We start from the raw sequence: 57,671 nt of genomic DNA, 5'->3' as shown, positions 1-57,671 counted from the left end.
AGTGTGCCCGCGCCGCGCCAGCCGTCGGACCCGGGCGTACAGCTCACCGAGCGAGAGCTCCAGGTGCTGCGCGGGATGAGTCAGGGCAAGAGCAACGGGCAGATCGGGCGCGAGCTCTACCTGTCAGAGGACACGGTGAAGACACATGCCCGGCGCTTGTTCCGCAAGCTCGGCGTCCGCGACCGGGCGCAGGCCGTCGCGCACGGCTTCCGGCGTGGCCTCGTCTCCTAGGACCCTCTAGGACGAGGGCGCGTGGGACCAGCCCGTAAGGCCCGTAGGACGGGTCACACCGGCATTCCTTCCTCCGGCCCGGCCCGGCGCGGTGACATCACCGTCGCCGGGCCGGTCGTGCGTCTGAGCCGTGCGTTCCAGGCCTTGTGACCTGGACGTGGGCCCACGGTGGCCCAAGACGTGGGCCTGGGACGTGTCGGCCGGTCGGGTGAGGTCTAAAGACCCCTTCAGGGCCCCGTTGCCCAACATCCGGTCGTGCGACCGGTACGGTAAGCATCACCGGTACGGGCGACGTCGAGCGTCCCGTGCTGTTCTTTGTCGGTACGCCTACGCGTAACACCAGGGCAGTTGTCTGCGATGACCAACTTGGGGGACGGACTGGACGCCGAAGTGGGCGCAGCCGTCGATGGCGACCGCCACGCGATCGAGCGGCTCCTGGCATCCATCCGACCCCTCGTGGTGCGGTACTGCCGCGCCCGAGTCGGAAGGCAGGAGAGGTCGTTCGCTTCGGCGGACGACGTGGCCCAGGAGGTGTGTCTCGCGGTGCTGACGGCCCTGCCCAGCTATCGCGACCAAGGTCGGCCGTTCTTGGCGTTCGTTTACGGGATCGCCGCGCACAAGGTGGCCGACGCGCATCGCTCCGCAGCCCGGAACCGGTCCGAACCGGTCCCGGAGGTCCCTGACGCGCCTGAAACGGAGGCCGGTCCGGAGCAGCGCGCCATGCAGGGCGAGTTGTCGGAGCGGATGGCGGTGCTCCTGAAGGTCCTTCCGGAGAAGCAGCGGGAAATCCTGTTGCTTCGAGTGGTCGTCGGTCTGTCGGCCGAAGAGACCGCCGACGCGGTCGGCTCCACGCCGGGCGCGGTTCGGGTGGCGCAACACCGCGCCCTGGCCCGCCTTCGCAAAACGTTGGCAGCGGAGGAGGTGGTCTGAGTGGCTGACCAGCACGAGAAGGGCAACGGAGAAGTCGTGCGCGGACGTGATGAGAGACCGCCGCAGTCTGATGACACCCTGGCCGAGGACAGCTCGGTCCAGCCGGGGGACGACCTCGCGGGCATCCGAGCTGATGACGTGCTGCTCGACGCGTTGGGCGAGCGTGACGGCGAACTGCCGGGCTCGCTCGTCGACGACGAGCTGAACGCGCTGCTGCTGGCTTGGCGGCGTGAGGTCGACGACCCACCCATGGGTGAGCTCGTCGACACCGAGACGGCGGTGGCCACGATCGCCGCGGCCCGCCCCCAACCGCCGGGCAGGCACCGATTCCTCATCCCCCTCGCGAGCGCCGCCGCCGTGCTGGCGATCGCGTTCACCGGGATGAGCCTGGTCGCCCGCGACGCCCAGCCCGGCGACACGCTCTGGGGCCTGACCAGGGTCCTCTACTCCGAGCACGCGCGATCCGTCGAAGCCGCCGTCGCGGTCAACCTCGACCTCGACACCGCGCGCGCGGCACTGCGCGACGGTCGGTACAGCGAGGCGCGCGACGCGCTGCTCAAGGCGGGCGAGAGCCTGCCGTCGGTCTCACCGGACGACGGCAAGGACGACCTGACCCTGGAGCACTCGTCGCTGTTGCAGCAGCTGACCAGCACCACGCCGACGCCGACCGGCACGCCGTCCACGGATGCCCCGTCCACGACGCCGACGGTGCCGACCACGACGACCAACGCGTCGTCGCCCTCGGAGACCACGACCGCGGAGCCCACGACGACCGCGCCGACGACGACCACCGAGACGGTCCCGACCACGACGGACGGCACGGCGCAGCCGCCACCGACGACGACGGCGGGCGAGTCACCGGCGATCGGCAACACCAGGGGCGAGACCACTCCCGGCGCCACCGAGCCCAACCAGGTCGAGCCCAACCGGACCGAACCCGCCAACTAAGACGCGGAACACGCCTGTGACCAAGCCCGCCCCGCACGAGGGGCGGGCTTGGTCACATCGTCAGCGGGCGCTCTCGGTCGCGGTGACGCCGTCGGCGTAGCCCCGGCAGTACTCCCAGCTGACGTAGGCTGTCGGATCGGGGTCGTACGCGGGCTCGTGCGGGCGCATCCGGCCGTCGGCCAGCAGCTGCTCCAGGCTCGACCGCAGCAGCGCCCAGTCGTGGTAGTGCGGTTCCTGGCACTCGCCGCAGTCCACCACGATCCCCCTGACACCACGGGGTTCCAGCAGTGCCTGGTACACGGCGAGGTCGCTGAGGTCGCCGATCAGCTCGGCCCGCTCGGTATCGTCCATCGGCGGGTGGTCGTGGTCGGGCTCGGGCTCGCCGAGGACCCGGGCGGGGTCTTCCGGGTCGCCCGCGAACGGGTCTGGTGGCAACGCGTCGTGCGGCACGACCCCGCACGGTACCGGGCGGACCCCCGACCACGTCCAGATACCATGGGCTGAACCCATCGCCGCTGCGGGAAACCCGATCCGCGACGGCGGGATCACCGCACGACGGAAGGCAAGCCAGCCGCCATGACCAGCGAACTCAACGCTGATGGAGTCCCGCCCAAGTTCGCCATGCTGGGACTGACCTTCGACGACGTACTGCTGCTGCCCGCCGAGTCGGAGATCGTCCCGAGCGGCGCGGACACCAGCACCAAGATCTCCCGCAACATCACCCTGCGGGTTCCGCTGGCGTCGGCCGCGATGGACACCGTGACCGAGGGCCGGATGGCCATCTCGATGGCGCGCCAGGGCGGTATCGGTGTGCTGCACCGCAACCTGTCGATCGAGGAGCAGGCCCGCCAGGTCGAGACGGTGAAGCGGTCCGAGGCGGGCATGGTGAGCGACCCCGTCACGTGCACCCCGGACGACACGATCCGCCACGTCGACGAGCTGTGCGCGCGCTACCGGATCTCCGGTGTGCCGGTGACCGACGCCGCGGGCAAGCTCGTCGGCATCATCACCAACCGCGACATGCGCTTCGAGGTCGACCACTCGCGCAAGGTCAGCGAGGTGATGACCAAGGGACCGCTGGTCACCGCCCAGGTCGGCGTGTCGGCCGAGGCCGCGTTGGGTCTGCTGCGCCGGCACAAGATCGAGAAGCTGCCGATCGTGGACGGCGAGGGCAAGCTGCGCGGCCTGATCACGGTCAAGGACTTCGTCAAGACCGAGCAGTACCCGAACGCCTCGAAGGACCCGGACGGCAGGCTGCTGTGCGCCGCCGCGATCGGCGTCGGAGAGGACAGCTTCGCGCGCGCGATGGCGTTGGCCGACGCGGGCGTGGACGTGATCATGGTCGACACCGCGCACGGCCACCAGCGCAACGTGCTGGAGATGGTGGCGCGGGTGAAGAAGGAACTGGGCGACGAGGTGGACGTGGTCGGCGGCAACGTCGCCACCCGCGGGGGCGCCCAGGCGCTGGTGGACGCGGGCGCGGACGGGGTGAAGGTCGGCGTCGGCCCCGGCTCCATCTGCACCACGCGCGTCGTCGCGGGCGTCGGCGTGCCGCAGATCACCGCGATCTACGAGGCGAGCCTGGCGTGCGCCCCGGCGGGTGTGCCGGTGATCGGTGACGGCGGCATCCAGTACTCGGGCGACATCGCCAAGGCCATCGCGGCCGGCGCGAGCGCGGTGATGCTGGGCAGCCTCCTCGCGGGCACCGCCGAGGCGCCGGGCGAGTTGGTGCTGGTCAACGGCAAGCAGTTCAAGACCTACCGGGGCATGGGCTCGCTGGCGGCCCTCCAGGGTCGTGGCGAGGCCAAGTCGTACTCGAAGGACCGCTACTTCCAGGACGACGTGCTGTCCGAGGACAAGCTGGTGCCGGAGGGCATCGAGGGCCGCACGCCGTTCCGCGGTCCGCTGTCCACCGTGGTGCACCAGCTGTCGGGCGGTCTGCGGGCCGCGATGGGGTACACCGGCTCGAAGACGATCGCGGACCTCCAGCAGAAGCAGCTGGTGCGGATCACGGCGGCCGGTCTGAAGGAAAGCCACCCGCACGACATCACGATGACCGTGGAAGCCCCGAACTACACGACCCGGTGAACCTGTGAGCTAGTGTTCCCGGGTTCCGCTCGTTCCACGGAAGGACGACTAAGGTGCGCGATCTGGTCGAGATCGGCATGGGCCGGACCGCGAGGCGGGCCTACGAACTGGACGACCTGGAGATCATCCCGTCGCGGAGGACCCGGTCCTCCAAGGACGTCTCCACGGCGTGGCAGATCGATGCCTACCGGTTCGAGATCCCGCTGATCACCCACCCCACGGACGCGATCGTGTCGCCGGGCACGGCGGTCGCGATCGGCGAGCTGGGCGGCTTGGGCGTGCTCAACGCGGAGGGCCTGTGGGCCCGGCACGGTGACGTGGAAGAGGCGCTGTTCCGGCTGGTGCAGGCGGTGGAGGACACCGACGACCCGGGCGCGCCGGTGCGGGTGCTCCAGGAGCTGCACTCGGCCCCGGTGCGGATGGACCTGATCGCCGAGGCCGTCAAGCAGGTGCGCGAGTCGGGCGTGACGGTGGCGGTGCGGGTCAGCCCGCAGCGCGCGGCCGAGCTGACCCCTGACCTGCTGGCGGCGGGCGTCGAGATCCTGGTCGTGCAGGGCACGATCATCTCGGCCGAGCACGTCTCGCGCGACGGCGAGCCGCTGAACCTGAAGTCGTTCATCGCCGACCTCGACATCCCGGTGATCGCGGGTGGCGTGGGCGACTACCGGACCGCGATGCACCTGATGCGCACGGGCGCGGCGGGCGTGATCGTCGGCTACGGCTACACGCCGGGCGTGACCACGACGGACTCGGTGCTCGGCATCGGTGTCCCGATGGCCACCGCGATCGCCGACGCCGCCGCGGCGCGTCGGGACTACCTGGACGAGACCGGTGGCCGGTACGTGCACGTGATCGCCGACGGCGGCGTGCTGACCAGCGGTGACATCGCCAAGTCGATCGCCTGCGGCGCGGACGCGGTGATGCTGGGCGAGCCGCTGGCGGCGGCCTCCGAGGCGCCGGGCCAGGGCCTGTACTGGACCGCCGCGTCGGCGCACCCGTCGGTGCCGCGCAGCCACGTGTCCACCGGTGTGGACCAGGTGGTGGACCTGCGCAGCCTGCTGTTCGGCCCGTCGGTGGACCCGCGCGGCGTGACGAACCTGTTCGGCTCGCTGAAGCGCGCGATGGCCAAGACGGGCTACTCGGACCTCAAGGAGTTCCAGAAGGTCGGCCTGACGATCCGCGGCTGAGTTGGATTGCCGCTGCTCCGCAGACGGCGGGCTCGGTTGACTGGGCAGCGAGGTCGACTTCCAGGCGACCGAGCCCGCGACGCCGGAGGCGGCGCAATCCAACACTGAACCGATTGGGAGTAGCTGTTACTTGAGGTAACGCCTAACCTCGCAACCATGGCTGAACTCGCCGGTAACAAAACCGATTACGACGTCGTGGTCGTGGGTTCGGGTTTCGGTGGCAGCGTCGCCGCGCTCCGACTCACCGAGAAGGGCTACCGGGTGGCCGTCATCGAGGCCGGCCGCCGGTTCGCCGACGACGAGTTCGCCAAGACGTCCTGGGACCTGCGCCGCTACCTGTGGGCGCCCGCGCTGGGCTGCTACGGCATCCAGCGCATCCACGCCCTGCGCAGCGTGATGATCCTGGCCGGTTCCGGGGTCGGCGGCGGGTCGCTGGTGTACGCCAACACCCTGTACCGGCCGCTCAAGCCGTTCTATTCGGACCGGCAGTGGGCGCACATCACCGACTGGGAAGCCGAGCTGGCGCCGTTCTACGACCAGGCGAGTCGGATGCTGGGCGTGGTGCAGAACCCGAGCACGACGCCGTCGGACGTGGTGATGCGGCAGGTCGCCGAGGAGATGGGCGTCGCCGACAGCTTCCACCCGACGCCGGTCGGTGTGTTCTTCGGCGAGCCCGGCAAGCCCGCCGAGGACCCGTACTTCGGTGGTGCGGGGCCGAGCCGGACCGGCTGCACGGAGTGCGGCGCGTGCATGTCCGGTTGCCGGGTCGGCGCGAAGAACACGCTGGTCAAGAACTACCTCTACCTGGCCGAGCGGAACGGCGCGCAGGTGCTGCCGCTGACCACCGTGACCGACCTGCGGCAGGCGCCGGACGGCACGTGGGCGGTCGGCACGCGGCGGACCGGCGGCAAGCTCCGCAAGAGCCGCCGCACGATCACCGCGGGCCAGGTCGTGCTGGCCGCGGGCACGTGGGGCACCCAGCAGTTGCTGCACCGGATGAAGGCCGACGGCGTGCTGCCGCGGCTCTCGCCCAAGCTCGGCGAGCTGACCAGGACGAACTCCGAGTCGATCATCGGCGCCGGTCGGTTCACGGTGGACGAGGAGCGCAACTTCAGCCAGGGCGTGGCGATCACGTCGTCCATCCACCCGGACGAGCAGACCCACATCGAGCCGGTCCGCTACGGCAAGGGCAGCAACGTCATGGGGCTGTTGCAGACGCTGGCCACCGACGGCGCGAAGTCGACGCCGCGCATCCTCCAGTTCCTGTCCCAGGGGGTGCGGCACCCGGTCCGGTTGGCGCGGCTGCTGTCGGTGCACCGGTGGAGCGAGCGGACGGTGATCCTGCTGGTGATGCAGAGCCTGGACAACTCCATCACCACGTTCACCCGCAAGGGCCTGTTCGGGCGCAAGCTCAGCTCGAAGCAGGGGCACGGTCAACCGAACCCGACGTTCATCCCGGCCGGGCACCGGGCGAACGTGCTGGCGGCCAAGCACATCGACGGCATGGCGGGCGGCACCTGGGGCGAGCTGTTCAACATCCCCCTGACCGCGCACTTCATCGGCGGCTGCCCGATCGGCGCGGACCCGGACAGCGGCGTGATCGACCCGTACCACCGGGTCTACAGCTACCCGGGCCTGTCCGTGGTGGACGGCGCGGCGATCTCGGCGAACCTGGGCGTGAACCCTTCGCTCACCATCACCGCGCAGGCCGAGCGGGCGTTCTCGGTGTGGCCGAACAAGGGGGAGCCGGACCAGCGCCCGGACCAGGCGTCCGGGTATCGGCGGATCGCTCCGGTGATGCCGAAGAACCCCGCCGTCCCGGCCGCCGCGCCCGGCGCTCTCAGGCTGCCGATCGTGGAGGTCAAGCCGTCCTGACCGCGCGGTGCCAATGGCCCTATGGTGGGTTGTGTGGCAACGAAGCCGTTCGCGTCCAGCGCCGACCTCGCGCCCAAGGACGAGAAGTTCGTCGAGTTGGCCGACGGTGTCTACACCCTGACCGCCGACGGCGACCCGAACGTCGGCGCGATCGAGGGCGAGGACTTCCTGGTCTGCGTCGAGGCCCGCGCCACGCCGAAGGCCGCCCGGCGCTGGCTCGACCTGCTCCGCCGGCACACCGACAAACCCGTCCGCTACCTGGTCCTGAGCCACTACCACGCGGTCCGGACGCTGGGTGCGAGCGCGTTCGACGCCGCCGAGATCATCGCCCACGAGAACACCAAGACCCTGATCGCCGAACGCGGGCGGGCGGACTGGCTCAGCGAGTACGGCCGGATGCCCCGGCTGTTCGAGGAGCCCGAGGGCATTCCCGGCCTGACCTGGCCGACCCTGACGTTCTCCGACCGGCTCACCATCCCGCTCGGTGGTGACCGGGGTGACGTCGAGCTGCGGTTCTGCGGGCGTGGCCACACGGCGGGCGACATCGTGGCGTGGCTGCCGCACCAGCGCATCCTGTTCGCGGGTGACCTGGTCGAATCGCAGGCCGCGCTCTACACCGGCGACGCGTTCCACAACGAGTGGGCGACGTCGACCCTCGACCGCGTCGCCGCGTTAGGTGCCGAACAGCTCGTCGGCGGTCGCGGCGCACCGGCCCGTGACCGGACCGAGGTGGACGCGGCCATCGCCCAGTCCCGGCACTTCCTCAACGAACTCCGCCGCACGGTCGGGACGGTGCACCTCAGCGGCGGCACGGTGAAGGACGCGTTCGAGGCCGCCCACGCCGCCCTCGCACCGCGCTACGGCCGTTGGCCGATCTTCGAGCACTGCCTGCCGTTCGACGTGCAGCGGTACTGGGACGAGTGCGACGGCGTGGACTGGCCCCGGATCTGGACCGCCGAACGGGACCGCGAGGTGTGGGGGGCGTTGCAATGATCCGGGGCGTGCGATGACTCCGGTGCTGGTGGTCGGCGCGGGCCCGGTCGGTCTCACCGCCGCGCTCCTGCTGGCCCGTGCGGGCGTGCCGACGATCGTGCTGGAGGCCGCCGAACGCCGCCAAGCCGTCGGCAGCCGGTCGATCTGCGTGCACCGGGACGTGCTGAACATCCTGGAACGCGTCGGCGTCGGCCAGGCCGTGGTCGACGCGGGCGTCACCTGGTACCGCGGCCGGACCTACTACCGCGACCGCGAAGTGCTCACCATCGAGCTGCCGCAGGCCGAGGGCTTCCCGCCGTTCGTCAACACCCCGCAGACCGTCGTCGAGCAGATCCTGCACGCGAAAGCCTGCCAGGAACCGCTGATCGACCTCCGCTACGGCCAGGAAGTCGTTGGCGTACGACAAACCGACCACGTCACAGTGCGCACACCGGACCGGACGTACGAGGGCACGCACTGCGTGGCCGCCGACGGCGCCCGCTCCACGGTCCGCGACCTGCTCGGCATCCCGTTCGACGGCCACTCGTTCGCCGACCGGTTCGTCATCGCCGACATCCGGGTGGACCTCGGCCACCCCGAGCCGGAACGCCGCTTCTACTTCGACCCGCCGTGGAACCCCGGCCGACAGGTTCTCGTGCACCCACAACCCGATGGTGTGCACCGCATCGACTGGCAGGTGCCGGAGGGGTTCGAGCTGACCGCGGACCACATCCGCGCCATCACCGGCGACCGTCCGTACGAAGTGCTGTGGCAGTCCACGTACCGCTTCCACCAGCGCCGGGCGTTCCGCTTCCGCTCGGGCAACGTGCTGCTGGCGGGCGACGCCGCGCACGTGATGAGCCCGTTCGGCGCGCGCGGCCTGAACTCCGGCATCTGCGACGCGGACAACGCGGCGTGGAAGATCGCCCTCGACCGCGCCGGTGACGCCGGCCCGTACCTGCTGGAGTCCTACCACCAGGAACGTGCCGCGGCCGCCGACGAGAACCTGCGCGTCACCGGCGAGACCATGCGCTTCCTGGTGCCGCGGACCGAAGCCGAACGCGCCCACCGCCGTCACGTCCTGGAGAACGGCCTGACCGACCGGATCGACTCGGGCCGGATGTTCGAGCCCTTCCCCTACCGCGACTCACCGCTGACCACCAACGGCGACGGCGAACTCCGCCCGCGAAGCCACCGCTACGGCCCGGACTTCACCGTCGAGGGCGACACCCTGATCCGCCCCGACGGCCACACCGCCGCCGTCGCCCCGGCCGACCTGGACCAAGCCCTGCGCCGGGCCAAGGGCTTCACCGTCGGCGGGGCGTGAGCGTGAACCCTTCCGGTTTCAGGGTCAGCATTTCCGCGACCCGCAGCTCGTAGTCCGGTGAGCCGACCAGGTCGTAGCGGCGCAGCAGCGTGCCCAGCGCCAACGTGGCTTCGTGCACCGCGAACTGCCGCCCGATGCACGCAGCGCGAGGTGCTTGGCGAACCGCGACTCGTCGGCCAGGTCGGCGGCCAGTTCCGCGCCGCCCACGAAGACGGTCTCCCGGTCCAGGAACCGCCGGGTGGAGATCGGCTCGAGCCCCCGTCCCAGTCGCATCGAGTCCTGCACCGGCGTGCGCCGGTCGATACCGACGACGTCACCGATGAACGGCACCCGCACTTGACTCAGGTGGTCGAGATCGTCGGCCAGGTCGCCGAGGCCACCCGGACCGACAGCGAGCGGATCGCACCCTACGAGCTCTACCTGCACGCCGGCCGCGACCCGGAACTCCGCGCCGCCGCCGCCGCCGAGTGCTTCGCCGCCTACGACAAGCTCGCCGCCACCGTGCTGACGTCCATCGGGGTGAAGGACGCCGACCAGGTCGCCAGTGCCGTGGTCGGCATGGTCATGGGCCTCAAACTCCGCGCCCTGGCCACCGGCTCCGGCACCGAAGACCTGGTCAACGGCCTGATGATGCTCGCCGAGGGGGCTCTCAAAGACTAATGCCGGTGAGAACCATGGTGCGTTCTTCGGTGAAGTCCTCCATCGCGGACCGCACGCCCTCGCGTCCGGTACCCGACCCCTTCACGCCGCCGTACGGCATCTGGTCGGCCCGGTAGGACGGCACGTCGCCGATGATCACACCGCCGACCTCAAGCTCCGCCGCCGCCTCGAACGCCACCGTCACGTCCCGCGTGAACACACCGGCCTGCAAGCCGTACTCCGTCGCGTTGGCCTGCTCGAACGCATCGGCCACCGAATCCACCACGGACACCGCCAACACCGGCCCGAACACCTCCTGGTGCCACAACCGCGCCTTCACCGGCACGTCCTGCACCACGGTCGGCTCCACCGACGTCCCGACGCGCCCGCCACCCACGTGCAGAACAGCGCCGGCAGCAACCGCCTCAGCCACCCACTCCTCCACCCGTCGCGCGTTGTCCTCGTCGATCAGCGGCCCGACCTCGACCTCGGGGTCGTGCGGGTCACCGGTCTTCAACGCCCGCACCGCGTCCACCAACTTCGGCACGAACGCCTCGGCCACGTCCCGGTGCACCAGCACCCGCTGCACCGCGATGCACGACTGACCGCCCTGGTAGTTGCCGAACGTCGCGATCCGAGAGGCGGCGAAATCCAAGTCCGGCCAGTCCGCGCACACGATCGCCGCCGAGTTCGACCCCAACTCCATCAGCACGTGCTTGCGCGGTGCCGAATCCGCCAACGACCAGCCGACCGTCGTCGACCCGGTGAACGAGATGACCGGCAACCGCTCATCGGTCACCAGTGACTTCATGTCCGAACCGCGCACCGGCAGCACGGAGAACGCACCCTCCGGCAGGTCCGTCTCCGCCAACAGCTCACCCAACAACAACGCCGACAACGGCGTGGCCGACGCGGGCTTCACGATCACCGGCGCACCTACCGCCAAAGCCGGCGCGACCTTGTGCGCGACCAGGTTCAACGGGAAGTTGAACGGCGCCACCGCCAACACCGGCCCACGCGGCACCCGCCGCACCACCGCCAACCGACCCTCACCGTTGGCATCGGTGTCCAGCCGTTGCAGGTCACCGGTGAACCGCCGAGCCTCCTCGGCCGCAAACCGAAACGTGTTCACCGCCCGCTGCACCTCGATGGCGGCCCACTTCAACGGCTTGCCGTTCTCAGCCGTGATGGTCTCCGCGATTTCCTCGGCCCGCTCGGCCAACGCCTGTGACACGTGCATCAGCGCAGTCGCCCGCACATGCGCCGGCGTGCGCCGAAACTCCTTGGCAACCGCCGCCGCCGCAGCGACAGCCCGTTCCACCTGCTCCGGCCCCGGCACCGCGACCGAGGCCACCTCGGTGCCGTCGAACGGATGGTGGACTGTGATGGCCTGCACGCCCTGCTCGGCGTGTCCGGCAATCCAACAAGGCCGTGGCTGCGGCGTGAACGCGTCCATAACCCCACACCGTATGCCCTGTGACATTGCCGCTGCTCCGCAGACGGCGGGCGAGGTCGCCTGGAAGTCGATCGACGCGACCTCGCGTGGTTCGACCTATCGATCTTGGAAGTGCGCCCGGACGTAATCCGCATGGCCCAGGTAATAGGTGTCGTGGCCCCCCTCCCGCTGCCGCCAGAACTCCGGGCGCTCGCGGATCATCGACACCATGTCGTCCAACCGGGCCAGCACCCGGCGGCCCATACCGTCCACCGGCATGCCGTAGGCAGCGCAGAACAACTTCGCACGCCGCCACTGGTCCGCCGGCGTGCCGAACTCCGGGGACAGCGGCACCAGGCAGTAGATCGTGTATGCGATATCCCACCATCGGGGCCCGGGCCGCGCGCCGTCGAAGTCGAACACGCCCACCGGCAGCCCGTCCCGGAACACCATGTTGTACGGCGCGAGATCGTTGTGGCAGATCACCTCGACGGGTGACAGCGCCGGGAACTGCCAGTCGTCGACCACGGACGCCAGTGCCGCCGACGCGTCGTGCAGCCGACGGGCCATCCGCGCCACCGCCACCAGCACCTCGTCGGTGCGCAGTTCGTCCGCCAGCGGCGGGTGGCCGACTTCACCTTCCAGGTACGACAACACCTCGCGCCCGCGGCCGTCCACTCCGTGCGCAACCGGCGCAATGCCAAGCGGCGCAAGGTGTTCCAGCAGGCGGTGTACGTTCGGGGTCCAGGGCCCGGTCGGCCGGCGCACGGTCGACCCGACCCGCACGACCTCGTTGAGCCCGCCTCCGGTGAGCACTTCCTCATCCACGCATGACATCCTTCACCTGCGCGGATCCGCCAGACGAGAGGTTTTTCCCCAGTGGCCGAGAGCAGCAACCGCCCTGTGCTGGTAGTCGACTTCGGCGCGCAGTACGCGCAGCTGATCGCCCGGCGAGTCCGGGAGGCGCAGGTCTACTCGGAAGTCGTCCCGCACACCACATCGGTGGCGGAGCTGCTGGAACGCGACCCCGCCGCCATCGTCCTGTCCGGCGGCCCGTCCAGCGTCTACGAGCCCGGCGCTCCCCAGGTGGACCCGAAGCTGTTCGACGTCGGCGTCCCGGTCTTCGGCATCTGCTACGGCTTCCAGGCCATGGCGGGCGCCCTGGGCGGCACGGTGGAGCACACCGGCACCCGTGAGTACGGCCGCACCGAGCTGGGCGTCCGACAGACAGGCGGCCTCCTGCACGAGGAGCTACCCGCCAACCACCCGGTGTGGATGAGCCACGGCGACTGCGTCACGAAGGCGCCCGAGGGCTTCACCGTGACGGCGACCAGCGAAGGCGCGCCGGTGGCCGCGTTCGAGGACACCGAACGCCGGTTCGCGGGCGTCCAGTACCACCCCGAGGTTGGGCACTCGCCGCACGGCCAAGAAGTCCTGCGCCGGTTCCTGCACGAGATCGCGGGCATCCGGCCGCAGTGGACGACGTCCTCGATCGTGGACGAGCAGGTGGCCCGGATCTCCGCGCAGATCGGCGACGGCAAGGCCATCTGCGGCCTGTCCGGCGGCGTCGACTCGGCGGTGGCCGCGGCCCTGGTCCAGCGCGCCATCGGTGACCGTCTGACCTGCGTGTTCGTCGACCACGGTCTCCTGCGCGCAGGTGAGCGCGCCCAGGTGGAGCGCGACTACGTGGCCGCGACGGGCGTGAACCTGGTCACCGTCGACGCCCGCGAGCGCTTCCTCAACGCACTCGCAGGCGTCACCGACCCCGAAGAAAAGCGCAAGATCATCGGCCGCGAGTTCATCCGGGTCTTCGAGCAGGCCGAACGCGACCTCAAGGCCGAGGGCGACTACCAGTTCCTGGTCCAGGGCACGCTCTACCCCGACGTGGTCGAGTCGGGCGGCGGCGCGGGCGCCGCGAACATCAAGAGCCACCACAACGTCGGCGGCCTGCCGGACGACCTCCAGTTCACCCTGGTCGAGCCGCTGCGCGCGCTGTTCAAGGACGAGGTCCGCCGGGTCGGCACCGAACTGGGCCTGCCGGAGACGATCGTGCAGCGCCAGCCGTTCCCCGGCCCCGGCCTGGGCATCCGGATCATCGGCGAGGTCACCGCGGAGCGCCTGGACATCCTGCGCAAGGCCGACGCCATCGCCCGCGAAGAGCTGACCAGCGCCGGCCTGGACCGCCAGATCTGGCAGTGCCCGGTGGTCCTCCTCGCCGACGTCCGCAGCGTGGGAGTGCAGGGTGACGGCCGCACCTACGGCCACCCCGTGGTGCTGCGCCCGGTGTCCAGCGAGGACGCCATGACCGCGGACTGGACCCGCCTGCCGTACGACGTGCTGGAGCGCATCTCGACCCGCATCACCAACGAGGTCAACGAGGTCAACCGGGTGGTCCTGGACGTGACGAGCAAGCCGCCGGGCACCATCGAATGGGAGTAGCAAATCCCCCGGAACACACGAAAGGCCCGTCCTCCAGGACGGGCCTTTCGCTTTCCGTTCCCCCGAACGTTCCCCCCAACCAACCTCCCCCCGTCTAACGGCGCCGCCGCGCGGACCCCGCCAGCAGCCCCAGTCCGATCACCATCGCCCCGCCGGCCAACGCCCACCTCAGGTCGAGGAAGTCCGGCCACGACGCCCCGTCGGAGAGCATGTAGGCGGCGGCGACCAGAGCCGCGACCCCGAACACCAGCCCCACCACGTCAACGCCCCGCTTCTCGACCGAATCCTGGTCAGCCACGACTCACCTCCACCTCTCCGACTTCGCTCCGCACATCCAGCTCGATCTTCAGCCCACCGGACCCGTCGGGACCGTCGTCGGTGACCTGCTCGCGCGCGCCCTTACCCTCGGACACCTTGTCCAGGCACCTCACCGAGCCGAGGTCGGCCCCGCACGTCACCGTCACATCCGCGTCGGCCGGCACCCTGACCTGGGCGCTCCCGAGCCCGACCTCGACCTTCGTGGTCACCGACCCCGAGTTCGGCAACCCGGTCAGGTCCAGGTCCACCTCGCCGAGCTTCACCGCGTACCGGGAATCGACCTGGTCCACCGATGTCGGCCGGGCCCAGTTGCTGCCGATCCGGTCGGACTCGACACTGTCGAAGTCGATCGATGTCAGCCCCACCCCGATCACCGACAACGGCACGACCAGCCAGATCAGCCCCCGCCCACCGCCGCGGAACGCGCCGAGCAGCATCCCCCCGCCCAGCACCGCGACCAGCAGGCCGAGGATGTGCCGGGCGTCGAACCAGTCCGAGTACTCCGCCGCCACCAGGGACGAGGCCAGCACCAGCAGGGCCACCCCGAACGTCGCCACCCCGACCCGCGACCTGCGGCGCACCGGCCGCGGCGCCACGACCACCGGCTCCGGCACCGCCCCGGGCTCCGGCAGATCCCACGCGAACGGCGCCGCGCCCAGCGGGTCCCACGCAGGCGGCGTCACCTGCCCGGTTGCCTGCTCATCCGTCGACACCGGCATCGTCCCCGCCGTAGACCCCACCGTCGTCCCCGTCGTAGACGCCGGTTCCCCCGCGGCGAAGGCCGGCACGTCCGGCCGGTTGAGCTGCCCGCGGTGGCGGTGCAGCAGGTAGACCGCACCCACCGACAGCAGCACCCCGCCGACCATGGTGAAGCCGCCGTCGATGAAGAAACCGGTCGCGGGCAGCACCGCCAGCCCGAGCAACACCGTCAACGCGGTCGGCGTCGAGCTGCGACCACGACCGATCAACGCCTCCGCGGCCGACACCTCGTCATCGGTCTGCGCGAGCAACAGCCAGCCCAGCAGGTAGATGAGCAGCCCGGCACCGTTGCACAGCGCCATGGCCACGAACGCCACCCGGACGATCACCGGGTCGATCTGGTACCGCTGTGCGATACCGGCGGCGACACCGGCGATCTTGCGACCGTCGTGAGGCCGCCTGGGCCGGCTGGCCCAGAAGTCCTTCAACGTCTCTTCGACGTTGGCTGCGCTGATGCTCCCGCTCACGACGACTAGCTTGCTCAAGCCGCGTCGAGAGCACATCGGGGACCCACCCTGAACCGAGCCTCGGGTGGAACCCTGATGACCTGCCCCCACGCGCGTGTGACCATCGAGAGGTGAGTGTGGAGACGAAGGCCGTCGAGCCGGTGCGCCGCAGGCGGACGGGTCGGGTGGTCGCGGGCGTGGCCGGCGGTGTCGCCGATCACCTCGGCATCGAGGTGTTCTGGGTGCGGGCGGCGTTCGCCGCGTTGACCGCGCTCAGCGGCGTCGGCGTGATCGCGTACGGCCTGCTGTGGCTGTTCGTGCCGCAACGCCCGGCCAGCGAACCGGAACAGCCGACGAACCCGAGGGAACGGCAGCAGGCGTTGGGCCTGGTCGCCCTGGGCATCGCCGCGGCCGTGCTGGCCGGTCTGGTCTCCGGCCCGGTGAGCGGCTGGATCGCCGGACCACTCGCGGTGGCCCTGGTGGGCGCGGCCGTGGTCTGGCGCGAGGCGGACGAAGCGCAGCGCCGCCGCTGGCGGGACGGTGCGAAGTTCGGCGTCCTCGGCGCCGGCCGCAGCGGGCTCGTGCGCGTGCTGGCCGGTGTAGCCCTGGTCGCCATCGGCATCGCCGTGCTGCTGGTCAACAGCTACGGCATCGACCAGCTCCGGTTCGCGCTGCTGGCCGTGGTCGCCACGCTGGGCGGTGTCGCGGTGCTCACCGTGCCGCTGTGGATCAAGCTGATCAACGACCTGGGCGAGGAGCGCCGGGTCCGCATCCGCACCGAGGAACGCGCCGAGATCGCCGCCCACCTGCACGACTCCGTGCTCCAGACCCTCGCCCTGATCCAGAAGCAGGCCGAGCAGCCGCGCGAGGTCAAGCGCCTGGCCCGCGGTCAGGAACGGCAGCTGCGGGAGTGGCTGTACGGGCGGATCGTGGAGGAGAACAGCGAGCCGACGACGATGTCCGCGGCGATCGCCAAGGCGGCCGGTGAGGTGGAGGACAGCTTCGCGCTGGCCGTGCAGCAGGTCGTGGTCGGCGACTGCGAGCTGGACCCGAACCTGTACGCGCTGGTGCAGGCGGCCCGTGAGGCGATGGTCAACGCGGCCAAGCACGCGGGCGTCGCCGAACTCAGCGTCTACGGCGAGGTGGAGCCCGAACGGGTGACGGTGTTCGTGCGCGACCGGGGCAAGGGCTTCGACCCGAAGGTGATCCCGGAGGACCGGCATGGCCTCGCCGACTCGATCGGGGGCAGGATGGACCGGCACGGCGGTGAAGTCCGGATCCGCACCAAGCTGGGTGAGGGCACCGAGGTGCAGCTGATGATGCCGAGGAAGACCGCAGACAAGCGAGAGACGGGGGCCAGGACATGACCGTTCGGGTGTTCCTGGTGGACGACCACGCGTTGTTCCGCGCCGGGGTGCGAGCCGAGCTGGACTCGATCACCGACCGGGTCGAGGTGGTCGGCGAGGCCGGTTCGGTCGGTGAGGCGGTCGCGGGTATCGGCCACCACCGCCCGGACGTGGTGCTGCTCGACGTGCACATGCCCGACGGCGGCGGCGCGGAGGTGCTGCGGCAGGTCCGCACGGCGCTGCCCGAGGTGGTGTTCCTGGCGCTGTCGGTGTCCGACGCGGCCGAGGACGTCATCGCGGTCATCCGCGCCGGTGCGCGGGGGTACGTGACGAAGACCATCTCCAGTCAGGAGTTGGTGGCCGCGGTGGTGCGGGTCTCGGAGGGCGACGCGGTGTTCAGTCCGCGGCTGGCCGGGTTCGTGCTGGACGCGTTCGCCGACCGGCCCGGCGCGGCGCCGATCAGTGATCCGGAACTGGACCTGCTGACCCCGCGTGAGCGGGACGTGCTGCGGCTGCTGGCGCGCGGTTACGCGTACAAGGAGATCGCGTCGGAGCTGTTCATCTCGGTGAAGACGGTCGAGACCCACGTGTCGAGCGTGCTGCGCAAGACGCAGCTGTCCAACCGGTACGAGCTGTCGCGCTGGGCCTCGGACCGAAGGCTCGTCTGAGCCGGGCCGCGCGCCTAGGGCAACGCCCTGGACTCGGTGATCCGCAGCCGGCCGTCGCCGGCCTCGACCACGAGCTGGTAGACCCCGGCCACCTCGGACGGGCCCTGCAGGAACGTCACCCGTGCCTGGACGATGAACCTTCTCGGGTGGGCCTCCACGGCCTCGAACTGGTCGGCGCGGACGTCGTCGTACTGCCCCCAGAACTCCTGGTACTCGGGGAACGCCTGGCGGTACGAGGTCGCCAGGTTCTCGTAGGCGACCTCCACGTTCTCCGGCAGCAGTTCGTAGTGGGAGCGCACCAGCGCCATGGCGTCGTCGGCCGTGTACGAGGGCGTGGCCACATGCGTGTGGGCGGCGTCGACGTCCTGACCCAGGTACCGGCTCAGGTTGAGTTCCGGCAGCAGGAACACGGCGGCGGCGACACCGGAGACGAGTAGGAACACGGCCGCCATGAGCACGGGCACCAGCCATCGGCGCCGCTTGCGCTCGACGGACGGCTTCGCCACCACCTCGACGGACGGCTTCGCCACCACCTCGACGGACGGCTTCGCCACCACCTCGACGGACGGCTTCGCCACCACCTCGACGGACGGCTTCGCCACCACCTCGACAGGCGGCTTGGCCAGCAACTCCACGGCCTGCGCCGCGGTCGGACGGACTTCGGGGTCGATGTCGAGCATCCTGGTCAGCAGTCCGGTGAGCTCACCCGATCCGGTGGGCGGCTCGATCCGGCCCGCCGCGGCCCGGTAGAGCAGGCCGAAGCTGTTGTCGCTCGCCCCGTACGGCGCCTGACCCTCGGTCGCCGCGTACAGCGTCGCCCCCAGGGAGAACACGTCGGAAGCCGTGTCCGGCTGCTCGCCGCGCGCCACCTCGGGCGCCAGGTACGCCGGGGTGCCGGTGATCATGCCGCTGCCGGTGAGCGTGCCGTCGCCCGCGGCCCGGGAGATGCCGAAATCGGTGAGCTTCACCGTGCCGTCGTGGCCGATGAGCACGTTGGACGGCTTCACGTCCCGGTGCACGATGCCCGCCGCGTGCGCCGCAGCCAGCGCGGCCGCGACCTGACCGCCGATCCGGGCCGTCTCGGCCGGGCTCAGCCTGCCCCGTTCGCCCAGCAGCCCGGCCAGGCTGTGCGAGGGCAGGTACTCCATGACCAGCCACGGCCGGTCGTTCTCCACCACCACGTCGAAGACCGCGACGGCGTTGGGGTGCTGGAGCCGTGCGGCGTTGCGCGCCTCGCGCATCGCCCGTGCCCCGGCCACCTCCGCCTCCTCGGCGGACAGCTCCGGCCCGCGCAGCTGCTTCACCGCCACCTCGCGGTCGAGCAGCTCGTCCCGCGCCCGCCAGACGACGCCCATGGCGCCGCTGCCGATCCGCTCGACCAGCGCGTACCGACCGCCTACCGTCCCCCCGGACTCCGTCACGCCCTGGAGGTTAGGCGATGAGGTCAGTTGGTCGAGACCAACTTGGCCAGCTCGCGGTCGAAGTCGATCCACAAGTCCTCCTCGCCGGGCTGGACCACGTCGTAGGTGAGGTCCAGGAATTCGGCGATGTACTCGGCGTCGGCGGACAGGATCGCGAAGCCCGTCGGGGCGTTCAGCTCCAGCAGGACCCGCTCCGGGTCGTCGGCGGCCGGCCGGACCAGGATGTCGCCCTCGCCGGACGGGGTCAGCAGGCCGTCGGCCAGCAGGTCCCGGGCGAAGATCCACTCGACCTTGCCCTGCCCGGTGTGGAACAGGACGGCGACCGCGTACGGGTCCTCCGGCTCGTAGTGGAGCTCGGCCTCCACCGGCGCCGGGGCCACGCCCGGGACGAGGAGGTGGAACGTCGTCGTGATGGTGATGCTCTCGTTGCTCATGGCTCGTGGGTTCCCTTCCAGAATCGTCCCTCTCATGTGAGGAGACGTCCGAGAGGGCGAATCGGGACGGGGTTCGCCTGAACACCACGCGATCGGGGGAGACCTGGGTCTCAAGACCACCCGTTTGCCCACGACCGCTGTCTCACTTGGCCGTACCGGTGAGTAACAGTGCGTTATGCCTGGTCACTTGAGCGTAGTCACCGGTACCGCGGCCACCGGCACGAACGCCGTCGCGGGCTGCTTGCGGGTCAGCGCGACGCCGACGAGCACCACCACCATGCCGATGACGATGCGGAGGTTGAGCGCCTCACCGAGGAACAGTGCGCCCAGCGATACCGAAACCACGGGCAGCAGGTAGCCGACCGTCGTGGCGCTGGTCGCGCCCTCGTCCTCCAGGATGCGGTAGTTCAGCACGAACGCGACGCCCGTCCCGAACACGCCCAGGATCGCCACGGCCACCAGCGGCGGCCAGGACAGGTGCACCGGCTGCGACCCGGCGATCGGCACCGCCACCGCCGTCATGCCCGCCGCGGCCACCAGTTGGGTCGAGGAGATCTGCATCGGGGTGAGGCCGCGCCCGGACACCATGCGGCCGATGTAGGTGTAGCTGACCGCGTACGACGCCGCGGCGGCCAGGCAGGCGAGCGCGCCCCAACTGGCCAGACCGGCCTGCTGCCAGGGCGCGAAGATGAGCAGCACGCCCGCGAAGCCGAGGACCAGGCCCACGATCCGCGCCGGGTTCCGCTGCCGCTCGGTGCCCAGGACCAGACCGATGCCCAGCGCCCACAGCGGCGTGGTGGAGTTGAGCACGCCCGCGACACCGGAGTCCACGGTCTGCTCACCCAGCGCGAACAGCGCGAACGGGAGCGCGGCGCCGAAGAACGCGGCCAGGCCCAGGTGCAGCCAGGACGCCTTGTCGCGGGGCAGCCGCTGCTTGCTCCAGTAGACCAGCGCGACCAGCACCAGCGCGCCGAGCGTGGTGCGGGTGAGCGTGATCTGGACCGGCGAGAGGCCGGTCAGGGCGATCTTGATCCACAGGAAGCTGGACCCCCAGAGCAGGGCCAGGACACCCATCCTGATCAGCGTGCCAGGCTTGTTCACGAGTCCACCTTGCGTGCTGCGAAGCATCAGGACAAGTGAATAGAACTGCAAGATACTTAAGCAGAGCTGTACGGTGACGGCATGTTGGACGTGCGACGCATGCAGGTGCTCCGGGCCGTGGTGACCACCGGCTCCATCACCGCGGCCGCGGTGAACCTCGGGTACACGCCCTCGGCCGTCAGCCAGCAGGTCTCGGCCTTGGAGAAGCAGGCGGGCCTGCCGCTGCTGGACCGGGTCGGGCGGGGCGTGCGGCCGACGGTGGCGGGCCGGCTGCTCACCGAGCACGCCGCGCACATCACCGACCGGCTGGTCGAGGCCGAGGCGGCGCTCGCCGACCTGCGCGCGGGCCGCACCGGGCGGCTGCGGGTGCGCTACTTCGCCACCGCGGGCGCGGCGCTCGTGCCGCCGGCCGTGGCCCTGTTCCGGGCCAAGCACGCCGACGTGCAGTTGGACCTCAAGCTGACCGAGCCGGACGACCCGATGGTGGAGATCGCGGCGGGACGCGCCGACGTGGCCATCGTGGTGCACCACCGGGGCAGCGAGCTGCCGCGCGGCGTGCAGATCGTGCACCTGCTCGACGACCCGTACCTGGCCGTGCTGCCGCGCGGCCACGAGCTGACCCGCAAACGGGTGCTCGACCTCGCCGACCTGGCGGAGGAGCAGTGGGTGGACGCCGTGGCGCCGCCCGGACCGTGCCGGGACATCGTGCTCAACGGCTGCGCGGGTGCCGGGTTCGCGCCCAACATCGTGGTGGAGGCCGACGACTACCCGACCGCACAGGGGTTCGTCGCGGCCGGGCTCGGCGTGACCATCGTGCCCAAGCTCAGCCTCGGCGTGATCCACCCCGGCGTGGTGGTCCGCAAGCTGCGCCACCCGGAGCCGACCAGGACCATCTGCGCCGCCATCCGCGAGGACGGCGTCGGCTCACCCGCCGTCATCACCCTGCTGGAGGCCTTGAAGTCCGCGACCGGCTAGGTCACGGCAGGCCCAGCGGTCACGGCTGGCCCAGCGGGTCTTCCTTGTCGATGAACAGGCTCTGGCCCTTCCAGGCCAGGCCGACCAGCTTGCGCTCGCTGGTGCGCGAGCCGTCCTTCATCTGGTAGCTGATCACGACGATGTACGCGTAGTCCGCGTTCTGGCTCACCTCGTCGAGGCTCACCGACTTCACCTGGTCCCACCGGCTCTTGTAGCCGGCGATCCCGCCGGACGCCGCCTTCATCTTGTCGCTGAGGCGGCTGAACCCGTCGTCCACGTTCTCCGGGAGCAGGCTGAAGTAGTCCCGGACCGTCTGTTCCTGCTGCTGCGGCGTCGGGTCGGCGGTGATCACCAACGGCGGGTTGGCCGACTTCTTCGACGGCGTCACCGACGCCTCACCACCCGCTTCCTGCGCGGTGGTCGACGTGGTCGGCCCGGTGGCCTGGTCGTCCGGGAGGTTGTCGCCGCCGGACAGCATGCTGGCCAGCAGGATGCCCACGACGGCCGCGCCCGCGATGGCGAGCGCGGTGACGGCCGCGGACCGCTTGCTCTTGATCGGTCCGCCCCTGGCGGCGAGCGGTCTCGATCGCCCGAGCGGGCGAGCGGGCGGCGGGTTGTTGTGGTTCATCTGCCGCTGCGGAGCCGGAGCCTGGGCCTGGGCCGGTACGGGCGCCACGCGGGTCGCGGCGTGCGGCGGGTTGTTCGGGGTGGCCGGGGTCACCGGGTTCAGCGCACGGGTCGCCGGGGCCTGCACGGGCGCGCCCTGCCACGACGGCGGATGCGATTTCGGCATCGACATCGGGAACTCGGGCGCGGCACGTCCCGCCGCCACCGCGGCCAACGCCTCGCGCGCCTCGGCCATGGTCGGCCGGTCCTCCGGCTCGGCGCGCAGCAGGCGCATCAGCAGCGCGGTCAGCGGACCGGCCTGCTTCGGCGGCACCACCTTGCCCGACGCGACCTGGTGCAGCAGCGCGATGGTGTTCTCGTTCAGGCCGAACGGCGGCGCGCCCTCGATCGCCGCGTACAGCGTCGAGCCCAGCGAGAACACGTCCGAGGGCGGGCCGGGGTCGTAACCCTTGGCCACCTCGGGCGCGAGGTAGGCGGGCGTGCCCGCGAGCATCCCGGTCGCGGTGACCGTGACGTCGCCGGTGGCCCGGGAGATGCCGAAGTCGGTGATCTTCACCGTGCCCTCGTTGCCGAGCAGGATGTTGCCCGGCTTGATGTCGCGGTGCACGATGCCCGCGTTGTGCGCGGCGGCGAGCGCCGAGGCGACCTGCGAGCCGATCGAGGCCACGTCACGTGGCGGCAGCGTGCCGCGCTCCGAGAGGGCCGTGGACAGGCTCTTGGACGGCAGGTACTCCATCACCAGCCACGGCTGGCCGTCGTCCTCGGCCACGTCGTACACCGCGATCGCGTGCGGGTGCTGGAGGCGGGCCGCGATCCGGCCCTCGCGCATCGCGCGGCGCTTCGCCTCGTCGGTGTCGGCTTCCGCCAGGCCCGGCTGGAGCAACAGCTGCTTGACGGCGACAGTCCGGTGCAGTCGCTCGTCGTGCGCCTGCCAGACGATGCCCATCGCACCGCTGCCGATCCGCTGGCCAAGTCGGTAGCGGCCGGCAACCAGGCGGCCATCGTCGCTCACGGCGTGCTCCCAGTAGCTGCTAAGGGTTCATTCAGTGGCGCACGACAACACGCCACCAGGACAAGAACGTTGCGTCACCCGAACGGGTTCGGCCCCCACCTTAACGAGGTCACGGATTCACGGTGGGCACGGAGGTCGTCGTAGTGGTCGTGGGCGTCGTCGTAGTGGTCGATGGCGTCGTCGTCGAAGGCGGTGGCGTCGTCGTGGTGGTCGTCGTCGTGGTGGTCGTAGTGGTCGTGGTGGTGGTCGGTTCCGGCTCTTCGGTCGTCGTCGGCACCACGGCTGTGGTTATCAACACAGACGGCGTGGTCGTGGTGGTCGGCACGACCGTCGAAGAACTCGACTCGGTCACGATCGGCGTGGTCGGGTTCTTCTCGCCGAACACGTCCAACCAGACCAGCAGGAAGCCGAACAGCAGCACCGCGCCCAGCACCACGGCGGCGATCACCAGCGGCCGGTTGTTGTTCGACGTCGGCGGCGGCGCGACGACCGGCGCGCTGCCGCTCGTCGTGCGCGGACCCGTCGTGCGCGGACCGGGCCGCACCACGCGGGTGCGGTCGGAGTCCAGGATGGTCGTGGCGCCGGCACCGGGGGCCATCACCGGCGGGAAGCCCGGCGAGCTGGCCGGCAGCAGACCGGTAAGGGTCGGGTTGCGGCCGTGCGCGACCGCGCTGAGCAGGTCGCGGGCCTGCGCCATGGTCGGCCGGTCGGCCGGGTTGTAGCTGAGGAACCGCATCAGCACGTCGGTCAACGGGTGGTCGACGGTCGGCGGGTTGATCCGGCCCGCCGCGACGGCGTGCAGCACGCCCAGGGTGTTCTCCGACAGCCCGAACGGCGGCTCGCCCTCGACCGCCGCGTAGAGCGTCGAGCCGAGCGAGAACACGTCCGAGGCGGCCGACGGGTCCTGGCCGCGGGCGATCTCCGGCGCCAAGTAGGCGGGCGTGCCCGCGATCAGGCCGGTCTTGGTGACCGTGACATCGTCGCTGGCCCGGGAGATGCCGAAGTCGGTGATCTTGACCAGGCCGTTGTCGGCGATCAGCACGTTGCCGGGCTTCACGTCCCGGTGCACGATCCCGGCCGCGTGCGCGGCGGCCAGCGCGGCGGCGGCCTGCATGCCGATCTGGGCCACCTCCAGCGGCTCCAGCGGGCCGTGCTCGGCCATCGTGTCGGCCAGGCTGTAGGACGGCAGGTACTCCATGACCAGGCACGGAGCGCCGTTCTCCTCCACCACGTCGTACACCGCGATGGCGTTGGGGTGGTGCAGCTTGGCGGCGATGCGGCCCTCGCGCATGGCGCGCTGGATCGCCTCGTCCTTCTCGGTGGCTTCCAGGCTCGGCTGCAGCAGCAGTTGCTTGATCGCCACGACGCGGCTCAGGCGCTCGTCGTAGGCGCGCCACACGACGCCCATCGCACCGCTGCCGATCCGGTCCAGGAATCGGTAGCGCTCGGCGATGACGCGATCGTCGTTGCTCACCGGACCACCTCGCTGGGGCGCTGCGTGACCGCGGCAAGGGCAGCAGGTCTCACGCTCGGGCTCCTCGTCGTGCGGATCGGTGCGCGGAACAGGCTAGGCCACCGCTCGCCCGCAGAGCCTACCCCGGCCGTGACTACGCCTTTCGAGCCGTTGCGCAGCTCACCCGAGCCGAGGGGTGACCGGGAAGGGATACCCGATGCGGGGCCGCGAGGGCACCCGTTCGCACGAAGATCACGATTTTTGCGGCCGAACGGCCCAATCGCCTGGTGAGGCATGTCCTCGGGCACTCCGAGTCGCGCACGCGGACAGCCCGAAGCCGCCACTCGGGCACCCCGAGTGGCCCGCCGGGGTCCGCGAGAGGTCAGTTGGCCGGAGCGAAGAAGTCGAACCCGCCGACGATCGGATCAAGAATCCCGCCCAGGTCGAGTTCCAGGCCGACCCCGGTGCCCGAGTCGCCGTCCTCGGCCGGAGGGGTGCTCGACGACGGGGGCGGGGTGGACGACGACGCCGGCGGCGTGGTCGTGCTCGGTGCCGGCGTCGTGGTGGTCGTGCTCGGCGCCGGGGTCGTCGTCTCCGGGTTGCTGCTCGGGGCCGGCTCCTGCGTCGACGGCGCCTGCTGCTGCGTCGTGGTCGTCGTCGGCTGCGTGGCGGGCCGCTGCGTCCGCTGGTCCGTCGTCCGCTCGGGCGTCGTCGTGGTGGTCTCGGTCGTCGTCTGCTGCTGCGGCGCCTGCTGCTGGGCAGCGGCGGCGCCGAGGTCCTTGGTGAGCGTGTTGGTGGCCCGCGCCGCCGCACGGGCGTCGAAACGCACCTCGGCCGGCGGCAGCTCGTCCGGGGACGACAACAGGTTCGTCGCGGTGAACGTCACAGCGCCGGCGAGCACCACGCCACCACTGGCCATCGCGACGAGCTTCGGCACGGAGAACCCGCCGCCGCCGCGCTCTTCCTCACCGGCGCGCCCCTCACGGCGCAGCAACTCGGTGATGTGCAACTCGCGGCCCGACAGGTTCGTCGTGCTCGCCGCCCCGGCAGCCAGACTGGCCACCGAGAAGCGCACGGTCTCCTCGTCGTCGTTGATCCGCTCGGTCGTCCGATTGCGGGCTCCGTCGGCGGTGATCCGCGGGATGGGCTGCGTCTCCGCCTCGCGCCTGGCGAGCAGGTCGGCGACCGACAGCTTGGCCGTCGAGCCATCCTGTCGACGGCGTTTGTCGTCGTTCGACACCGCTGGACACCTTTCCCGGGGAGTGCACTGCGCTACTGACCGGGATCATGGATACCGAATCGTGACCGTTTTTGTAACCCCTTTGGCCGAAGTTTCCTTAGTGATCACGTGAAAGATCCACGCTTAGTCAGGTTCTCGCCATGATCGCTACGGAGAGTCAACTGCGTTGGGCCGATAGGATTTCGGTGCCGACGATCCGCGGGACGGTCGTGTCGGTCAACCAGAAAGCCTGTTCAACCCGCATCCACCGACCGGTGCGCTCCTGCATCGACACCACCGCCAGCACCGCGCCGTCCGGTCGCAGCGTGGTCGACTCGATCGTGATCGCCTGCACCTGACCCCAGGACGCGACGAAATCGCGCGCGTCGCCGCCGAGGAGTTCCGGCGACAGCAACCGGGACGCGTCCGCGGGTTTGGCCGGCAGCAGCTCGAAGAACCGCCGGACCACGTCCACCTGTGGTTTCGGTCCGACGGTCAGGGTGGGCGGCGGGACCATGACGGGCGCCTCCGGTGGCACGTCGGCGGCCAGTGGCGCGGCCTGCCTGCCCGCGCCGGGAGCCTGGTCGAGCCGCCCTCCGCCCAGTTCCGACGACAGCACGTCCGGCCGCAGCGCGGACGACCCGCTGATCGACACGGGCGCGTCGGCGCGCGGCTGGTCGGGACCGCCGGGGCGGTTCCCCACCAGGATCGAGGCGGCCGCGACGGCCGCGAACAGCACGATCGCCCCGGTGGCCACACCGGCGAGCTTCGCCGCCCGGTTGGACGGCGGCCTGGTCGCGGGCTCGGGCTCCGCACCCAGGAGGTCGACCACCAGACCGTGGGTGGCCGCCTGCTCGCGGGACGGGATTCGCACTGGTGTCGGCTGTTTCCGGATCAGTTCGGCCACCGAGACCGAACCCGCGCGGTTGTGCCTGCGACCGCTCGTCGTAGGGCGCTGCACTGGCGACTCCCTCATCGTGTCGTCGCCAAGACTCGTACCGTGCGCGGCGGACGAGAATCCAGCTCAGCGCAGGACTTCACTCGTTCGTGGCGACCAGTGGTCAAAGTGGTCGCTCGAACGGGCGAAGGACTACGGACAGGCGTATCGCGTGTGTTCGGGCTCGGGCGTGCGCGGACCGTGCCTAGGCGGTGCCTAGGCGCCGTCTGCGGGCCGTTCGTCGTCGATCAGCGGCACGCCGACGGTGGTGAACACCAGCTCACGCTTCTCGGTGGTGGTGGATCCGTCCTTGCGGGTGACCTGCAAGGTGCTCACCGTGATGCCCTTCGCCGGGTCCACGCTGATCTCCGTCACCTCGATCAGCGCCACGTCGGCGAACCGCTCCAGCAGCGCCTCGCCGGTGGACTGGAACTCGTCGGAGACCATGGTCAACGCGAAGTCCGTGTCCGTCGCCACCTCTTCGTAGAACAGCTCCGTGTTCATCGCCATCGCCTCGGCGTCGACGACCGGCTGCGACTGCGCGGGAACCGTCGTGACGTGCGGAGCCGTCGTGGGGCCCGCCGCGCCGATGGTCGTGGGCCCGGTCGAGGAGTCGCCGTCCGGGGCCGCGGTGTGGCCACCGGCGTCGGTGGGCGCGAACAGACCGTCCGACACGGCCTCGGCCTTCTTGCGGCCCGCCGTGGTCGTCGGCGGTCCGCTGGTGGCGAAACGGGTGAGCAGCGGCACGTCCGTCGGGTAGCCCGGCATCCCGATCCGCTCGACCGGGTTGTTCGAGCCGACCAGCTCGGCCGCCGCGATGGCCAGGCCCACCAGGACGCCCGCCGAGGACAGCACCGCGAACCACGCGGCCCGCTTCCACGTCCGGGGCGGCGTCACCGACGCGGGCACCAGGCCGATGTTGAACTTGCGCAGACCCATCGCGTCGGTGTCGACGTACGGGTCGCGCGGAGGTGGCTGTGCGGGCAGCGGCCGCACCACCGCGCGTTCGTGCGGCGTGTGCTCCAACTCACCGCCCATGGGCAGCCAGATCGCCGCCCCGTCCTCCAGCCGATGCCGGCCCGACTGTTCCGGTTCCCCGATGTCCATGCTGTGCAGACCCCTCCAGCCCCTCGGCCTGACGGCCCTCGCGGCCTGATTCACCTTGTTGGCTCAAGCTCGTGGGTTTGGGCTTGAGCCGCGCGGGGAATAGGGGGTGGGACGCCGAGGACCCCGCAACTACCTCAGGGTAGGTGCAGGGTCCTCGTTGAGCTGCGCAAATCAGCCTTGTGATACCTAGCGACACACAGAAGAGTGAACCCGCTAGCTGCCGCTGTTCAGCCGCTTCCGGGTGCCCTGGAGGGCGTTGGTGGCGGCCAGACCGGCGCCGCCGGCGATCAGCGCGCCGATGATGTCGCCGGAGGTGCCCGTGCCCGACGTGATCAGCAGACCCACCAGCGCGATGATCGTCGTCACCCCGGCGAGGGTCCACCTGCTGCGCACGTACTGCGCGATGGGCGCGCCAGCGGCGCGCTTGGACTTGGCGGCGGAACCGAGCATCGCGAGGTAGCCGTCGTGCGCCAGCGCGGCGAGGACTCCCAGGATCGCGATGAGTCCCGTGATGAGACCGATGACCATGTCACCAGTGTGCACCCGGTCAAACCCGCTGGACCATCCGTGATCGCCCTGATATGCCCCTGGTGTGGAGGTTTTCTGGCACGACGCCTGCCTGGAGCACGACACCGGCACGGGCCTGTGGGAGCTGCCCGGCCGGTGGGACTGGCTCGACGTGGCCGAACCGCACCCGGAGAACGCGGCCCGGCTGCGGACCTTCCGGCACGCCCTGGAGCACGGACCGGTCGCCCCGCACTTGTCGTGGTCGACCGGCCGGTTCGCCACCGACGAGGAGTTGGGCCGCGTCCACGCGCGGTCCTACCTGGACGACCTCCGCGTGGCGTGCGAGCGGCGCACCGCCGTCGAGGTGAACACGGTCGTCGGCCCCGGCTCGTGGGACGCGATCCGGGCTGCCGCCGGCACCGCGCTGGCCGCGTACGAGGCCGTCGCAGCCGGTCGCACCCGCCTGGCGTACGCCCTGGTCCGCCCGCCCGGCCACCACGCCCAGCCGACCGTGCCGGACGGGTACTGCCTGGTCAACAACGCCGCGCTGGTCGCCGAGACGGCCCGTCGCGCGGGCCGCCGACCTGCCGTCCTGGACTGGGACGTGCACCACGGCAACGGCACCCAGGAGGTCTTCCGGGATACGCCTGGTGTGCTCACCATCTCGGTGCACATGCGGCACGGTCCGTGGGGCGTCAACCACGCCCAGACCGGCGCGCCGGCCGAGTCCGGCGCGTCCAACATCAACGTCGAGCTGTCCCTCGGCGCGGGCGACGGCGCCTACCGGCGTGCGTTGACGGAGATCGCGTTCCCGGCGCTGACCGAGTTCGGCGCGGACTTCCTGGTCTGCGCCTCCGGGTTCGACGGGTCCGCGTTCGACCCCAACGGCAGGCACAACCTCACCGCGGCCGGCTACCGCGCCATCGGCCGGGCCGTGTCGGAACTCGGCCTGCCGACCGTGCTCACCCAGGAGGGCGGCTACCTGCGCGGCTACTCGGCGTTGTGCCTGCACGCCTTGGCGGAGGGCCTGCTCGGCCTGGACCTGCTGGAGGACCCGCTGGCCTACGTGCCGGACGACACCCAACTGGTGGACGTGGACCTGGCCCGGACCAAGTCCACGCTCACCACCTGGAAGTTTGCTCGTGTTTAATTGCCGCTGCTCCGCAGACGGCGGCTCGGTCGCCTGGCTGTAGTCAATTGCGCCGCTCCGCGGCTGGGCAGGTCGTTCGCGCCTCATTTTCCGACGATCGAAGAGCGTGATCGCCGGAAAATGAGTCACGAACGACCGACGCGACCTCGCGGGTTGGCCATGTCACCGCCCGAGGGGGCCGCGGCCTAGTTTCAGCAGGATCATGGCCAGGTCCCGACCCTCGGGGCCGAGCTCCTTGTACCTGTTGATCACGTCGATCTCGCGGTTGTGCACGATCCGCGTGCCGCCGGCGGCCATCCGCGCCGCGCCGATGATCTTGGAGACTTCGACCCGGCGCTTGACCAGCCGCAGCAGCTCGGCGTCCAGGTGGTCGATCTCCTGGCGCAACGCGTCGATGTCCGGGGCGGTATCGGTGCTGTTCATCGTGACGACCTCTCGACTCTGGTGGGAGTCCCAGCCCTGGCGGCAGCGAAGCCCCGGGGTCCGAGGACTCCGGGGCTTCGTGGTGTCTTGGTCTGCGCTAGCGACCCACGGGAGCCGGAGTCCGGTTCCCGTAGAAAAAGTCGAAGTGGGCCATGCGCACCGGTTCATGATGCCACAGACGCGGACTGTCGGGGGCTACCGGTAACGTGAACAGGCGATGAGCGCCTTGTTCGACTTGCCCACAAGTCCCCCCGCCTCCCGGTCCGCGCGGCTGCTCGAAGACCTCAACCCGTCCCAGCGCCGGGCCGTCGAGCACTCGGGCGCGCCGTTGCTGGTCGTAGCGGGTGCGGGCTCGGGCAAGACGCGCGTGCTCACCCGTCGGATCGCCTACTTGCTCGCCGAGCGCCAGGTCCACCCCGGCGAGGTCATGGCGATCACCTTCACCAACAAGGCCGCCGCCGAGATGAAGGAACGCGTGGCCGACCTCGTCGGCGCGCGGGCCCGTTCGATGTGGGTGTCCACGTTCCACTCGATGTGCGTGCGGGTCATGCGCCGCGAGGCCAAGACCCTCGGCATGTCGTCCAACTTCTCGATCTACGACTCCGACGACACCCGCCGGCTGATCACGCTGGTGGCCCGCGACCTCGACCTGGACCCGAAGCGCTACCCGGCGCGCACGCTGGCGATCCACATCTCGAACTTGAAGAACGAACTGGTCGACGTCCCCACCGCGAAGGAGCGGGCGTCCAACGACCTGGAGCGCCGCGTCGCCGAGGTCTACGAGAGCTACCAGCGCCGGCTCGGCGAGTCGAACTCGCTGGACTTCGACGACCTGATCATGCGGACCGTCGAGCTGCTGCAGAACCACCCGGACGTGGCCGAGCACTACCACCGCCGGTTCCGGCACGTGCTGGTCGACGAGTACCAGGACACCAACCACGCCCAGTACACGCTGGTCCGCGAGCTGATCGGGACCGGCAAGGACGGCGTGCCGCCGGGCGAGCTGTGCGTGGTGGGCGACGCGGACCAGTCGATCTACGCCTTCCGCGGCGCGACGATCCGCAACATCGTGGAGTTCGAGCGCGACTACCCGCAGGCCACCACGATCCTGCTGGAGCAGAACTACCGGTCCACCCAGACCATCCTGAGCGCCGCGAACGCGGTCATCTCGCGCAACCCCGACCGCCGGGACAAGCGGCTGTGGAGCGACCTGGGCGACGGCGAGAAGATCGTCGGCTACGTCGCGGACAACGAGCACGACGAGGCGGCGTTCGTCGCGGGCGAGATCGACCGGCTGGTCGACGGCGGCGAGGCCAACAACGGCGAGATCGCCGTGTTCTACCGGACCAACAACCAGTCGCGCGTGTTCGAGGAGATCTTCATCCGCCTCGGCCTGCCCTACCGGGTGGTCGGCGGCGTCCGGTTCTACGAGCGGCGCGAGGTGCGGGACGCGTTGGCGTACCTGCGGGCGCTGTCCAACCCGAACGACACGGTGTCGTTGCGGCGCATCCTCAACGTGCCCAAGCGCGGTATCGGCGACCGCGCGGAGGCGTGCGTGTCCACGTACGCCGAGCGGGAGCGGATCAGCTTCGCGGCGGCGCTGCGGGACGCGGTGGCGGGCAAGGTGCCGCTGCTCAACCCGCGGTCGCGCAACGCGATCGTCGGGTTCGTCGAGCTGATGGACGAGCTGGGCGTGCTGGTCGACCGCGGCGACGACGTGGCCGACATCCTGGAGGCGGTGCTGGAGAAGACCGCCTACCGGGCCGAGTTGGAGGCCAGCGAGGACCCGCAGGACCACACCCGGGTGGAGAACCTGAACGAGCTGGTCACGGTGGCCCGCGAGTTCACCGATCTCGGCTCGGCGGCACCGGTGCCCGACGAGGCGGTATCCCTGGACGACGGCGGGCTGCCCGCGGAGGGTTCGCTGGCGGCGTTCCTGGAGCGGGTGTCGCTGGTCGCGGACGCCGACTCGGTGCCGGACGCGGAGTCCGACGGCGTGGTCACGCTGATGACGCTGCACACCGCCAAGGGGCTGGAGTACCCGGTGGTGTTCTGCACGGGCTGGGAGGACGGCGTCTTCCCGCACATGCGGGCGCTGGGCGACCCGACGGAGCTGGCCGAGGAACGGCGGCTCGCCTACGTGGGCATCACCCGGGCCCGGCAGCGGCTGTACCTGTCGCGGGCGCTGGTGCGCTCGGCGTGGGGCCAGCCGTCCGCGAACCCGGCGTCGCGGTTCCTGGACGAGATCCCGGCCGACCTGGTCGAGTGGCGGCGGGTGGAGCCGAAGCGCTCCGCGCCGTCCGCGCCGACGTCGTGGGGCCGCGGGTCGTCCTCGCCGCGTCCGGCGCCGACGAACACGGCCTGGAAGGACACGCCCGCGGTGAAGCTGGACGTGGGCGACCGGGTGAGCCACGACAAGTACGGGCTCGGTCGGGTGGTGGCCGTGGACGGCTCAGGGCCCCGTGCGACCGCCACGATCGATTTCGGCGGCGCGGGAACCGTGCGGCTGATGCTCATCGGCGGCGTGCCGCTGGTGAAGCTCTGAGGGGCGCTCAGCCGTAGTTCGTCGTTCGACGGGCCTTCGGGTCTTCAGCTTTCTTGCATGTGCATGCATCTCCGACCACAATACGAGGTCGTGGACGAACGCATGCCGAAGACCTCAGTCGAGTACTGCACGGGGACCGACGACCACGCACGCCAGTGGGACCACCGGGCGGGGTGCGAGGTGCGCACCGTGCTGGACCGGGTCTCGGACAAGTGGTCGCTGCTCGCGCTGTCGTACCTGTCCGAGCGGTCGCACCGGTTCAGCGAGCTCCGCCGCAAGATCGACGGCGTGAGCCAGCGGATGATGACCGTGACGCTGCGCCAGCTGGAGCGCGACGGGCTCGTGCTGCGCACCGTCCACCCGACCGTGCCGCCGCGGGTGGACTACGAGCTGACGCCGCTGGGGGCGAACCTGCACCAGACGATCCAGGTGCTCAGCTCCTGGTCCGAGCAGCACGAGGCGGAGATCGCGGCGGCCAGGGCGGCCTACGACGCCAGGATCAGCGCGGTCTCGGCCTGAGCCCGTGCCCCGGATCTCGTTCACCTGATCGAGACCGGATTCCCGTGCAACCCGAATCGACCCCGTGCGTCTTTAGGGGTGTCACAAGCGGGATGACCGGGGCATTCGGGGTGAACCGGTCGCGGGGAGCCGCTTGGCGGCAACGGGGGGAGTAAGGGCGGAAACCGCAGTCGGGGGCGGTGACCGCAGCAGGGGATCACCTTGGGGGGCGGTTCCACAGTGGAAAGGCCGGGCTGCTCACGCGGCCCGGCCTTTCGCTTGTCTGCACGCGTTCGCGCACGTCAAAGGCCCCGCGCGGGCGAATCGCCGGTGCCGGGGCCGTGGACGTGTGCGGGGTCAGACGCTGATGCCCTTGGAGTTCAGCCAGGTCAGCGGGTTGATCTTCTTGCCCTCGGCGTTCCAGACCTCGAAGTGCAGGTGCGAGCCGGTGGAGAAGCCGCGGTTGCCCATCCGGGCGATCTGCTCGCCCGCCTGGACCCGCTGGCCCTCGCGGACCGAGAAGGTGTCCATGTGGCCGTACACGGTGACCGTGCCGTCGGCGTGCTCGATCTTGACCCACAGGCCGAAACCGCTTGCCGGACCGGCCTCGACCACGACACCATCGGCGGCGGCGTAGAGCGGCGTGCCGATGGGGCCGGCGATGTCGATGCCGTAGTGCATCTCGCCCCAGCGACCGCCGAAGCCGGAGGTGAAGTTGCCGTTGGCGGGGCGGGCGAACTTGGGTCGCGCAGCCTCGGCCGCCTCGGCCTCGCGGTCCTGGGTGATCTGCTGGCTCTTGACGAGCTTCTGCGCCTCGGCGGCCGGGTCGACCAGCTTGGCGACCGGCAGGACCTGCGGGGACGCCGGGCCGTTGCCGCCGACGCCGAACGCGGCGGCGCCGTCGGAGGGGCTGGCGAGAGGGGTGATCTCGTCAGCCGAGGACGGCGCGTCGGTGCCCAGTGCGTTGAGCGCCTGCCCTGCGCCGGCGGCGGCGAAAGCGCCTACGGCGACCGCGGCGACCACGATCCGTCCGCGCAGCGCCGAGGGCGGTGGCGGAAGCCGGTGCGTGCTCACCGTGCGGGTCGAAGCGCGGTCTACCGCCGCTTCGAGCACAGCAGAACTCGTATGGCCGCCGGGGGAGCGGTGTTGAGACAAAACCTGGCCTTCCGTCTTCGGGGAGTCCGGTCGGACACCGGGCGGGGGATCCCGGTTGAGCCGGTCGGGGTACCGACTCTTCGTCCTGCTTGTGACCAGACCGTGACAACGGACCGGGGGAAGATAACGGCGCGGAGCCCTTAAGGGCAATCCCTGGGGTCGAGGTCTACCGAATAGCGGTCAGTACGACTGCTAGGGGTACGAGCCGTGACGCTGTGTCATGAGCGAGCTACGAGGACCCCGCACGTACAGGCACGATGGGGTGATTCACATTCTCATCAGAACGTGTGATGGCACTCACCACTGCGTGAAGGGCACGGGTATCCACAGGTAGTGAGAGGTGACCTGAATCACGTATCTGATGTTCCTCGACTACCAACGCGGGGTGCTCCAACCGGGCGTTCCGCTGCGGGATGATCACCTGGTCCATCTCGCTCCACACCACCACGAACTTCGTCCGGCAGGTGCGGGACGGTTCGGCCAATTCGGACAACAGTTCCGAACCGGGCCGGAGTTGCCTGGTCAACGAGGTCGGCAGCAGGTAGGCCGCCAGCGTGCCGCCGTGCGGGGTGCCGAGGGTGACGAGCGTGCGCACCCGTGCGTCCCCGTGCAGGCGCTGCACGTAGTAGCGGGCGATCAGCCCGCCCAACGAGTGTCCGACGACGTGCACCCGGTCGGATCCGGTCTGCTCACAGATCCGCTCGATGTGCTCCCCGAGCAGCGCGGCCGACCGCCGGACGTCCCCCGTCAACGCGGTCAGCACGCTGTAGTTCACCGCGTGCACTACCCCGAAGCCCCGCCTTCGCAGCGCCCCCGACAGCACTGCGAAGGCAGAGCGGTTGTCCCCGATGCCATGCACCAACACGATCGGAGTGCCCGCTGCGTCCATGGCCGAAACCATCAGCCCGCGCTGACGGGGCGGGAGGCGGTCGGTCCGGTAGGCGCGGTAGTGCCCGTCGGCGTTCAGTTGCCCTTCCAGCACGCCCCAGGGGTAGAGCACGGTGTGTGCCGCCAGCCATGCGGCCTCGACGGCAACACCACGCACCCCACCAGGCGAAGCGACAGCCCGGAGCACCTCACCGGAAACGCCGAGAACCTCCACGGCCACCCCCAGCCCGGCACCCACACCAGCCCCGACCCGGCCCACCCAGCCCTCGACGAGCCGCCGCACCCCACCACCCATAGGGGTGAAGGTAAGTGATGCCCTCACCAAGTAGGAGTACCCAACGTTCGATCTCCACAACCTTCGGTGCCGCCCCGCACGCGCCTCCACCTGCCCGGCAGGCACGGCGCACCTGACCGGGTGCCGGCCGGCCCTCGTTCCCTGCTCTGTTTTGCTAGCGTCCAACCGGTGATTCGAACCGCTGAACCGGTCTCACCGACGCCCACGAGACTGCGGGTGGCGGTTGGGGTGGCTGTGCTGGGTTCCGTGCTCACCGCGGTGGCTCCGGCTGCCGGGGTGGTCGACGCGTCCGCGCCCCCCGCGTTCACGGCCTGGCCGTTGCTGGCGCTGCTCGCCCTCCTGCCCACGGCACTCGCCGCGGTCTTCCTCGTGCGCGGCCAGGAGCTGACCGCCGCGGCGGCTCTCGTGGCACCGGCCGTGTTCGCCGTCGGACGCCTGTTCACCGACCTCCAAGTCGCCGTCGAGCCCACCGACGCCTCACGTCCCGAGCTGTTCCGCCCGACCACCCTCGACGCGCCCACCCCCACCGCGGGCGTGTGGCTGCTCATCGCCGGGCACGTCCTCGTCATCGCCGCGGGCGCGTTGGCCACCCTCGGCCAGGAACCGGACGTCCGCAGCGAACGCGCGAGCTTCGTCCTCCCCGCCGCGGCGGGCATCGTCGCGGGCATCGGCCTGTTCACCGCGCCGTTCAGCTCGACCGACGCCCTGATCCCCGCCCGCGGCCCGTTCGAGTCGGCCACCCTCCCGATGGTCGGCGGCCTGGTCATCACGCTCGCCGCCCCGGCCCTCGCCGTCCTCGCGGCCAGCGCCACCACGAACGAAGCCCGCAAGGGCGGCCTCCTCGGTCTCGCCGCCGTCCTGCTCACCTTCGCGCTGCCACCGATCGTCATGGCCGTCGCCGTCGACCGCGTGGGTCTGGCCGTCGGCCCCTTCCTCGTCCTCGCCGCCGCCGTCGCTCTCGCCTGGCCGCAACGTGCGGCCAGGGCCGAGGCCGAGGAGCAGGACCTCGAACTCCCGGGCCTGCGCCGCCTGCACGTCATCGCGGGCACGCTCGGCCTGATCGCCGCCGCGGCAGCCGCCGTGGGCGCGTTGAACGACCAACTGGTCCTCCCCGCCGGCCTCCCGGCACCCACGGACTACGCCGCACGCCTGCTCTGGCCGGCTGCGGTCGTCACCGCCCTCCTCGCCGCCGCACTGCTCGCCAAGGCCGCCGTCCGTCCCGCCTTCACCGTCGGTCTCGCCGCCATCCCGCTGGCGGCCGGCGGCGCGCTCGACGCCGTCTTCGCCGCCACCCGGGTCGCCGCCATCCAGCCGGGCCCGGGCGTCTGGTTCACCGCCGGGTCCATCGCCGCCGCGGCAGCCGCCGCCGTGACCGCCGTCCTGGCCGGCGCGGTCGAGCGGGACGAGGTGGGCACGACCAAGGCCGAACCGCCGCTCCCGCTCGTCGCCGCCGTCCTGATCGCCGCACTGCTCGCGTTCGGCGCGTTCGGCCTCCCCGTCCTCCAGGCCCCGGACTACGTGCCGATCAGCCCGTTCGGTCTGCGTGTCGGTGCGTGGGGTCTCCTGGTGGCCTTGATCACGGTGGTGGCCGCCGCCGTGACCGCCCTCAAAGCCCGGCCGGACCGGGGCGCGGCGCTGCTGCTCGGAGCGGCCCTCGTCACGGGCGTCCGCGCGCTCGAATACCCGCTCACGGCCGCCCGTGCCGCCGAGGCCGCACCCGGTCCGGGGCTCTGGCTCGCCGCCGCCGCGACGGCCGCGCTCCTCGTCTCCGCGGCGCTGCGGACGGCACGCTGAAACGGCGTGCCGAACGGCGTGCTGAAACGGCGTGCTGAATCGGTGTGGTGATCGACCTCACCACCTCTATGACCGACTTCACGGGCGTGGGATGACGAGGAGTCCGGGCAGGTCGATAGTGTCTTGCGAAGCCGCGTCGAGCCGGTCCCCGCACGGCTATGCCGGCGTTCCAGGTGATGCCTGGTACGTGTGGGCACCAGGCCCCAGCCTGGAGCGCCGGACCTCAGAGGACCGCATGACATGACGCGGTGTCCGACACCGACGTCGCAGGAGACCCGAGTGGACCTGTACGAGTACCAGGCGAAGGACCTCTTCGCCGCCCATGACGTCCCGGTACTTCCGGGCGACGTGGCGAGCACCCCCGCCGAGGCCAAGGCCATCGCCGAGCGCTTCGGCCAGACCGTCGTGGTCAAGGCCCAGGTCAAGACGGGCGGCCGGGGCAAGGCCGGCGGCGTCAAGCTGGCCGAGACCCCGGACGAGGCCGAGGCCAAGGCCGAGGCGATCCTCGGTCTGGACATCAAGGGGCACATCGTTCACCGCGTGCTGGTGACGACCGCGTCCGACATCGCGGAGGAGTACTACTTCTCCTTCCTCCTCGACCGCGCCAACCGCACCTTCCTGGCCATGGCCAGCGTCGAGGGCGGCATGGACATCGAAGAGGTCGCCGCGACCAAGCCCGAGGCCCTGGCCAAGGTGCCCGTCGACGCGATCACCGGCGTGGACCGGGCGAAGGCCGACGAGATCGTGGCCGCCGCCAAGTTCCCGGCCGAGGTGGCCGACCAGGTCGCCGACGTCATCGTGAAGCTCTGGGAGACCTTCGTCTCCGAGGACGCCACGCTGGTCGAGGTCAACCCGCTGGTCCGCGACCCCGAGGGCAAGGTCGTCGCGCTCGACGGCAAGGTCACCCTCGACGAGAACGCCTCCTTCCGCCACCCCGCCCACGAGGCGCTGGTGGACAAGCAGGCCGAGGACCCGCTGGAGGCCAAGGCCAAGGCCAAGGGCCTCAACTACGTCAAGCTGGACGGCCAGGTCGGCATCATCGGCAACGGCGCCGGTCTCGTGATGTCCACCCTCGACGTGGTGGCGTACGCGGGCGAGAAGCACAAGGGCGTCAAGCCCGCGAACTTCCTCGACATCGGCGGCGGCGCGTCGGCCGAGGTCATGGCCAACGGCCTGGAGATCATCCTGCACGACCCGGACGTGCGTTCGGTGTTCGTGAACGTCTTCGGCGGCATCACCGCGTGCGACGCGGTCGCCAACGGCATCGTCGCCGCGCTGGGCATCCTGGGCGACGAGGCCACCAAGCCGCTCGTGGTCCGCCTCGACGGCAACAACGTGGAGGAAGGCCGGCGCATCCTCGCCGAGGCCGACCACCCGCTGGTCACCGTGGTGGACACTATGGACAACGCGGCCGACAAGGCCGCCGAGCTCGCGGCTGCGGGGGTCTGACGATGGCTATCTTCATCACCAAGGACAGCAAGGTCATCGTCCAGGGCATGACCGGCGCCGAGGGCACCAAGCACACCAAGCGGATGCTGGCCTCCGGCACGAACATCGTCGGCGGCGTGAACCCGCGCAAGGCCGGCGAGAAGGTCGACTTCGACGGCAACGTGCTCCCGGTGTTCGGCTCGGTGTCCGAGGCCATCGAGGCCACCGGCGCCGACGTCACCGTGATCTTCGTGCCGCCGGCGTTCGCCAAGGCCGCCGTGATCGAGGCGATCGACTCCGGTATCGGTCTGGCCGTCGTGATCACCGAGGGCATCCCGGTGCACGACACCGCCGCGTTCTGGGCGCACGCCGTCGCGACCGGCAACAAGACCCGGATCATCGGCCCGAACTGCCCGGGTCTGATCAGCCCCGGGCAGTCCAACGCGGGCATCATCCCGGCCAACATCTCCGGCTCGGGCAAGATCGGTCTGGTGTCGAAGTCCGGCACGCTGACCTACCAGATGATGTACGAGCTGCGTGACTTCGGCTTCTCCACCGCCATCGGCATCGGCGGCGACCCGATCATCGGCACCACCCACATCGACGCGCTGGCGGCCTTCGAGGCCGACCCGGAGACCGCGGCGATCGTGATGATCGGCGAGATCGGCGGCGACGCCGAGGAGCGGGCCGCGGCCTACATCAAGGAGAACGTCACCAAGCCGGTCGTCGGCTACGTGGCGGGCTTCACCGCGCCCGAGGGCAAGACGATGGGCCACGCGGGCGCGATCGTGTCCGGCTCGGCCGGCACCGCGCAGGCGAAGAAGGAGGCCCTGGAGGCCGCCGGCGTCAAGGTCGGCAAGACGCCGAGCGAGACCGCCGGGCTGATGCGGGAGATCATGCAGTCCATCGGCTGACATTGACCCGTTCGTGCAACACACTGAGGGCCACCTTCCACGGGGAGGTGGCCCTCGGCGTTTTCACGGATGAGTCGATGCGCACATCCGGGGGAACCACGGGAGTCCGGTCGTCGTCAGAGAGTGTGCATCGGCTAGCGTTCTGTTGACCCGAAATCAGTTCCGCAGGTGGAGGAGACCGCATCATGTCCCAGCCGTACGGCGCCCCTCAGCAGCAGCCGGGTCCGGCGCAGCCGGCGGTTGGCGTGAACCTGAACTTCATCCTCCCGCTGCTCGCCGCCGGTCTGGCGCTGATCGCGTACCTGCTCGCGTTCGCGGACGACGTGCAGTTCGAGGTCTACCTGTACGCGGCGGGCGCCCTCGCCGGTCTGTCCGTGCTGCCGAAGGCGCCCAAGGGCCTGCTGTACGCGGCGGTCCCGTTCGCGCTGATCCCGACGCTCGGGCTGATCCAGGGCCTGATCACCACCGAGGCCGACGTCCAGGGCATGCAGATCGTGCTGCTCATCGTGGCGTTCCTGGAGACGGCGGCCATCGTGCTCAGCCTGCTGCTGGACACCGGGATCGTGAAGATCGAGCCGAAGGCGGCGAACGTCTACGGCCAGCCCGGTGGCTGGAACCCGCAGTCCGGCGCGTTCCCGCAGCAGGGCCAGCCGCAGCCGCAGCAGTACGGCCCGCCGTCCGGCCAGTTCGGCCAGCAGCTCCCGCCGCAGCAGGCCCAGCAGGCGCAGCAGCCCAACCAGCCGCAGCCGACGTCCTACATGCCGCAGCCGGGCCAGTTCGGCCAGCCCGGTCAGCAGCCCGGCCAGGGCACGCCACCCGGTGGGTTCGGCGGCCCGCAGCAGGGCTGAGTCAAGCCGTGAGAGGGGTGGCACCGCAACGTCGGTGCCACCCCTCTTCGCGTACCCGGCGAGCCTCGCCCGAACAGCCCAGTGCTACTGAGACAGTAGGAGCATGTCGGTGCTGCAAACGACTTCGCACGGTGCCGTGACGGACTCCGTCCGCCCGCCCGAGTTCTCCCGCGCCGAACGGGTGCGGGTGCTCACCATGACCGCGGCCGGCTCGGTGGTCGTCGGCTACGCGGCCGTCGCCGCACTGCTCGCGCTGATCTCCTCGACGGCCGCGCACGCGTCGTTCTCCACCACCGGTGTGCTCACCGCCGCCGCGCCCGGCTGGCTGGTCGCGCACCACGTGCCGCTGCGCTTCGACGGCGGGCAACTCGGCCTGCTGCCGTTGCTGCCGACGGCGCTGGTGATGCTGCTGGTGTACCGGGCGGCGGCGAGCGCGGCGGACCGGTTGGGGCTGTTCGAGCCGTTGCAGGCGCGGTCGGTGGTGTTCAGCATCGCCGGTGCGCACGCCGTGGTCGGCGGCATGATCGCGTTCCTGATGGGTGACGACGGTCCGGTCCGAGCCACGCCCGCGGTGGCGTTCTTCGGCTGTGCGGCGGTGTCCGGGGTGGCGGCGGTCGCGGGTGTCGCGCAGCGCTGCGGCCTGGTGGAGGTCGTGTTCGAGCGCATCGACCCGGTCGCGCGGCGCGGGTTGCGGGCCGGTGCGCTGGCGTTGTTCGCGCTGGCCGCGGCGGGTGCGTTGGTGCTGGGGTCGGGGCTGGTGTTCTCCTGGTCCACCACCGCCGTGCTGTTCGACCAGAGCGGCGGCACCATCGGCACCGGCCTGGGCATCTGGCTGCTGTGCCTGGCGTACCTGCCGAACGCGGTGGTCGGCGCGCTGTCGTACGTGGTGGGCGCCGGGTTCTCGATCGGCTCGGTGGTGGTCGGGCCGCTGGAGTTCACCGGTGGCCCGGTGCCGGCCGTGCCGCTGCTGGCCGCGTTGCCCGAGGAGCAGTTGGGCTACCTGCCGCTGGTGCTGGTGCTGCCGGGGGTGGTGGGCGTGCTGGTCGGGTTGTCGTTGCGCGACGCCGCCGAGACGCCCCGGTCGCGGGTGCGCTCGGTGCTGGTCGCGGCGGTCACGGCGGGGGTCGGCACGTTGGTGCTGGCCGCGATCGCCGGTGGCGCGCTGGGTGGTGGGGTGTTCAACCCGGTGACGATTCCGGCCGGGCTGTTGGCCGTGCTCACGTTCGGGTGGATCACCGTGCCGGGCGCGATCGTGGCCTGGCTCGCCGGTCCCCGGCCGCCGCGCGTGGTCGAGACCGTCCCCGAGGACGTGGCCGAGGGTCTGGCTGACGACGACGAGTACGACGAAGAAGACGTGGAAGAGGACCTCGAAGAGCTGGAAGAGGAAGCCGAAGAAGAGGGCGAAGCCGAAGAAGAGGACGAAGAGGAGTACGACCACGACCTCGACGAGTACGACGATCTCGAAGAGGAATTGGTCGAAGACCCCGACGACGAGTCGGAACCGGAGTCCGAAGGCGGCCCCGACGAGGCCGACGAGGCCGACGAGGCCGACCCGGACCTGGCCGACAAGCCCCGGTAGGCAACGCCTAGGCTGCTCTTGAGCTGCTGTGACATGTCCCCAGCAAGGAGAGCACGCTGAGCGCCGCGACCACACTCCGGCTTCCCGTCCCCGCCAGGGTCGTCGTCCTCGTCTCCGGTTCCGGCACCCTGTTGCAGGCGCTGCTGGACGCGGCGGCCGACCCCGGATACCCGGTCGAGGTGGTCGCCGTCGGCGCGGACCGCGATGGCATCGAGGGCCTGAGCCGCGCCGAGCGCGCCGGCGTCCCCGGCTTCACGGTGAAGCTGCGCGACCACGCCGACCGCGACGCGTGGGACACCGCGCTGGCCGACGCCGTCGAGGCGCACAAACCCGACCTGGTGGTCTCCGCCGGGTTCATGAAAATCCTCGGACCCGCCTTCCTGGCCCGCTTCGGCGGCCGGATGGTCAACACCCACCCCGCGCTGCTGCCCGCCTTCCCCGGCGCGCACGGCGTCCGCGACGCCGTCGACTACGGCGTGAAGGTGACCGGCGCGACCGTGCACCTGGTGGACGGCGGTGTGGACACCGGGCCGATCCTGGCCCAGGAGGCGGTCGTCGTCGCCGATGACGACGATGTCGAAAGCCTGCACGAGCGCATCAAGGTGGTGGAGCGGCGGCTGCTGGTCGACGTGGTCGCCCGCCTGGCCCGCGAGGGCTGCACCGTGAACGGACGAAAGGTGAGCATGCCGTGACCACTCCTGCCGAGAGGCGACCGGTTCGTCGGGCCCTGATCGGGGTGTCCGACAAATCGGGGCTGCTGGAACTGGCCACCGGCCTGCACGCGGCCGGAGTCGAGATCGTCTCGACCGGCGGCACGGCGCGCACGCTGGCCGACGCGGGTGTGCCGGTCACCCCGGTCGAGCAGGTCACCGGGTTCCCGGAGGCGCTGGACGGCCGGGTGAAGACGCTGCACCCCGGCGTGCACGCGGGCCTGCTCGCCGACACCCGGCGCTCGTCGCACGTGGAGACGCTGCGTGAACTGGGTATCGAGCCGTTCGAGCTGCTCGTGGTGAACCTGTACCCGTTCACCCAGACGGTGGCTTCGGGCGCGTCGGCGGACGAGTGCGTGGAGCAGATCGACATCGGCGGGCCGGCCATGGTGCGGGCGTCGGCGAAGAACCACGCCAGCGTCGCCGTCGTGGTGGACCCGTCGCGGTACTCGTGGGTGTTGGAGCAGGTCACGGCCGGTGGGTTCACGCTGGCCGACCGGCAGCGGTTGGCCGTGGACGCGTTCCGGCACACCGCGTCCTACGACGTGGCCGTGGCGTCGTGGCTGGGCAGCGTGGTCGCGCCGGACGACGAGGGCTCCGGCTTCCCCGGCTGGGTCGGCGCGACGTGGGACCGCAAGCAGGTGCTGCGGTACGGCGAGAACCCGCACCAGCGGGCGGCGCTGTACACGCAGGGCGACGGGCGTTCCGGACTGGCGACGGCCACGCAGCTGCACGGCAAGGAGATGTCCTACAACAACTTCGTCGACTCGGACGCCGCGTGGCGTGCGGCGTGGGACCACGACCTGCCGTGCGTGGCGATCATCAAGCACGCCAACCCGTGCGGTATCGCGGTGTCCGGCGTGGACGGTCCGGGTGCGATCGCCCAGGCGCACCGCAACGCGCACGCGTGCGACCCGGTCAGCGCGTTCGGCGGCGTGATCGCGGCCAACCGCGAGGTCACCGTGGAGATGGCCGAGCAGGTCGCGGAGATCTTCACCGAGGTGATCATCGCCCCGTCGTACGCCGACGGTGCGGTGGACGTGCTGACGCGCAAGAAGAACATCCGCATCCTGGTCGCGGCGGAACCGGTGCGCGGCGGTGCGGAGATGCGCGCCGTGTCCGGTGGGCTGCTGCTGCAGACCGTGGACACCATCGAGGCCGACGGTGACAACCCGGCCAAGTGGACGCTCGCCTGCGGTACGCCGCTGGACGAGGAGGGTCTGGCCGACCTCACGTTCGCTTGGCGGGCGTGCCGGGCGGTGAAGTCGAACGCGATCCTGCTGGCGTCCGGCGGTGCGACCGTCGGCGCGGGCATGGGACAGGTCAACCGGGTCGACGCGGCCCGGCTCGCGGTCGCCCGTGCGGGTGACCGGGCGCGGGGGGCGGTGGCCGCGTCCGACGCGTTCTTCCCGTTCCCGGACGGGCTTGAGGTGCTGCTGGAGGCGGGTGTGCGTGCGGTCGTGCAGCCGGGTGGGTCGGTCCGTGACGCCGAGGTGATCGCGGCGGCGGAGGCGGCCGGTGTGACGGTGTACCTGACCGGTACCCGGCACTTCGCGCACTAGGTTTGGCGGTTTTACGGGTTTGCGGGGGGCTCTTCGCTTTGGGCGAGGAGCCCCCTCGCCGTTACTCGGAGACCTTGGCGGTCAGCTCTTCGGCCGCTTTGAGCGGGCTGCGGCGGGTCTACCTGCGGCGGCCCGTAACCGGGCTGTTGGGGTTCCCTGGTTCGGTTGTGGTTGCCGCGGGTTCTGAGGGGCGTTCACGGTTCCCCCGTGTTGCCGGTCGATGCGCGCGGAGCAGTCTGCCGGCCACCCGATCGGGGAGCGGCGATGGCATTGACACCGGGTGGCTCCTTCGGGATAAGATCATGCTGTCGTTCGAACACACGTTCGACACACAGGTCGCCGACTTCCCACGGCGATCCGCGCACAGGGGTGCGCGCGGATCAGTGGGGGAGGGCGGGTGCCAAGGTCGGCAACGGCGACGCTGACCGCGCTCGGGGTAGGCGCGGCGGGCGAGCTGACCACAGCACTGGCCCGGACTCTGCCGGTTCGCGGGGAACTGGCAGAGCTCCTCCCGTGGGGCGGCCTGCGGCGGGGCAGCACGGTGTCGGTGCGCGGGTCGACATCGTTGCTGCTCGCGCTGATGGCCGCGGCGACGGCGGAAGGGTGCTGGGCGGCCGTGGTGGGCCTGCCGCGGTGTGGGGCACTCGCGGCGGCCGAACTGGGGGTGGCCGTCCATCGGCTCGCTCTGGTTCCTCGTCCTGGGAGGGACCAGAGCGAGGTCGAGAAGACCGTGGCGGCCCTCCTGGACGGCTTCGACCTGGTAGCGGTGGCCACGCCGGTGTCCGCGGCAACTTCCCGCAAACTCATCGCCAGGGCACGTCACCGCAAAGCGGTCCTGTTGCCGTTCGCCGTCCCGTGGCCAGGCGCCGACGTGGAACTGACGGCGGCTTTGGGACCGTGGACCGGCCTGAAAACAGGCCACGGCGTCCTGTCCACCAGAACCGTCACAGTCCAAGCGACGGGTCGAGGCGCAGCCGCAAGACCAAGGCAAACCGACCTGGCCCTCCCCGGGACCACCGACGCACCACCCCCTCGCCCCACGCTGATCCCCCTGCCTGCTCCCACTCCGCCGCTTCCGGCCACAGCCGAGGCGGTGTGACCGGTGCTGCCCGTCTCACGAACGCCCATCGAGCCTTCCGGATCTGTCGAAGAGGTGAATCCCCTGTACACGCTTGCGGTCTGGTGTCCTGACTGGCCGGTGGTGGCGGCTTCCGCCGAGGCGTCGCTGTTGCCACACGTGCCTGCTGCGGTCGTCAAATCGGGTGAAGTTGTTGCCTGTTCGGCGATTGCGCGGGCGGAGGGGGTTCGGCGGGGGATGCGTCGGCGGGCGGCCCAGGGGCAGTGTCCTGAGTTGGTCGTCTTCGAGTACGACGAGGTGCGGGACGCCCGTCTCTTCGAGCCGGTCGCGGCGGCGGTGGAGGAACTCGCACCGGGGATCGAGGTGGTCCGGCCTGGGCTGGTGGTCGTCGCGGCTCAGGGACCGGTCGGGTATTACCGGTCCGCTGAGCAGGCCGCCGAACGGCTGGTCGACCACGTCGCGGTTCGCGCCGGGGTCGAAGCGCAGATCGGGTTCGCCGACGGGCTGTTCGCGGCGACCCTGGCCGCCCATCGTGGGCTGATCGTGCCGTCCGGCGAGACCCGGGAATTCCTCGCACCGCTGGGCGTCCACGAACTCGACCAACCCGCCGAACGCCGTGCGGATCGGACTGAGCTGGTCGACCTGCTGCGCCGTCTCGGTCTGCGCACCCTCGGCGCGTTCGCCGCCATCCCCGAACGGGACGTCGCCACCCGGTTCGGCCGTGCGGCCGTGCAGGCCCACCGGCTGGCCGGTGGGCTGGAGGAACGGGCCCGCTCGCGACGCCGGCCGCCACCCGAGCTGTCGGTCACCCAGCACCTCGACCCGCCGATCGACCGGGTCGACGCGGCGGCCTTCGCGGCCAAGGGCCTCGCCGAACGCCTGCACACCGGCCTCGCCGACCGTGGTCTGGCCTGCACTCGCCTGGGCATCCGGGCCACCACCGAGAACGGCGAGGAGCTGCACCGGGTGTGGCGCTGCGCCGACCCGCTCACCCCGCAGGGCATCGCGGACCGGGTCCGCTGGCAGCTCGACGGCTGGCTCACCCGAGCCCGGCTCACCGCCGGCATCCACCTGCTCCAACTCGATCCCGAAGAGGTGGTCGACGCCACCGCCCTGCAACTGGGCCTGTGGCCGGGCGCGGGACAGGACCAAGGCGAGGCGGCCGAACGGGCGGCGCGCGCGATGGTGCACGTCCAAGGCCTGCTCGGGCCGGACGCCGTGCTCACACCGGTGCTCGGCGGCGGGCGTGGGCCGGTCGAACGGGTGCGGCTGGTGCCGTGGGGCGACGAGCGCACCCCGGCGGCGGACCCGGACCAGCCGTGGCCGGGGCAGCTGCCGGCGCCGTCACCGGCGACGGTGTTCGCCGAACCGGAGCCGGTCGCGCTGCTGGACGAGTCGGGCGCGGACGTCGTGGTCACCGGCTACGCCGAGCTGGTCGTCCAGCCGCACCGGATCGTGCACGCCGGTCGGGCCCGGCAGGTCGTGGCGTGGTCGGGGCCGTGGCCGGTGGACGAGCGCTGGTGGGACGAGGAGACCGCGATGCGCGGCGCGCGGCTGCAAGTGCTGGGTACCGCGCCGGACGGTGAGGAACTGGCGTTCCTGCTGATCCGCGCGGGTGGGAAGTGGGCGGTGGAAGGGGTGTACGACTGATGAGCGGTGACTTTTCCGAGCCGGATCGCCGTGGTCTGGCCGATTGGCTGGACGACTGCGATGTTCCGGACCAGCACGGCGTTCCGGATCAGCGCGATGGATCAGATCAGCGCAGTGGATCGGACCAGCGCAGTGGACCGGCCTACGTGGTGAGCTTCGGCTGGCTCCCGTCGCGGCTGCCCCCGGCCCCGTTGATCTCAGTGCCGTTGATCCCGGCGCCTCGGCGAGCCGGCGACGACTTGCCCTGGGATGACCAGCTCTGGGACGACCTGCGCTGATGGGTTGGAACAACCCGCCGGTCCGCTGGTCGGAGCTGGAGCGCGCGCTGTCGGGGCGCGCGTCGTCGAGGGAAGCACCGGTCCCCGACGGCGGTGACAGTCCCGCGTGGACGCGTCAGCGGGACAGCTACGAGGCGCCGCCCGACTTCGCGGTCAAGGTGGACGAACTCGGCGCGACCCGCGCCCGCGTGCCGTACGTCGAGCTGCACTGCCACTCCAACTTCAGCTTCCTCGACGGCGCGAGCCACCCGGAGGAACTGGTGGAGGCGGCGCAGCAGCTCGGGCTGGACGGGGTGGCGTTGACCGACCACGACGGCATGTACGGCGTGGTGCGGTTCGCCGAGGCGGCCAAGGAGCTGGGCGTGCGCACGGTGTTCGGCACCGAGCTGAGCCTCGGGCTGGGCGCACCGCAGAACGGCGTGCCCGATCCCGAGGGCGAGCACCTGCTCCTGCTCGCCACCGGCAGCGACGGCTACCACGCGCTGTGCCGCACGATCACCACCGGCCAACTCGCCGAGGGCAGCGAGAAAGGCCGGCCGGTCTACCGGCTGGACGAGGTCGTCGCGGACACCCGTGACGATTGCGTCGTGCTCACCGGCTGCCGTAAGGGGTCGGTGCGCCGGGCGTTGGCGCGGGAAGGGCCCGAGGCTGCGTTCGCGCAGCTGCGCCGGCTGGTCGACCTGTACGGCGCGGACCGGGTGTTCGTGGAGCTCACCGACCACGGCTATCCCGAGGACGGCCCGCGCAACGACCTGCTGTGGGCGATGGCCCACGACCTGGGGTTGCCGACCGTGGCGACGAACGCCGTGCACTACGCCGTGCCCGCGCGCGGCCGGTTGGCGGCGGCGATGGCGGCCGTGCGGGCACGGCGCAGCCTGGACGAGATGACCGGCTGGCTGCCGCCCGGCCGCACCGCGTGCCTGCGGTCGGGGGAGGAGATGGCCCGCCGGTTCGCCCGGTTCCCCGGCGCGGTGCACCGAGCGGCCGTGCTCGGCATGCAGTGCCAGTTCGACCTGAAGCTCATCGCGCCGCAACTGCCGCCGTTCGACGTGCCGCCGGGGGAGGACGAGAACAGCCACCTCCGCAAGCTGACCTATGACGGCGCGGCCCGCCGCTACCGCTCGATCGGCGAGAACCCGAGGGCGTACCAGCAGATCGAGCACGAGCTGAAGATCATCGAGAAGCTGAACTTCCCCGGCTACTTCCTCGTCGTGCACGACATCGTGGACTTCTGCCGCCGCAACAACATCCTCTGTCAGGGCCGCGGCTCGGCCGCGAACTCCGCGGTCTGCTACGCCCTCGGCATCACCAACGTCGATGCGGTCCGCTTCGACCTCCTCTTCGAGCGCTTCCTGGCCCCGGCCCGCGACGGCCCTCCCGACATCGACCTCGACATCGAGTCCGACCGCCGCGAGGAGGCCATCCAGTACGTCTACCGCAAGTACGGACGACGGCACGCCGCACAGGTCGCGAACGTCATCAGCTACCGCGGCCGGTCGGCGATCCGGGACGTGGCGCGGGCGCTGGGCTACTCGGTCGGCCAGCAGGACGCGTGGAGCAAGCAGATCGACCGCTGGGGCCCACTGCGGTCCACGGTGGACGAAGGCGGTATACCGCGCCCGGTGCTGGAGTTGGCCGCCGAGTTGGAGAACTTCCCGCGCCACCTGGGCATCCACTCCGGTGGCATGGTCATCTGCGACCGACCGGTCAGCGAGGTGTGCCCGGTCGAGAAGGGTCGGATGGCCGACCGCACGGTGTTGCAGTGGGACAAGGACGATTGCGCCTCCATTGGGTTGGTGAAGTTCGACCTGCTCGGTCTGGGCATGCTCTCGGCACTGCACTACGCCATCGACCTGGTGCGCGAGCACGAGGGCGTCGAGGTCGACATCGGCAATCTCGACCTGGGGGACGACAAGGTCTACGAGATGTTGCAGCGTGCCGACTCGGTCGGCGTCTTCCAGGTGGAGAGCCGGGCCCAGATGGCCACCCTGCCCCGACTCAAGCCCAGGACGTTCTACGACCTGGTGGTCGAGGTCGCCCTGATCCGCCCCGGCCCGATCCAGGGCGGCTCGGTGCACCCCTACATCCGCCGCCGCAACGGCGAGGAGGAGTGGGACTACGACCACCCCTTGCTGGCGGGCGCGCTCAAGAAGACCCTCGGCGTGCCGCTGTTCCAGGAACAGCTCATGCAGATCGCCGTCGACGTGGCCGACTTCAGCCCCGCCGAGGCCGACGAACTGCGGCGCGCCATGGGCGCCAAACGTTCAACGCACCGCATGGAACGCCTCCGCGAGCGCTTCTACGAAGGCGCCAAAGCCAACGGCATCGGTCAGGAGCTGGCCGAGCAGATCTACGCGAAGCTGTTGGCGTTCGCCAACTTCGGCTTCCCGGAAAGCCACGCGCTCAGCTTCGCGCACCTCGTGTTCGTCAGCTCCTGGTTCAAGCTCTACCACCCGGCCGCGTTCTGCGCGGCGCTGCTGCGTGCTCAGCCCATGGGCTTCTACTCCCCTCAGTCGTTGGTCGCGGACGCCCGCCGGCATGGCGTGCGCGTGCTCGGTCCTGACGTGAACGCCGGTCTTGCGCATGCCACCCTCGAACTGGTCGACGGTGAGCAGGTCGATGGTGAGCAGGCGGTGCGTATCGGGTTGGGCGGTATCCGGACCATCGGTCAGAAGGTCGCGGAAGGTGTTGTCGCGCAACGGGAGTCGGGTGGCCCGTTCCGGGACATGGCGGATTTCGGTGCCAGGGTTCGCCTGACCACCGCGCAGGTCGAGGCCTTGGCCACGGCGGGAGCGTTCGGTTGCTTCGGCCTCGACCGGCGTTCCGCGCTGTGGTCGGCGGGAGCCGTGGCGAAGATCCGCCCCGACCGCCTGCCCGGCACCGTGGTCGGCACCGAGGCCCCTGCTCTGCCCGGTATGGACGAGGTCGAACTCGCCGTCGCCGATGTCTGGGCGATGGGGTTGTCCCCGGACAGCTTTCCGACCGAGTTCGTGCGTGACCGCCTCACTGGGCTTGGTGCCCTGGCGGCTGCCGACCTGGCCGAGGTGCCCAACGGCACCAGGGTCCTGATCGGCGGTGCCGTCACCCACCGCCAACGGCCTGGGACTGCGGGTGGTGTCACGTTCCTCAACATTGAGGACGAGACGGGCATGGTCAACGTCGTGTGCACGACCGGCGTGTGGGTCCGCTACCGCCGGGTTGCCCGGAGGAGTCCCGCGCTGCTCGTCCGGGGTGTGGTCGAGTCGGCGGAAGGTGTGATCAGCATTCGTGCGGAGCGGCTGCAACACCTGGACCTGCGGATAACTTCGCGCTCTCGGGATTTCCGGTGAGCTGCGGGTTGGGTTTAGTGGGGGCCGGGGTTGGGTCCGGCTCGATTTGACATGGGGCCCTTACGACCAGCCTAAGGCACCCGAACCCATGTCAAATCGAGCCTCGTCGGCCACCTGCGGGTCCGTTGTGGGCGCGGGGGATTGACTGGCCTCGTCGGGCTGGCGGCGGTTTGGTGTGAGGCGCGGGGGATTTGGTGCACGCGTCGGCTGGTGGTGGGTTCGTCGTGGGGTGGTGGGCGGGCTTGTTGTGGTTGGGCGGGGTTGGCGGGGGAGTTATGGACCCTCGGCTTTTGTGTAGGTGGTGAATACGACGCCGGTGTCGAAGGTTCTGGTTGATGCCTTGGCGAAGCGGGCTGTTGGGAAGTCGCCAGCGAATAGGGGGATGCCTTTGCCCAACACGATCGGGTGGACTTTGAGTATTAGCTCGTCGATCTCGGGGAGCAGGGTGGCTGCCAGTCTGCCGCCGCCGCACAGCCAGATGCCTAGGCCTGGTTCGGCCTTCAGTTCGCGGACCTTGGTTAGGGGGTCGGTGACTATCTCCACGTCGGGTGGCGTGGTGCTCAGCCTGGTGGATACCACGTATTGGCGTAGGTGTGGATAGGGGCTCGGCAGGCCGCCTGGGACTTGGTAGGTCGCGCGGCCCATGAGGATCGTGTCGAAGTTCTTGTTCGGTGCGTCGATGCCCATGGCCTCGCGGGCCTGGGCGGGCAGGGTGTCGGGGTACTCCTCGAAGATGGCTGTCATGTGGTCGCCTTCGAAGAGGAAATCGGCGAAGCCGCCCTTTGGGTCTGCGATGAAGCCGTCCAGCGAGGTGGCGATGAAGTAGGTCAGGTTTCGCATTGGGGTTCTCCTTTTTGGGGTGACCACTCTGACTGTAGTACTATGGTTGGAGTGGTTGTCAAGGAGGATCATGAGGAGTAACCCGACCAGGCGAATGGCGCTGGTCAACGCGGCGATTGAAGTGCTGGCCAGGGATGGGGCCCGTGGGCTGACGTTTCGGGCGGTGGATCAGGAGGCGGGGGTGCCGAACGGCACTGCGTCCAACTACTTCGCCAGCCGGGACGAGTTGTTGCGGCAGGTTGGCGAGCACATCCACGTTCGGCTTGCGCCGAGTGCGCAGCGGTTGGCGAAGACGATGGCTGCGGCGCCGGACAAGACGCTTGTGGAGCGGCTGCTGCGCGAGTTGCTGGAACGGCTCCAGGTTGACCGGACGGGTTACCTGGCGCTGTTGGAGCTCCGGCTGGAGGCCACTCGACGGCCGGAGTTGCAGGCCGCGCTGACCAAGACGATCAGCGAGAACCTGGAGGAGAGCGTTCGCTTCCACCTGGACGCGGGGCTACCCGGCGACCGGACCACGGTGGTGTCGCTCTACCTGGCGATGAGCGGATTGATCGTCGAGCACCTGACCCTGCCGGACGTGCTGCCCGAGGAGGAGATGTCGAAGCTGATTACGGCGTTGGTCGACCGCGCGTAGGGGCGCACCCATCCCAGGCGCGCCCCTACCTTGGGCATGACGACATCAGCGGTCGAGTGGGCCGCCGATGATGGTCATCGCTACCACGATCACGGCGAATCCCAGCCCGGAGTACAACAGCGCGTCCACGCTGCGACCCCGGATCGCGATCAGCCCTGCCTGCTCGTCGGTCACCAGCACCCGCAGCAGCGCGGCGATCAGCAGTGCGACGCCGATCAGCACCGCGCCCTGCCGCCAGTGGTACTGCACGATTCGCAGGAGGCCGAGCCCGACCACACCTAGCACCAGCGCGAACGGCAGGTGTCGACCTGCCGCTGACCTCCAGCGCTGTTCCGGCAACAACTCCACCGCTTCCGCCTCAGGCCGTCGCCACGTTGCGCTCGGCTGCCTCGACCGTGTTGGTCAGCAGCATCGCAATGGTCATCGGACCCGCGCCACCTGGAATGGGCGCGAGGAAACCCGCCACCTCGGCCACGGACGGGTCCACGTCGCCCACCAGACCGGCCTCGGTGCGGGTGATGCCGACGTCGACCACGGCCGCGCCGGGCTTCACCATGTCCGCTGTGATCAGGCCGGGGCTGCCCGCTCCGGCGATCACGATGTCCGCCCGCCGCACCTCGGCGGCCAGGTCCTTGGTGCCGGTGTGGCACAGCGTCACGGTGGCGTTCTCGCTGCGCCGGGTCAGCAGCAGCCCGATGGGCCGGCCGACCGTCACACCGCGACCGACCACGGTCACGTTCGCCCCCGCGATCGGCACGTCGTAGCGGCGCAGCAGCTCCACCACTCCACGCGGCGTCGCGGGCAGCGGAGCTTCGTCACCGAGCACCAGTTTGCCCAGGTTGACGGGGTGCAGCCCGTCGCCGTCCTTGCGCGGGTCGATGCGCTCCAGGATCGGGTTCGGGTCCAGGTGCCTGGGCAGCGGCAGCTGCACGATGTAGGCGGTGCACGCCGGGTCGGCGTTGAGCTCGTCGATGACCGCTTCGAGCTGTTCCTGCGTGACGTCCGCGGGCAGGTCGCGGCGGATCGACGTGATGCCGACCTTCGCGCACGCCAGGTGCTTGCCCCGCACGTACGAGTGCGAGCCCGGGTCGTCGCCGACCAGCACGGTGGCCAGCCCCGGTGTCACCCCCCGCTCGCCCAACGCGGCGACGCGCGCCCGCAGGTCTTCGAAGATCGCGTCCCGGGTGGCCCTGCCGTTGAGGATCGTCGCAGTCACGTGCCCAATCCTCTCATCACAGTCGGGGACGGGCGGCGACCACCACCGCGATCAGCGCCAACGCCGTGCCGACCACGGTCACCGCGGACAGCTGCCCACCTGCGGCGGGCGCGATGACGTCCACGGCGAGCGCGCCGACCAGTTGCCCGGCCACCTGGCACAGCCCCACCAGCAGCACGCCGATCCACCGCACCGCCAACACGGCCGTGCTGATGGTCACGATCCCGAGCGCGCCGCCCGCGTAGAACCAGGGCTCGGCAGGCGCTGCGACCGGCAACCCGCGTACCGCCACGTCCACCGCGCACACCACGAGCAGCGTGGCCGTCCCGGTGCCGAAGTTGACCAACGTGGTCACGCGCGTGCTCTGCGCCGCCTCACGCACCAGCCCGTTCACCGCCTGCTGCCAGCCCAGACCGATCCCGCCCAGCGCGGGCAGCAGCGCCAGCCACAACGAGGACGGGTCGCCGACCTCGTCCGACACCGCCACCGCGACCGCCACCACGGCCAGCCCCGCACCCGCCACGCGCGGCCCGCTCAACGTCACCCGACCGGCCGGGCCGAGCCCCGCCCGGTCCACCAGCAGGCTGCTCACCGCCTGCGCGCCGACCGCGGCCACGGTGAACACGGCCACACCCAGTGCCGCGATCGTCAACCCCTGCGTGGACACGAAGAACGCCCCGGACGCCCCGCCGACGCACTGCCACCAGCGGATCCGCCCGGCACGCAGTGACGACCGCAGTCGAGCCAGCCCCGCACGACCGGCCGCCGTCGTCGGCACGCCCAGCAGCAACAAGGCCAACCCGCCGCCGAACGACACCAGCGCGGCCAGGAACCCGTCCCCGAACACGTGCCCCAGCTCGCCGTTCAACCGCCCCTGAACAGCCAGGAGCGCGCCGCCCACGAACGCGAGGAACCCACCGACGAGCCGAACCCGATCACCCAACCGGAGCAACCTTCCGGTCGCGCACCCGACTCGCCAGGAACGCGCCGAGCAGTGCCGCCGCCACGCTCGCCCCGGCTGCCGCCGGCCCGAAGTGGTCCAGCCCCGCCCGCCGCAGCGCACCACCGAACCCGAGTGTCCCGAGCACCGCTAGCGCACCGCACAACCACAACGCGACCTGCGCGTTCCACACCGCCACCACGGTCGCGGCCAACGCCGGGCCGACGATGTACATGACCTCCTGCATGGACGCCTCGACGGTGAACACCGCCGACTGCGCCGAACCCGTCGCCAACCTCGAGAAACTCGCCCGGCTCATCGCCGTCACCGGAGGCGTGCTCAACCCCGTCAGGAACGCCGCCACTACCGCCAGCGGCCACGCCGAACTCGGCGTCACCGCAGGCAGCACACCCAACGCCGCGATGCCCACGCCGTAACCCGAAGCCGTGACCAGCAGCAACCGCCCGGCCGGGCTCCGATCCGCGGCACGCCCCCGCAACGGCCCCGCCACACCCATGCCCAACGTCAACGCGCCACCGACCGCGCCCGCCAACGCGTACGAGCCCGTCCACCCCGCTATCAGGAACGACACCGCCAACGGCGTCGCGGGCAGGTGGATGCGACCCACCACCGACCACAGCAGCAGCCAGGGCAGATGGGGTATCGCGGCGAGTTGCCGGTACGGACGGAGCACGGTGCCACTCTGCCCGCACCCCCGACAATCCGGTGCCGAATATCCGCGGGAACCCGCGGGCCTCGGTTAGCGTCAGCACCTCTGGATGCCGCTCACCGAGGGGACAGCTGTGACCGATCCGACGGGACGACGGGCCGAGCTGGAGGCGCGGAACGCGGCCATGCGCGAGCAGGTCGACACCTTGCTGTCCGAGTTGCACAAGAAGACCGATGAACTGCGCGAGACCCAGGCGCGCGCCATGGCGATCACGGCGACCGCGGTGTCCAAGGACGGTTCCGTCCGCGCGACCGTCGACTCCGGTGGCGCGTTGACGTCCCTGGAGTTCTCCCCGAACGCCTTCGAGCGCTCCTCACCGGACAAGCTGGCCAGGCTCGCCACCGAGACCGTGCAGCAGGCCATCGCCAAGGCGCGGACCGAGCTGAACGAGGTGCTGGCGCCCGCGCAGCAAGGCGCGAGCATCGACCTGTCGGAGATGCTGCCCGGTGTCCCGTCGCTGGCCGACCTCATCCCCAAGCCGCCCGTCGTGCCGCAGTCGTCGACGCCGCCGCGTCGGCCCGCTCCTGCTTCGGACGATGAGGACGGCGGCAGCATCATGGACAGGAGTGGCTGGTGAGCGGGTTCGATGTCAGCGTGCCCGGCCTGCGTCGCGGCGCGGGCCAGTTCGGGGCGTCGGGCGATTCGCTCGACGGCGTGCTGCAGGCGTTGAACTCGGCGTTGCAGGCCGAGGGGCAGTGCTGGGGTGGCGACGAGTCCGGGCAGGCGTTCGCCAAGCAGTACGTGCCGAACTCCCAGGCGACGTTGGAGGCCTTCAAGAACCTCGCGAAGGCTCTTGACGACATCCGCGTCGGCGTGGAGCAGACCGCCGACGCGTACGAGGGATCCGACCAGGGCAACGCGACCGGGATTTCCCGGACTTACTGAGGGGCATTGCGGTGGGTATCGAGATCCCGGGCGAGGTCACCTGGCTCTTCCCGATCGTGGTCGGGCAGAGCTGGCCGGAGGGTGACGAAACGGCGCTTCGGCGGATGGCAGACGCCTACCGCACCGCCGCCGAAGGCGTGAAGTCCGTCATCGACGAGGGCAACGGCGCGGCGTCCACCGTGGTGTCGAGCCAGACCGGCGAGGCGGTCCAGGCGTTCGAGGAGTACTGGAAGAAGTTCGCCGCCGGTGACGACTCGTACCTGCCGAAGTTGCAGAAGATCTGCGAGCAACTGGCGGAGAGCTGCGACAACACCGCGTTGGAGGTGGAGTACACCAAGCTGTCGATCATCGCGTCGCTGATCGCGCTGGCGATCGAGATCGCCGCGCTGATCGCCGCGGCCTTCGGCACGTTCGGCGCGTCCACGGCCGGTATCCCGATCGCGCAGCAGGCCACGCGGTTGATCGTGCAGTTCACGTTCCGGCAGTTGATCATCGCGATCCTCAAGGAGGTCGCGATCTCGGTCGGCATCGACGCGGCCATCCAGGCCGTGCAGATGGCGCGCGGCGACCGGGAGTCGTGGGACTGGGGCAAGACCACCGAGGCCGCGGTCTCGGGTGCGGTGTCCGGGTTGGTCGGCGGTGTGTCGGGTGGGGTGAAGTTCGAGGGCGGCAACCTGGCCGGGCAGATGGCCGTCGGCGCCACGCGTGGCGCGGTCGAGGGCGCGGTGTCCACTGTGGGCACGGCGGCCGCGATGGGGCAGGACATCTCGGCGCGGGACGTGCTGATGGGCGCGTCGGCCGGTGCGGTGTCCGGTGGGATCGGCGGGGCGAAGGACGGCATCTCCGTCGAGCCACCGCGGATCAACGCCGGTGGGCCGGACGGCGGACCGCCGAACCTCGGGCCTGCCCCGGGCGGCGTTCCCGGTGGTGTGCCGGGTGGTTCGCCCGGTGGTGTTCCGGGTGGGACCGGTGGGCCGCCGGTGAACCGTGACGGCTTGAACCGGCCTGCGGGCGCGACTTCGACGTCAGGGGTGGCCGCGCCGCCGGCTCCCGGTCCGACGGTGAGCGCGCCGCCTTCACTGGGTGGGGACGCTTCACCCGGTGGTTCTGGTGGTTCGCCGGGTGGCGGTTCTCCGGCGCCTTCTTCTTTTGGTGGCCCTGCTGGTGGGCCTCCTGCCGGGCGGGGTGGCGCTTCGGTGCCGACGTCGCCCGGTGGTGGTGGGACTGCGCCTTCCATCGGAAGCCGGCTCGGTTCGGTTCCTGGTGGTTCGGCGCCTGCCGGTGGTTCGGCTCCGTCGAGTGCTCCCGGTGGAGCTGCTCCGGGTGGGTCGGCTGCTCGGATGCCCGGTGGGATGCCGCCCGGTGGGTCGGTGCCCGGTGGGTCGGCGTTCATGCCCGGGCAGGGTGGGGCTTCGCCGAACGGGTTGAGCGGGGCTCCCGGTGGCGCGACGCCTCAGGGCGGGGCTGCCACGCCGGGTCTTCGGCCGGGCGGCCCGATGCCGGGCGGTGCCATGCCGGGCGGACCGATGCCTGGTGGGTCGATGCCCGGTGGTGCCATGCCGGGCGGTCCTGCGGCTGGTGGGTCTGTGCCGGGTGGTTCGCCGTTCGGTGGGAGTACGCCTGGTGGGTCGATGCCGGGTGGTCCTACGCCCGGTGGCGGTCTGCCTGGTAGCGGTATGCCGGGTGGTGGCTTGCCTGGTCAGGGTGGTGCCACACCTGGTGGTCCGACGCCGGGTGGTGCGGTTCCCGGTGGGCCTGTGCCCGGTGGAGCGATGCCTCACGGTGGGGCGACGCCTGGCGGTGCGATGCTCGGTGGCGGCGTGCCTGGCGGTTCGACGCCGGTGGGCTCGCCTGCTGGTGGTCCTACTCCTGGTGGCTCGACGCCGGGTGGGTCGGTGCCT

Annotated in this window: 51 protein-coding genes and 2 pseudogenes (1 of these 53 cut by a window edge); 30 read left to right on the top strand and 23 right to left on the bottom strand. The window is 70.7% G+C overall.

Going from position 1 to position 57,671, the window contains the following annotated elements; genetic code table 11:
- The 3 genes from ALI22I_RS36420 to ALI22I_RS36410 all read left to right on the top strand — a co-directional run.
- Nucleotides 1–231: the final stretch of a response regulator transcription factor gene (locus ALI22I_RS36420; RefSeq protein ID WP_015805222.1), read on the top strand. 366 nt of this gene lie to the left of the window's left edge; the window shows 231 of its 597 coding nt (coding positions 367–597); its start codon lies off the left edge, out of view; the stop codon is at nt 229–231.
- Nucleotides 232–588: 357 nt separating this feature from the next.
- Entirely contained in the window at nt 589–1,161 is a 573-nt protein-coding gene (locus ALI22I_RS36415) for a sigma-70 family RNA polymerase sigma factor (RefSeq protein ID WP_033436769.1), read from the top strand.
- The gene (locus tag ALI22I_RS36410) at nt 1,162–2,109 is read left to right on the top strand and encodes an anti-sigma-D factor RsdA (RefSeq protein ID WP_077010052.1); all 948 of its coding nucleotides are present in this window, start codon (nt 1,162–1,164) and stop codon (nt 2,107–2,109) included.
- Between the two features lie 60 nt (nt 2,110–2,169).
- Here the strand turns inward: ALI22I_RS36410 and ALI22I_RS36405 are convergent, their stop codons facing one another.
- Nucleotides 2,170–2,619, bottom strand: a complete 450-nt coding sequence (locus tag ALI22I_RS36405; protein ID WP_077010051.1) for a DUF5319 domain-containing protein — start codon at nt 2,617–2,619, stop codon at nt 2,170–2,172.
- 66 nt (nt 2,620–2,685) lie between these two features.
- Between ALI22I_RS36405 and guaB the strand changes: the two genes are divergently transcribed.
- The 5 genes from guaB to ALI22I_RS36380 all read left to right on the top strand — a co-directional run bounded on the left by guaB (nt 2,686) and on the right by ALI22I_RS36380 (nt 9,558).
- The gene (gene guaB, locus ALI22I_RS36400; protein WP_077010050.1) at nt 2,686–4,197 is read left to right on the top strand and encodes an IMP dehydrogenase; all 1,512 of its coding nucleotides are present in this window, start codon (nt 2,686–2,688) and stop codon (nt 4,195–4,197) included.
- A gap of 53 nt (nt 4,198–4,250) precedes the next feature.
- Nucleotides 4,251–5,384: a GuaB3 family IMP dehydrogenase-related protein gene (locus tag ALI22I_RS36395; RefSeq protein WP_077010049.1), complete on the top strand. Its 1,134-nt coding sequence runs from the start codon at nt 4,251–4,253 to the stop codon at nt 5,382–5,384.
- 156 nt (nt 5,385–5,540) lie between these two features.
- Nucleotides 5,541–7,259: an FAD-dependent oxidoreductase gene (locus tag ALI22I_RS36390; protein ID WP_077010048.1), complete on the top strand. Its 1,719-nt coding sequence runs from the start codon at nt 5,541–5,543 to the stop codon at nt 7,257–7,259.
- 33 nt (nt 7,260–7,292) lie between these two features.
- Nucleotides 7,293–8,252: an MBL fold metallo-hydrolase gene (locus ALI22I_RS36385; RefSeq protein WP_077010047.1), complete on the top strand. Its 960-nt coding sequence runs from the start codon at nt 7,293–7,295 to the stop codon at nt 8,250–8,252.
- 13 nt (nt 8,253–8,265) lie between these two features.
- On the top strand, nt 8,266–9,558 hold the full coding sequence (locus tag ALI22I_RS36380; protein WP_083752252.1) for an FAD-dependent monooxygenase: 1,293 nt from the start codon (nt 8,266–8,268) through the stop codon (nt 9,556–9,558).
- Here the strand turns inward: ALI22I_RS36380 and ALI22I_RS49910 are convergent.
- Nucleotides 9,539–9,676: a hypothetical protein gene (locus tag ALI22I_RS49910; RefSeq protein WP_202971146.1), complete on the bottom strand. Its 138-nt coding sequence runs from the start codon at nt 9,674–9,676 to the stop codon at nt 9,539–9,541. The two genes, ALI22I_RS36380 and ALI22I_RS49910, sit on opposite strands and share 20 nt — an antisense overlap.
- A gap of 227 nt (nt 9,677–9,903) precedes the next feature.
- Between ALI22I_RS49910 and ALI22I_RS54100 the strand changes: the two genes are divergently transcribed.
- Nucleotides 9,904–10,218, top strand: a complete 315-nt coding sequence (locus tag ALI22I_RS54100) for a hypothetical protein (protein WP_238598752.1) — start codon at nt 9,904–9,906, stop codon at nt 10,216–10,218.
- Here the strand turns inward: ALI22I_RS54100 and ALI22I_RS36370 are convergent.
- Both ALI22I_RS36370 and ALI22I_RS36365 read right to left on the bottom strand, forming a co-directional pair.
- Nucleotides 10,208–11,653 carry an aldehyde dehydrogenase family protein gene (locus ALI22I_RS36370; protein WP_077010046.1) on the bottom strand — a complete coding sequence of 482 codons (1,446 nt, stop codon included), beginning with the start codon at nt 11,651–11,653 and terminating at the stop codon, nt 10,208–10,210. The two genes, ALI22I_RS54100 and ALI22I_RS36370, sit on opposite strands and share 11 nt — an antisense overlap.
- A gap of 96 nt (nt 11,654–11,749) precedes the next feature.
- Complete coding sequence (locus ALI22I_RS36365; protein ID WP_202971144.1) at nt 11,750–12,460, bottom strand: phosphotransferase; 711 nt, start codon at nt 12,458–12,460, stop codon at nt 11,750–11,752.
- A gap of 51 nt (nt 12,461–12,511) precedes the next feature.
- On the opposite strand from ALI22I_RS36365, the gene guaA reads away from it, so the two are divergent.
- Nucleotides 12,512–14,071, top strand: a complete 1,560-nt coding sequence (gene guaA / locus ALI22I_RS36360; RefSeq protein ID WP_077010044.1) for a glutamine-hydrolyzing GMP synthase — start codon at nt 12,512–12,514, stop codon at nt 14,069–14,071.
- A gap of 94 nt (nt 14,072–14,165) precedes the next feature.
- Here the strand turns inward: guaA and ALI22I_RS36355 are convergent, their stop codons facing one another.
- Nucleotides 14,166–14,369: a hypothetical protein gene (locus ALI22I_RS36355; protein WP_077010043.1), complete on the bottom strand. Its 204-nt coding sequence runs from the start codon at nt 14,367–14,369 to the stop codon at nt 14,166–14,168.
- Complete coding sequence (locus ALI22I_RS36350; protein ID WP_238598739.1) at nt 14,362–15,615, bottom strand: PspC domain-containing protein; 1,254 nt, start codon at nt 15,613–15,615, stop codon at nt 14,362–14,364. The genes ALI22I_RS36355 and ALI22I_RS36350 overlap by 8 nt, the downstream gene beginning before the upstream one ends.
- Before the next feature lie 110 nt (nt 15,616–15,725).
- On the opposite strand from ALI22I_RS36350, the gene ALI22I_RS36345 reads away from it, so the two are divergent.
- Complete coding sequence (locus ALI22I_RS36345; RefSeq protein WP_077010041.1) at nt 15,726–16,961, top strand: ATP-binding protein; 1,236 nt, start codon at nt 15,726–15,728, stop codon at nt 16,959–16,961.
- A complete protein-coding gene (locus tag ALI22I_RS36340) occupies nt 16,958–17,608 on the top strand; it encodes a response regulator (protein ID WP_077010040.1) in 651 nt (216 codons plus the stop codon). The genes ALI22I_RS36345 and ALI22I_RS36340 overlap by 4 nt, the downstream gene beginning before the upstream one ends.
- 14 nt (nt 17,609–17,622) lie before the next feature.
- Here the strand turns inward: ALI22I_RS36340 and ALI22I_RS49905 are convergent, their stop codons facing one another.
- The 3 genes from ALI22I_RS49905 to ALI22I_RS36325 all read right to left on the bottom strand — a co-directional run bounded on the left by ALI22I_RS49905 (nt 17,623) and on the right by ALI22I_RS36325 (nt 20,537).
- Entirely contained in the window at nt 17,623–19,029 is a 1,407-nt protein-coding gene (locus tag ALI22I_RS49905; RefSeq protein WP_077010039.1) for a serine/threonine-protein kinase, read from the bottom strand.
- Between the two features lie 23 nt (nt 19,030–19,052).
- A complete protein-coding gene (locus ALI22I_RS36330) occupies nt 19,053–19,463 on the bottom strand; it encodes an SsgA family sporulation/cell division regulator (protein ID WP_077010038.1) in 411 nt (136 codons plus the stop codon).
- A gap of 183 nt (nt 19,464–19,646) precedes the next feature.
- Nucleotides 19,647–20,537 carry a DMT family transporter gene (locus ALI22I_RS36325; RefSeq protein ID WP_077010186.1) on the bottom strand — a complete coding sequence of 297 codons (891 nt, stop codon included), beginning with the start codon at nt 20,535–20,537 and terminating at the stop codon, nt 19,647–19,649.
- Between the two features lie 108 nt (nt 20,538–20,645).
- Here ALI22I_RS36325 and ALI22I_RS36320 point away from each other — a divergent pair, with 108 nt between their 5' ends.
- Nucleotides 20,646–21,539, top strand: coding sequence for a LysR family transcriptional regulator (locus ALI22I_RS36320; protein ID WP_077010037.1), 894 nt, complete (start codon nt 20,646–20,648; stop codon nt 21,537–21,539).
- Between the two features lie 19 nt (nt 21,540–21,558).
- On the opposite strand, the gene ALI22I_RS36315 is transcribed toward ALI22I_RS36320, so the two are convergent.
- The 6 genes from ALI22I_RS36315 to ALI22I_RS36290 form a co-directional block, all read right to left on the bottom strand.
- Nucleotides 21,559–23,178: a serine/threonine-protein kinase gene (locus ALI22I_RS36315; RefSeq protein WP_077010036.1), complete on the bottom strand. Its 1,620-nt coding sequence runs from the start codon at nt 23,176–23,178 to the stop codon at nt 21,559–21,561.
- A 109-nt stretch (nt 23,179–23,287) separates the two neighbouring features.
- Nucleotides 23,288–24,652 (bottom strand): serine/threonine-protein kinase, encoded by a 1,365-nt coding sequence (locus ALI22I_RS36310; RefSeq protein ID WP_077010035.1) that lies wholly within the window; start codon nt 24,650–24,652, stop codon nt 23,288–23,290.
- 361 nt (nt 24,653–25,013) lie between these two features.
- Entirely contained in the window at nt 25,014–25,871 is an 858-nt protein-coding gene (locus ALI22I_RS36305) for a hypothetical protein (RefSeq protein WP_077010034.1), read from the bottom strand.
- A gap of 157 nt (nt 25,872–26,028) precedes the next feature.
- Complete coding sequence (locus ALI22I_RS36300; RefSeq protein WP_143532621.1) at nt 26,029–26,811, bottom strand: hypothetical protein; 783 nt, start codon at nt 26,809–26,811, stop codon at nt 26,029–26,031.
- A 192-nt stretch (nt 26,812–27,003) separates the two neighbouring features.
- Entirely contained in the window at nt 27,004–27,894 is an 891-nt protein-coding gene (locus tag ALI22I_RS36295; protein ID WP_077010032.1) for a hypothetical protein, read from the bottom strand.
- Nucleotides 27,895–28,107: 213 nt separating this feature from the next.
- Nucleotides 28,108–28,422 (bottom strand): hypothetical protein, encoded by a 315-nt coding sequence (locus tag ALI22I_RS36290; protein ID WP_077010031.1) that lies wholly within the window; start codon nt 28,420–28,422, stop codon nt 28,108–28,110.
- Nucleotides 28,423–28,486: 64 nt separating this feature from the next.
- On the opposite strand from ALI22I_RS36290, the gene ALI22I_RS36285 reads away from it, so the two are divergent.
- The gene (locus ALI22I_RS36285; RefSeq protein WP_077010030.1) at nt 28,487–29,551 is read left to right on the top strand and encodes a histone deacetylase; all 1,065 of its coding nucleotides are present in this window, start codon (nt 28,487–28,489) and stop codon (nt 29,549–29,551) included.
- Nucleotides 29,552–29,713: 162 nt separating this feature from the next.
- On the opposite strand, the pseudogene ALI22I_RS54885 reads toward ALI22I_RS36285, so the two are convergent.
- Nucleotides 29,714–30,004: pseudogene (locus ALI22I_RS54885) on the bottom strand (chorismate mutase); the annotation flags it as partial.
- Nucleotides 30,005–30,191: 187 nt separating this feature from the next.
- On the opposite strand from ALI22I_RS54885, the gene pcrA reads away from it, so the two are divergent.
- Together pcrA and ALI22I_RS36270 are read left to right on the top strand one after the other, a co-directional pair.
- Complete coding sequence (pcrA, locus tag ALI22I_RS36275) at nt 30,192–32,519, top strand: DNA helicase PcrA (RefSeq protein WP_077010028.1); 2,328 nt, start codon at nt 30,192–30,194, stop codon at nt 32,517–32,519.
- 102 nt (nt 32,520–32,621) lie between these two features.
- On the top strand, nt 32,622–33,038 hold the full coding sequence (locus ALI22I_RS36270; protein WP_077010185.1) for a winged helix-turn-helix transcriptional regulator: 417 nt from the start codon (nt 32,622–32,624) through the stop codon (nt 33,036–33,038).
- 336 nt (nt 33,039–33,374) lie between these two features.
- Here the strand turns inward: ALI22I_RS36270 and ALI22I_RS36265 are convergent, their stop codons facing one another.
- Together ALI22I_RS36265 and ALI22I_RS36260 are read right to left on the bottom strand one after the other, a co-directional pair.
- Nucleotides 33,375–34,130: a M23 family metallopeptidase gene (locus ALI22I_RS36265; protein ID WP_238598738.1), complete on the bottom strand. Its 756-nt coding sequence runs from the start codon at nt 34,128–34,130 to the stop codon at nt 33,375–33,377.
- Nucleotides 34,131–34,401: 271 nt separating this feature from the next.
- Nucleotides 34,402–35,355 carry an esterase/lipase family protein gene (locus tag ALI22I_RS36260; RefSeq protein WP_077010026.1) on the bottom strand — a complete coding sequence of 318 codons (954 nt, stop codon included), beginning with the start codon at nt 35,353–35,355 and terminating at the stop codon, nt 34,402–34,404.
- Nucleotides 35,356–35,583: 228 nt separating this feature from the next.
- Between ALI22I_RS36260 and ALI22I_RS36255 the strand changes: the two genes are divergently transcribed.
- From ALI22I_RS36255 to ALI22I_RS36210, 10 genes are all read left to right on the top strand, one after another.
- A complete protein-coding gene (locus ALI22I_RS36255; RefSeq protein ID WP_143532620.1) occupies nt 35,584–37,149 on the top strand; it encodes a hypothetical protein in 1,566 nt (521 codons plus the stop codon).
- A gap of 279 nt (nt 37,150–37,428) precedes the next feature.
- Nucleotides 37,429–38,598, top strand: a complete 1,170-nt coding sequence (gene sucC / locus ALI22I_RS36250; protein WP_077010024.1) for an ADP-forming succinate--CoA ligase subunit beta — start codon at nt 37,429–37,431, stop codon at nt 38,596–38,598.
- A 2-nt stretch (nt 38,599–38,600) separates the two neighbouring features.
- Nucleotides 38,601–39,491 (top strand): succinate--CoA ligase subunit alpha, encoded by an 891-nt coding sequence (sucD, locus tag ALI22I_RS36245; RefSeq protein ID WP_077010023.1) that lies wholly within the window; start codon nt 38,601–38,603, stop codon nt 39,489–39,491.
- A 185-nt stretch (nt 39,492–39,676) separates the two neighbouring features.
- Entirely contained in the window at nt 39,677–40,339 is a 663-nt protein-coding gene (locus tag ALI22I_RS36240; protein WP_077010022.1) for a DUF5336 domain-containing protein, read from the top strand.
- 103 nt (nt 40,340–40,442) lie between these two features.
- Nucleotides 40,443–41,918 (top strand): cell division protein PerM, encoded by a 1,476-nt coding sequence (locus ALI22I_RS36235; protein ID WP_077010021.1) that lies wholly within the window; start codon nt 40,443–40,445, stop codon nt 41,916–41,918.
- A gap of 56 nt (nt 41,919–41,974) precedes the next feature.
- A complete protein-coding gene (gene purN, locus ALI22I_RS36230; RefSeq protein WP_077010020.1) occupies nt 41,975–42,610 on the top strand; it encodes a phosphoribosylglycinamide formyltransferase in 636 nt (211 codons plus the stop codon).
- Nucleotides 42,607–44,190 (top strand): bifunctional phosphoribosylaminoimidazolecarboxamide formyltransferase/IMP cyclohydrolase, encoded by a 1,584-nt coding sequence (gene purH / locus ALI22I_RS36225; protein WP_077010019.1) that lies wholly within the window; start codon nt 42,607–42,609, stop codon nt 44,188–44,190. The genes purN and purH overlap by 4 nt, the downstream gene beginning before the upstream one ends.
- A gap of 397 nt (nt 44,191–44,587) precedes the next feature.
- Nucleotides 44,588–45,289, top strand: coding sequence for a hypothetical protein (locus tag ALI22I_RS36220; protein ID WP_143532619.1), 702 nt, complete (start codon nt 44,588–44,590; stop codon nt 45,287–45,289).
- Between the two features lie 54 nt (nt 45,290–45,343).
- On the top strand, nt 45,344–46,918 hold the full coding sequence (locus tag ALI22I_RS36215) for a DNA polymerase Y family protein (RefSeq protein ID WP_083752250.1): 1,575 nt from the start codon (nt 45,344–45,346) through the stop codon (nt 46,916–46,918).
- Nucleotides 46,919–47,195: 277 nt separating this feature from the next.
- A complete protein-coding gene (locus ALI22I_RS36210; protein WP_077010017.1) occupies nt 47,196–50,525 on the top strand; it encodes an error-prone DNA polymerase in 3,330 nt (1,109 codons plus the stop codon).
- A gap of 273 nt (nt 50,526–50,798) precedes the next feature.
- Here the strand turns inward: ALI22I_RS36210 and ALI22I_RS36205 are convergent, their stop codons facing one another.
- Nucleotides 50,799–51,365, bottom strand: a complete 567-nt coding sequence (locus ALI22I_RS36205; protein WP_077010016.1) for a dihydrofolate reductase family protein — start codon at nt 51,363–51,365, stop codon at nt 50,799–50,801.
- Between the two features lie 70 nt (nt 51,366–51,435).
- On the opposite strand from ALI22I_RS36205, the gene ALI22I_RS36200 reads away from it, so the two are divergent.
- Nucleotides 51,436–51,999, top strand: a complete 564-nt coding sequence (locus ALI22I_RS36200) for a TetR/AcrR family transcriptional regulator (RefSeq protein ID WP_077010015.1) — start codon at nt 51,436–51,438, stop codon at nt 51,997–51,999.
- Nucleotides 52,000–52,044: 45 nt separating this feature from the next.
- Here the strand turns inward: ALI22I_RS36200 and ALI22I_RS36195 are convergent, their stop codons facing one another.
- From ALI22I_RS36195 to ALI22I_RS36180, 4 genes are read right to left on the bottom strand one after another with little or no spacing between them, the layout of a single operon-like run.
- Nucleotides 52,045–52,338: a DUF3017 domain-containing protein gene (locus ALI22I_RS36195; protein ID WP_077010183.1), complete on the bottom strand. Its 294-nt coding sequence runs from the start codon at nt 52,336–52,338 to the stop codon at nt 52,045–52,047.
- 19 nt (nt 52,339–52,357) lie between these two features.
- Nucleotides 52,358–53,215, bottom strand: a complete 858-nt coding sequence (locus tag ALI22I_RS36190; protein WP_077010014.1) for a bifunctional methylenetetrahydrofolate dehydrogenase/methenyltetrahydrofolate cyclohydrolase — start codon at nt 53,213–53,215, stop codon at nt 52,358–52,360.
- 16 nt (nt 53,216–53,231) lie between these two features.
- A complete protein-coding gene (locus ALI22I_RS36185; protein WP_083752249.1) occupies nt 53,232–54,158 on the bottom strand; it encodes a DMT family transporter in 927 nt (308 codons plus the stop codon).
- Nucleotides 54,151–54,849, bottom strand: a complete 699-nt coding sequence (locus ALI22I_RS36180) for a hypothetical protein (RefSeq protein WP_077010012.1) — start codon at nt 54,847–54,849, stop codon at nt 54,151–54,153. The genes ALI22I_RS36185 and ALI22I_RS36180 overlap by 8 nt, the downstream gene beginning before the upstream one ends.
- 109 nt (nt 54,850–54,958) lie before the next feature.
- Between ALI22I_RS36180 and ALI22I_RS36175 the strand changes: the two genes are divergently transcribed.
- From ALI22I_RS36175 to ALI22I_RS55750, 3 genes and pseudogenes are all read left to right on the top strand, one after another.
- A complete protein-coding gene (locus ALI22I_RS36175; RefSeq protein WP_077010011.1) occupies nt 54,959–55,462 on the top strand; it encodes a YbaB/EbfC family nucleoid-associated protein in 504 nt (167 codons plus the stop codon).
- A complete protein-coding gene (locus ALI22I_RS36170) occupies nt 55,459–55,770 on the top strand; it encodes a WXG100 family type VII secretion target (protein WP_179118473.1) in 312 nt (103 codons plus the stop codon). The genes ALI22I_RS36175 and ALI22I_RS36170 overlap by 4 nt, the downstream gene beginning before the upstream one ends.
- 11 nt (nt 55,771–55,781) lie before the next feature.
- Nucleotides 55,782–56,171: pseudogene (locus ALI22I_RS55750) on the top strand (WXG100 family type VII secretion target); the annotation flags it as partial.
- Nucleotides 56,172–57,671: the final 1,500 nt, after the last annotated feature.

Origin of the sequence: Saccharothrix sp. ALI-22-I, from assembly GCF_001984175.1 — a bacterium.
Classification (GTDB): Bacteria; Actinomycetota; Actinomycetes; order Mycobacteriales; family Pseudonocardiaceae; genus Actinosynnema.
The sequence above is the reverse complement of the archived record's forward strand: the minus strand, read 5'-3'. Positions and strand labels throughout refer to the sequence as shown.

Excerpts from the sequence above, each read along its gene's own strand:
- ALI22I_RS36320 (WP_077010037.1), top strand. The coding sequence starts at position 20,646 with ATGTTGGACGTGCGACGCATGCAGGTGCTCCGGGCCGTGGTGACCACC.
- ALI22I_RS36290 (WP_077010031.1), bottom strand. The coding sequence starts at position 28,422 with ATGGTCATCGGTCTCATCACGGGACTCATCGCGATCCTGGGAGTCCTC.
- ALI22I_RS36270 (WP_077010185.1), top strand. The coding sequence starts at position 32,622 with ATGCCGAAGACCTCAGTCGAGTACTGCACGGGGACCGACGACCACGCA.
- ALI22I_RS36405 (WP_077010051.1), bottom strand. The coding sequence starts at position 2,619 with ATGGGTTCAGCCCATGGTATCTGGACGTGGTCGGGGGTCCGCCCGGTA.
- pcrA (WP_077010028.1), top strand. The coding sequence starts at position 30,192 with ATGAGCGCCTTGTTCGACTTGCCCACAAGTCCCCCCGCCTCCCGGTCC.
- ALI22I_RS36210 (WP_077010017.1), top strand. The coding sequence starts at position 47,196 with ATGGGTTGGAACAACCCGCCGGTCCGCTGGTCGGAGCTGGAGCGCGCG.
- ALI22I_RS36325 (WP_077010186.1), bottom strand. The coding sequence starts at position 20,537 with ATGGGTGTCCTGGCCCTGCTCTGGGGGTCCAGCTTCCTGTGGATCAAG.
- ALI22I_RS36370 (WP_077010046.1), bottom strand. The coding sequence starts at position 11,653 with ATGGACGCGTTCACGCCGCAGCCACGGCCTTGTTGGATTGCCGGACAC.
- ALI22I_RS36200 (WP_077010015.1), top strand. The coding sequence starts at position 51,436 with ATGAGGAGTAACCCGACCAGGCGAATGGCGCTGGTCAACGCGGCGATT.
- ALI22I_RS36330 (WP_077010038.1), bottom strand. The coding sequence starts at position 19,463 with ATGAGCAACGAGAGCATCACCATCACGACGACGTTCCACCTCCTCGTC.
- sucD (WP_077010023.1), top strand. The coding sequence starts at position 38,601 with ATGGCTATCTTCATCACCAAGGACAGCAAGGTCATCGTCCAGGGCATG.
- ALI22I_RS36415 (WP_033436769.1), top strand. The coding sequence starts at position 589 with ATGACCAACTTGGGGGACGGACTGGACGCCGAAGTGGGCGCAGCCGTC.
- ALI22I_RS36235 (WP_077010021.1), top strand. The coding sequence starts at position 40,443 with ATGTCGGTGCTGCAAACGACTTCGCACGGTGCCGTGACGGACTCCGTC.
- ALI22I_RS36380 (WP_083752252.1), top strand. The coding sequence starts at position 8,266 with ATGACTCCGGTGCTGGTGGTCGGCGCGGGCCCGGTCGGTCTCACCGCC.
- ALI22I_RS36390 (WP_077010048.1), top strand. The coding sequence starts at position 5,541 with ATGGCTGAACTCGCCGGTAACAAAACCGATTACGACGTCGTGGTCGTG.
- guaB (WP_077010050.1), top strand. The coding sequence starts at position 2,686 with ATGACCAGCGAACTCAACGCTGATGGAGTCCCGCCCAAGTTCGCCATG.
- ALI22I_RS36340 (WP_077010040.1), top strand. The coding sequence starts at position 16,958 with ATGACCGTTCGGGTGTTCCTGGTGGACGACCACGCGTTGTTCCGCGCC.
- ALI22I_RS36240 (WP_077010022.1), top strand. The coding sequence starts at position 39,677 with ATGTCCCAGCCGTACGGCGCCCCTCAGCAGCAGCCGGGTCCGGCGCAG.
- ALI22I_RS36260 (WP_077010026.1), bottom strand. The coding sequence starts at position 35,355 with ATGGGTGGTGGGGTGCGGCGGCTCGTCGAGGGCTGGGTGGGCCGGGTC.
- ALI22I_RS36295 (WP_077010032.1), bottom strand. The coding sequence starts at position 27,894 with ATGGACATCGGGGAACCGGAACAGTCGGGCCGGCATCGGCTGGAGGAC.
- ALI22I_RS36205 (WP_077010016.1), bottom strand. The coding sequence starts at position 51,365 with ATGCGAAACCTGACCTACTTCATCGCCACCTCGCTGGACGGCTTCATC.